This is a genomic window from Pseudoxanthomonas sp. LjRoot125, from assembly GCF_964252705.1.
Classification (GTDB): Bacteria; Pseudomonadota; Gammaproteobacteria; order Xanthomonadales; family Xanthomonadaceae; genus Pseudoxanthomonas_A.
Genome location: NZ_CAXUOY020000001.1, coordinates 3,157,608 through 3,214,242 on the forward strand (window position 1 = coordinate 3,157,608; position 56,635 = coordinate 3,214,242).

General features: G+C 68.0%; 52 protein-coding genes and 2 pseudogenes (2 of these 54 only partly in view). 31 read left to right on the top strand and 23 right to left on the bottom strand.

Annotation, left to right across the window (positions count from 1 at the left end; genetic code table 11):
* From ACSION_RS14805 to ACSION_RS14820, 4 genes are all read right to left on the bottom strand, one after another.
* Positions 1-614, bottom strand: partial view of a putative bifunctional diguanylate cyclase/phosphodiesterase gene (locus ACSION_RS14805; RefSeq protein WP_435306521.1) — the beginning only. The gene continues 1,801 nt to the left of window position 1, outside the view; only the first 614 of its 2,415 coding nucleotides appear in the window; it begins with the start codon at positions 612-614; its stop codon lies beyond the left edge, outside the window.
* Positions 615-751: 137 nt separating this feature from the next.
* On the bottom strand, positions 752-2,377 hold the full coding sequence (locus ACSION_RS14810) for a diguanylate cyclase (protein ID WP_435306522.1): 1,626 nt from the start codon (positions 2,375-2,377) through the stop codon (positions 752-754).
* Positions 2,378-2,511: 134 nt separating this feature from the next.
* The gene (locus ACSION_RS14815) at positions 2,512-4,428 is read right to left on the bottom strand and encodes a DEAD/DEAH box helicase (RefSeq protein WP_435306523.1); all 1,917 of its coding nucleotides are present in this window, start codon (positions 4,426-4,428) and stop codon (positions 2,512-2,514) included.
* A gap of 96 nt (positions 4,429-4,524) precedes the next feature.
* Positions 4,525-6,087 carry a methyltransferase regulatory domain-containing protein gene (locus ACSION_RS14820; RefSeq protein WP_435306524.1) on the bottom strand — a complete coding sequence of 521 codons (1,563 nt, stop codon included), beginning with the start codon at positions 6,085-6,087 and terminating at the stop codon, positions 4,525-4,527.
* Positions 6,088-6,275: 188 nt separating this feature from the next.
* Between ACSION_RS14820 and ACSION_RS14825 the strand changes: the two genes are divergently transcribed.
* The 4 genes from ACSION_RS14825 to ACSION_RS14840 are packed head-to-tail and all read left to right on the top strand — an operon-like array spanning position 6,276 to position 7,966.
* Positions 6,276-6,773: an RNA polymerase sigma factor gene (locus ACSION_RS14825; RefSeq protein WP_435306525.1), complete on the top strand. Its 498-nt coding sequence runs from the start codon at positions 6,276-6,278 to the stop codon at positions 6,771-6,773.
* A gap of 4 nt (positions 6,774-6,777) precedes the next feature.
* Entirely contained in the window at positions 6,778-7,476 is a 699-nt protein-coding gene (locus tag ACSION_RS14830) for a serine/threonine protein kinase (RefSeq protein WP_435306526.1), read from the top strand.
* Positions 7,477-7,505: 29 nt separating this feature from the next.
* Entirely contained in the window at positions 7,506-7,721 is a 216-nt protein-coding gene (locus ACSION_RS14835) for an RNA-binding S4 domain-containing protein (RefSeq protein WP_435306527.1), read from the top strand.
* Positions 7,722-7,744: 23 nt separating this feature from the next.
* Positions 7,745-7,966, top strand: a complete 222-nt coding sequence (locus ACSION_RS14840; protein WP_435306528.1) for a hypothetical protein — start codon at positions 7,745-7,747, stop codon at positions 7,964-7,966.
* Positions 7,967-8,345: 379 nt separating this feature from the next.
* Here the strand turns inward: ACSION_RS14840 and ACSION_RS14845 are convergent, their stop codons facing one another.
* Positions 8,346-9,497, bottom strand: a complete 1,152-nt coding sequence (locus tag ACSION_RS14845) for a hypothetical protein (RefSeq protein WP_435306529.1) — start codon at positions 9,495-9,497, stop codon at positions 8,346-8,348.
* A gap of 116 nt (positions 9,498-9,613) precedes the next feature.
* A complete protein-coding gene (locus tag ACSION_RS14850; RefSeq protein ID WP_435306530.1) occupies positions 9,614-10,003 on the bottom strand; it encodes an MAPEG family protein in 390 nt (129 codons plus the stop codon).
* Between the two features lie 341 nt (positions 10,004-10,344).
* On the opposite strand from ACSION_RS14850, the gene ACSION_RS14855 reads away from it, so the two are divergent.
* The gene (locus ACSION_RS14855; protein WP_435306724.1) at positions 10,345-11,175 is read left to right on the top strand and encodes an alpha/beta fold hydrolase; all 831 of its coding nucleotides are present in this window, start codon (positions 10,345-10,347) and stop codon (positions 11,173-11,175) included.
* 166 nt (positions 11,176-11,341) lie between these two features.
* Entirely contained in the window at positions 11,342-14,515 is a 3,174-nt protein-coding gene (locus ACSION_RS14860) for a putative bifunctional diguanylate cyclase/phosphodiesterase (protein WP_435306531.1), read from the top strand.
* A gap of 14 nt (positions 14,516-14,529) precedes the next feature.
* Here ACSION_RS14860 and ACSION_RS14865 read toward each other — a convergent pair whose 3' ends face one another.
* From ACSION_RS14865 to ACSION_RS14875, 3 genes are all read right to left on the bottom strand, one after another.
* Positions 14,530-15,663, bottom strand: a complete 1,134-nt coding sequence (locus ACSION_RS14865; protein WP_435306532.1) for a DUF1501 domain-containing protein — start codon at positions 15,661-15,663, stop codon at positions 14,530-14,532.
* A gap of 2 nt (positions 15,664-15,665) precedes the next feature.
* A complete protein-coding gene (locus tag ACSION_RS14870) occupies positions 15,666-17,060 on the bottom strand; it encodes a DUF1800 domain-containing protein (protein ID WP_435306533.1) in 1,395 nt (464 codons plus the stop codon).
* 98 nt (positions 17,061-17,158) lie between these two features.
* A complete protein-coding gene (locus tag ACSION_RS14875) occupies positions 17,159-18,070 on the bottom strand; it encodes a LysR family transcriptional regulator (protein WP_435306534.1) in 912 nt (303 codons plus the stop codon).
* Between the two features lie 115 nt (positions 18,071-18,185).
* On the opposite strand from ACSION_RS14875, the gene ACSION_RS14880 reads away from it, so the two are divergent.
* From ACSION_RS14880 to ACSION_RS14910, 7 genes are all read left to right on the top strand, one after another.
* Positions 18,186-18,599: a DoxX family protein gene (locus ACSION_RS14880; protein ID WP_435306535.1), complete on the top strand. Its 414-nt coding sequence runs from the start codon at positions 18,186-18,188 to the stop codon at positions 18,597-18,599.
* Positions 18,600-18,737: 138 nt separating this feature from the next.
* Positions 18,738-19,823, top strand: coding sequence for an SMP-30/gluconolactonase/LRE family protein (locus ACSION_RS14885; RefSeq protein WP_435306536.1), 1,086 nt, complete (start codon positions 18,738-18,740; stop codon positions 19,821-19,823).
* Positions 19,824-19,833: 10 nt separating this feature from the next.
* The gene (locus ACSION_RS14890) at positions 19,834-20,340 is read left to right on the top strand and encodes a hypothetical protein (protein WP_435306537.1); all 507 of its coding nucleotides are present in this window, start codon (positions 19,834-19,836) and stop codon (positions 20,338-20,340) included.
* Positions 20,341-20,359: 19 nt separating this feature from the next.
* On the top strand, positions 20,360-20,893 hold the full coding sequence (locus tag ACSION_RS14895) for an HD domain-containing protein (protein WP_435306538.1): 534 nt from the start codon (positions 20,360-20,362) through the stop codon (positions 20,891-20,893).
* Positions 20,894-20,966: 73 nt separating this feature from the next.
* The gene (locus ACSION_RS14900) at positions 20,967-21,611 is read left to right on the top strand and encodes a MarR family winged helix-turn-helix transcriptional regulator (protein ID WP_435306539.1); all 645 of its coding nucleotides are present in this window, start codon (positions 20,967-20,969) and stop codon (positions 21,609-21,611) included.
* Positions 21,612-21,702: 91 nt separating this feature from the next.
* The gene (locus tag ACSION_RS14905) at positions 21,703-22,461 is read left to right on the top strand and encodes a hypothetical protein (protein WP_435306540.1); all 759 of its coding nucleotides are present in this window, start codon (positions 21,703-21,705) and stop codon (positions 22,459-22,461) included.
* Between the two features lie 58 nt (positions 22,462-22,519).
* A complete protein-coding gene (locus ACSION_RS14910) occupies positions 22,520-23,080 on the top strand; it encodes a redoxin domain-containing protein (protein WP_435306541.1) in 561 nt (186 codons plus the stop codon).
* A gap of 6 nt (positions 23,081-23,086) precedes the next feature.
* Here the strand turns inward: ACSION_RS14910 and ACSION_RS14915 are convergent, their stop codons facing one another.
* The 3 genes from ACSION_RS14915 to ACSION_RS14925 all read right to left on the bottom strand — a co-directional run bounded on the left by ACSION_RS14915 (position 23,087) and on the right by ACSION_RS14925 (position 27,217).
* Positions 23,087-25,717, bottom strand: a complete 2,631-nt coding sequence (locus ACSION_RS14915; RefSeq protein WP_435306542.1) for an FG-GAP-like repeat-containing protein — start codon at positions 25,715-25,717, stop codon at positions 23,087-23,089.
* Positions 25,718-26,049: 332 nt separating this feature from the next.
* Positions 26,050-26,439 (bottom strand): STAS/SEC14 domain-containing protein, encoded by a 390-nt coding sequence (locus ACSION_RS14920; RefSeq protein ID WP_435306543.1) that lies wholly within the window; start codon positions 26,437-26,439, stop codon positions 26,050-26,052.
* A 103-nt stretch (positions 26,440-26,542) separates the two neighbouring features.
* Positions 26,543-27,217 (bottom strand): GNAT family N-acetyltransferase, encoded by a 675-nt coding sequence (locus ACSION_RS14925; protein ID WP_435306544.1) that lies wholly within the window; start codon positions 27,215-27,217, stop codon positions 26,543-26,545.
* A gap of 147 nt (positions 27,218-27,364) precedes the next feature.
* On the opposite strand from ACSION_RS14925, the gene ACSION_RS14930 reads away from it, so the two are divergent.
* Positions 27,365-28,423, top strand: coding sequence for a DUF1615 domain-containing protein (locus ACSION_RS14930; protein ID WP_435306545.1), 1,059 nt, complete (start codon positions 27,365-27,367; stop codon positions 28,421-28,423).
* Positions 28,424-28,430: 7 nt separating this feature from the next.
* Here ACSION_RS14930 and ACSION_RS14935 read toward each other — a convergent pair whose 3' ends face one another.
* Positions 28,431-29,162, bottom strand: a complete 732-nt coding sequence (locus ACSION_RS14935) for a hypothetical protein (protein WP_435306546.1) — start codon at positions 29,160-29,162, stop codon at positions 28,431-28,433.
* Between the two features lie 139 nt (positions 29,163-29,301).
* Here ACSION_RS14935 and ACSION_RS14940 point away from each other — a divergent pair.
* The 3 genes and pseudogenes from ACSION_RS14940 to ACSION_RS14950 all read left to right on the top strand — a co-directional run.
* Positions 29,302-29,655: pseudogene (locus ACSION_RS14940) on the top strand (DUF1428 domain-containing protein); the annotation flags it as partial.
* Positions 29,650-30,039 carry a DUF1428 domain-containing protein gene (locus tag ACSION_RS14945; protein ID WP_435306725.1) on the top strand — a complete coding sequence of 130 codons (390 nt, stop codon included), beginning with the start codon at positions 29,650-29,652 and terminating at the stop codon, positions 30,037-30,039. The pseudogene ACSION_RS14940 and the gene ACSION_RS14945, both read left to right, overlap by 6 nt.
* 65 nt (positions 30,040-30,104) lie before the next feature.
* Positions 30,105-30,506: a GFA family protein gene (locus ACSION_RS14950; RefSeq protein ID WP_435306547.1), complete on the top strand. Its 402-nt coding sequence runs from the start codon at positions 30,105-30,107 to the stop codon at positions 30,504-30,506.
* Between the two features lie 13 nt (positions 30,507-30,519).
* On the opposite strand, the pseudogene ACSION_RS14955 reads toward ACSION_RS14950, so the two are convergent.
* Both ACSION_RS14955 and ACSION_RS14960 read right to left on the bottom strand, forming a co-directional pair.
* Positions 30,520-31,332 (bottom strand): annotated as a pseudogene (locus tag ACSION_RS14955) (TIGR03915 family putative DNA repair protein); the annotation flags it as partial.
* A gap of 8 nt (positions 31,333-31,340) precedes the next feature.
* Complete coding sequence (locus ACSION_RS14960; protein ID WP_435306548.1) at positions 31,341-32,591, bottom strand: putative DNA modification/repair radical SAM protein; 1,251 nt, start codon at positions 32,589-32,591, stop codon at positions 31,341-31,343.
* 453 nt (positions 32,592-33,044) lie between these two features.
* Between ACSION_RS14960 and ACSION_RS14965 the strand changes: the two genes are divergently transcribed.
* A complete protein-coding gene (locus tag ACSION_RS14965) occupies positions 33,045-35,615 on the top strand; it encodes a TonB-dependent receptor plug domain-containing protein (protein WP_435306549.1) in 2,571 nt (856 codons plus the stop codon).
* A 34-nt stretch (positions 35,616-35,649) separates the two neighbouring features.
* Here the strand turns inward: ACSION_RS14965 and ACSION_RS14970 are convergent, their stop codons facing one another.
* Both ACSION_RS14970 and ACSION_RS14975 read right to left on the bottom strand, forming a co-directional pair.
* Positions 35,650-36,321, bottom strand: coding sequence for a ChrR family anti-sigma-E factor (locus ACSION_RS14970; protein WP_435306550.1), 672 nt, complete (start codon positions 36,319-36,321; stop codon positions 35,650-35,652).
* Positions 36,318-36,944, bottom strand: coding sequence for a sigma-70 family RNA polymerase sigma factor (locus ACSION_RS14975; RefSeq protein WP_093487211.1), 627 nt, complete (start codon positions 36,942-36,944; stop codon positions 36,318-36,320). The genes ACSION_RS14970 and ACSION_RS14975 overlap by 4 nt, the downstream gene beginning before the upstream one ends.
* A gap of 133 nt (positions 36,945-37,077) precedes the next feature.
* Here ACSION_RS14975 and ACSION_RS14980 point away from each other — a divergent pair, with 133 nt between their 5' ends.
* The 9 genes from ACSION_RS14980 to ACSION_RS15020 all read left to right on the top strand — a co-directional run bounded on the left by ACSION_RS14980 (position 37,078) and on the right by ACSION_RS15020 (position 45,788).
* A complete protein-coding gene (locus ACSION_RS14980) occupies positions 37,078-37,857 on the top strand; it encodes a hypothetical protein (protein ID WP_435306551.1) in 780 nt (259 codons plus the stop codon).
* Between the two features lie 64 nt (positions 37,858-37,921).
* Entirely contained in the window at positions 37,922-38,872 is a 951-nt protein-coding gene (locus ACSION_RS14985; RefSeq protein ID WP_435306552.1) for an acyl-CoA desaturase, read from the top strand.
* A 2-nt stretch (positions 38,873-38,874) separates the two neighbouring features.
* Entirely contained in the window at positions 38,875-40,161 is a 1,287-nt protein-coding gene (locus tag ACSION_RS14990; RefSeq protein WP_435306553.1) for an NAD(P)/FAD-dependent oxidoreductase, read from the top strand.
* On the top strand, positions 40,158-40,934 hold the full coding sequence (locus ACSION_RS14995) for a DUF1365 domain-containing protein (protein ID WP_435306554.1): 777 nt from the start codon (positions 40,158-40,160) through the stop codon (positions 40,932-40,934). Before ACSION_RS14990 ends, ACSION_RS14995 begins: the two co-directional genes overlap by 4 nt.
* A complete protein-coding gene (locus ACSION_RS15000) occupies positions 40,931-42,181 on the top strand; it encodes a class I SAM-dependent methyltransferase (RefSeq protein WP_435306555.1) in 1,251 nt (416 codons plus the stop codon). The genes ACSION_RS14995 and ACSION_RS15000 overlap by 4 nt, the downstream gene beginning before the upstream one ends.
* Before the next feature lie 5 nt (positions 42,182-42,186).
* On the top strand, positions 42,187-42,975 hold the full coding sequence (locus tag ACSION_RS15005) for a DUF1295 domain-containing protein (protein WP_435306726.1): 789 nt from the start codon (positions 42,187-42,189) through the stop codon (positions 42,973-42,975).
* A complete protein-coding gene (locus tag ACSION_RS15010) occupies positions 42,972-44,054 on the top strand; it encodes a class I SAM-dependent methyltransferase (protein ID WP_435306556.1) in 1,083 nt (360 codons plus the stop codon). The genes ACSION_RS15005 and ACSION_RS15010 overlap by 4 nt, the downstream gene beginning before the upstream one ends.
* Position 44,055: 1 nt before the next feature.
* Positions 44,056-44,625, top strand: coding sequence for a lipocalin family protein (locus tag ACSION_RS15015; RefSeq protein WP_435306557.1), 570 nt, complete (start codon positions 44,056-44,058; stop codon positions 44,623-44,625).
* Between the two features lie 494 nt (positions 44,626-45,119).
* Positions 45,120-45,788 carry a hypothetical protein gene (locus ACSION_RS15020; RefSeq protein ID WP_435306558.1) on the top strand — a complete coding sequence of 223 codons (669 nt, stop codon included), beginning with the start codon at positions 45,120-45,122 and terminating at the stop codon, positions 45,786-45,788.
* Between the two features lie 127 nt (positions 45,789-45,915).
* On the opposite strand, the gene ACSION_RS15025 is transcribed toward ACSION_RS15020, so the two are convergent.
* Together ACSION_RS15025 and hutU are read right to left on the bottom strand one after the other, a co-directional pair.
* On the bottom strand, positions 45,916-47,607 hold the full coding sequence (locus tag ACSION_RS15025; RefSeq protein WP_435306559.1) for a reverse transcriptase domain-containing protein: 1,692 nt from the start codon (positions 47,605-47,607) through the stop codon (positions 45,916-45,918).
* Positions 47,608-47,795: 188 nt separating this feature from the next.
* On the bottom strand, positions 47,796-49,463 hold the full coding sequence (gene hutU / locus ACSION_RS15030; RefSeq protein ID WP_435306560.1) for a urocanate hydratase: 1,668 nt from the start codon (positions 49,461-49,463) through the stop codon (positions 47,796-47,798).
* Positions 49,464-49,570: 107 nt separating this feature from the next.
* On the opposite strand from hutU, the gene ACSION_RS15035 reads away from it, so the two are divergent.
* Entirely contained in the window at positions 49,571-50,305 is a 735-nt protein-coding gene (locus ACSION_RS15035) for a ThuA domain-containing protein (RefSeq protein WP_435306561.1), read from the top strand.
* Positions 50,306-50,350: 45 nt separating this feature from the next.
* On the opposite strand, the gene ACSION_RS15040 is transcribed toward ACSION_RS15035, so the two are convergent.
* Together ACSION_RS15040 and ACSION_RS15045 are read right to left on the bottom strand one after the other, a co-directional pair.
* Positions 50,351-50,689: a hypothetical protein gene (locus tag ACSION_RS15040; protein WP_435306562.1), complete on the bottom strand. Its 339-nt coding sequence runs from the start codon at positions 50,687-50,689 to the stop codon at positions 50,351-50,353.
* Between the two features lie 87 nt (positions 50,690-50,776).
* Entirely contained in the window at positions 50,777-51,298 is a 522-nt protein-coding gene (locus ACSION_RS15045) for a DUF4440 domain-containing protein (protein ID WP_435306563.1), read from the bottom strand.
* A 42-nt stretch (positions 51,299-51,340) separates the two neighbouring features.
* Between ACSION_RS15045 and ACSION_RS15050 the strand changes: the two genes are divergently transcribed.
* From ACSION_RS15050 to ACSION_RS15060, 3 genes are all read left to right on the top strand, one after another.
* Positions 51,341-52,615 carry an alkaline phosphatase family protein gene (locus ACSION_RS15050; RefSeq protein ID WP_435306727.1) on the top strand — a complete coding sequence of 425 codons (1,275 nt, stop codon included), beginning with the start codon at positions 51,341-51,343 and terminating at the stop codon, positions 52,613-52,615.
* 49 nt (positions 52,616-52,664) lie between these two features.
* The gene (locus ACSION_RS15055) at positions 52,665-54,164 is read left to right on the top strand and encodes an AlkA N-terminal domain-containing protein (RefSeq protein ID WP_435306564.1); all 1,500 of its coding nucleotides are present in this window, start codon (positions 52,665-52,667) and stop codon (positions 54,162-54,164) included.
* Positions 54,165-54,265: 101 nt separating this feature from the next.
* Positions 54,266-54,763 carry a methylated-DNA--[protein]-cysteine S-methyltransferase gene (locus ACSION_RS15060; RefSeq protein WP_435306565.1) on the top strand — a complete coding sequence of 166 codons (498 nt, stop codon included), beginning with the start codon at positions 54,266-54,268 and terminating at the stop codon, positions 54,761-54,763.
* Positions 54,764-54,769: 6 nt separating this feature from the next.
* Here the strand turns inward: ACSION_RS15060 and ACSION_RS15065 are convergent, their stop codons facing one another.
* Positions 54,770-55,531, bottom strand: a complete 762-nt coding sequence (locus tag ACSION_RS15065) for a LytR/AlgR family response regulator transcription factor (protein WP_435306566.1) — start codon at positions 55,529-55,531, stop codon at positions 54,770-54,772.
* On the bottom strand, positions 55,528-56,635 hold the 3' portion of the coding sequence (locus ACSION_RS15070; protein WP_435306567.1) for a sensor histidine kinase. 110 nt of this gene lie beyond the right edge of the window; the window shows 1,108 of its 1,218 coding nt (coding positions 111-1,218); its start codon lies off the right edge, out of view; its stop codon occupies positions 55,528-55,530. Before ACSION_RS15070 ends, ACSION_RS15065 begins: the two co-directional genes overlap by 4 nt.

The following is a 56,635-nucleotide window of genomic DNA, read 5'->3' on the forward strand; positions in this document are numbered from 1 at the left end:
GAGAAGGCGATCTCGCGTGGACGCAGGCGGGCGTCGATCGCGGTCAGTTCGCGCTGGTACGCCAGCACCTCGCCCGCATCGAGACTGCGCGCGGCCTGCTGCGCTTCCAGTTCGTCGGCCAGGCGCACCAGCTGCAGGATCTCCACCTCGGCTTCGCGCCACAGACGGACGGAATCACGAAAGTACGGCGCGCCGCTGAGCCCGCGGTACATGCGGATCAGGCGATCGAGATTGCCGGGCGCATTGCCTCCCTGCAGGAAGCCCGCGCGTGCGGCGGCCACGTCCACCGGCGTCTGCTCCAGCGCCAAGCGTGCCGCACGATCGCCCAGCGGCACCTGGAGGGCGGCGCGTGCTTCCGCCAGATCGGCGGGATCGCCATGGCTGGCGTAGCGGTAGAGGCTGTGCACGGCACGCTGCTGGGCCTTGGACCAGTGGCTCTCGCCGATGATGTAGGCGGTCGCGCCGGCCTGGGTCTCCAGGATCGCGGCCGTCAGCAAGGCGCCCAGCGCGGACAGCAGGATCAACACCAGCACCCGTGCGGGCAGGCGCTTCAGGCCCCTGTCGATGTCGGTGCCGGCGGGGTCGCCGACCGGTGCTGCGTCCTTGTTGTCCACGTACCGCTCCCGTCGGTGCTGCCCGTCTGCAGGCGCCGCGCACGCAGGCCCCCGCGCTCGTTCATCGGCCCCGCCGACGCCGGCTTGAGGGTGCCGAGGGCTTTCGGCCCGATCGGCCGACCAGTGGTCGTGCCGCGTCAGGTGTTGCCGTCCAGGGCGGCTTCGGCTTCGACCACCTGGTCGCGCCCGGCGCGCTTGGCGCGGTACATCGCCGCGTCGGCGCGGCGCAACAGCGATGCGGCATCCGCGTCGTCGCTCGTGAAGGCGGCCAGGCCGATGCTCGCGGTCACCGCCAGGCCGGCGATGGCCAAGCCCTCGCCCGCCGCACTGACCTGCACGCGCATCTGCTCCAGGCGCGCACGCGCGGCATCGCCGCCGACGCCGGGCAGCAGCACCAGGAACTCCTCGCCGCCCATCCGGATCACGTCCGCCGGCGTGCGGACCGCGGCGGTCAGCGTGCCGGCCACGGCCACCAGCACGCGGTCGCCGACCGCATGCCCGTGGACGTCGTTGATGCGCTTGAACAGGTCGATGTCCAGGAAGCCCACCGACAGGGCACCCGCCCCGTTGCGGGCGTCGGCCATGTGCTGTTCCAGGCGCTTCAGGCCGGCGCGCCGGTTCGGCAGGCCGGTGAGTTCGTCGGTGTCGGCCAGCGCGCGCATCTCGTCGCGCTGGCGGCGCAGGTGGCCCAGCCGCAGGTTCAGCACGTAAGCGCTGACGGTCAGGAACCAGGTGATCGAGAACTGGATCGCTTCCACCCGGTATTCGATCAGGAGCCGGTTGTCGGCCATGTCCATGACCGTCATCGCCAGGAACGGCAGCACCGCCGCGATCGCGGCGAGCGCATCGGCGCGGCGACGGCGCAGGCTGGCCAGGCCCAGCACCAGGATCACCGTGCAGCCCAGCGCAAACGCCGCGTCCATGCCCACCGCCAGGCGCGACAGCGTGCCCAACGGCAGCCACAGCGCGGCCAGTGCGGTCGCGCAGATGGCGGAGGTCAGCCACGGCAGCCAACGCTCGGTCGTGGGCCAGGTGCGCGCGGCACCGACCAGCAGCCACATCACGTACAGCAGGACCGGCAGGCCCAGGCACGAGAACGCCACCAGCCAGCGCGACTCCTGGTCGCCGATCGGCAACCACGGTTCGGGATAGCCGCTGAGGCCGCTCAGCACGGCCTGCCCCAGCACCATGAGCGTGCACAACAGCGTGTAGCCGAGGAACACGCGGTCGCGCGTGCTCAGGAAGCCCATCAGCGCCATGAAGGCCAGCGCGATGGCGATGGCCAGGCACGAGGTGCGCACCAACAGGCGCGCCGTGTCGAACTGCTGCACCGGGCTCGGCGCGCCGATCCGTACGGTGGGGATCCAGCCGGGCTTCAGGGGCGCGGCCCAGGCGACCTGGATGGGTTCGTGGTTGCCTGCGGGGGGTACCACCACCATGCCGACGCCGGCACGGAAACGGGAATCGCGCGTGCGCGCATCGTGCATGCGCCCGCAGATCTCGCGGTCGCCATGGTGCACCCGGACTTCACCGGCGAAGATGTTGAAGACGTTGATCGCCTGCGGCGCACCGGACCAGCCTTCGGGCGGCGCGGGGATCTCGACACGCTCGGTCAGTTCGACCTGCATCGCGGGCGTACAGTGACGCTGCGGGGCCTGTTCCGACGTGGGCGCGCCGGTCACCAGGTAGTCCCGGCCGACCTGCGGCGTGGCCAGGGCCAGGCACGGCAATGCACAGAGCAGCATCAGCCACCCTGCGATCACGCCTCGTTGCCTCCCCGATCCCCTCACGAACACTCCGGTACGTCGCCGCTTCCCGACACCCGGTGCGCTGGCTTGCGTCTACGAAATGCAACTTCCATGCCACCTGCCGGCGCCCCCGCGCCAGCCGGCGATCCTCACTCCTGCCGCGGCGGTCCCTTGCGGTGCGGCTTGGCGGCCGGCTTGCCCGCGCCGAACGACTTGTCGCCGCGCGGCTTGCCCTTGCCGGCGCCCGGGCCACCGAACTTGCGCGGCGGCGCGGCACCCGCACCGCCACCCTCGCCGGGCTTGTGGATGCGGAGCTGCTGGCCCGACACCCAGACCTTCTTCAGGTGCATCAGCACCTCGCGCGGCATGCCTTCGGGCAGGTCGAGCGTGGTGTGGTCGTGCTGGATGTCGATCCGGCCGATGTAGCGGCTTTCCAGCCCGGCCTCGTTGGCGATGGCGCCGACGATGTTGGCCGGCTTCACGCCATGCGCGTGGCCCACTTCGATGCGGTAAGTCTCCATGCCCACGTCCGGTGCGGTACGCGGTGCCTTGTCGGCGCGCGGACGGTCGACGTCCGGACGCTCGATCTTCGAACGCTCGGGCTTGTCGAAGCTGCGCGCCGGGCGCTCGCCCGGTGCGTCGTCATGGCGGCGCGGACGGTCCTCGCGCTCGCGGCGCGGGGCGTTGCCGTAGGTCTCGTTGCGCACCGGGCGCTGTTCGCGCGGGGTGCGTTCCTGCGACAGCAACAGCGGCGTGTCGCCCTGCACCAGCTGCGCCAGCGCGGCGGCGATGTCCACGGCCGGCACGTTCTGTTCGCGCTCGTAACGCTCGATCAGCGCGCGGAATTCGCCCGCCTTGCCCGATGCCAGCGTGTCGGTGATGCGCGAGAGGAACTTCTCCACGCGGCGGTCGTTCACCGCCTCCACGCTGGGCAGCTGCATCTCTTCGATCGGCTGGCGCGTGGCGCGCTCGATCGAACGCAGCATGCCCTTCTCGCGCGGGGTGACGAACAGGATCGCATCGCCGCTGCGACCGGCACGGCCGGTGCGGCCGATGCGGTGCACGTAGCTTTCGGTGTCGTACGGGATGTCGTAGTTCAGCACGTGGCTGATCCGCTCCACGTCCAGGCCGCGCGCGGCCACGTCGGTGGCGACGAGGATGTCGAGCTTGCCGTCCTTGAGCTGCTGGATGGTCTTCTCGCGCGCCGCCTGCTGCATGTCGCCGTTGATCGCTGCCGCGGCCAGGCCACGTGCCTGCAGCTTGTCGGCCAGTTCCTCGGTCGCCGCCTTGGTGCGCGCGAAGACGATCATGCCGTCGAACGGTTCCACTTCCAGGATGCGGGTCAGCGCATCCAGCTTGTGCATGCCGCTGACCCACCAGTAACGCTGGCGGATGTTCGCCGACGTGGTGGTCTTGGCCGCGATGTTCACCTCGACCGGTTCCTTGAGGTAGGTCTGGGCGATGCGGCGGATGGCGGGCGGCATGGTCGCCGAGAACAGCGCCACCTGGCGCGTTTCCGGCGTCTTCTTCAGCACGGTCTCGACGTCGTCGATGAAACCCATGCGCAGCATTTCATCGGCTTCGTCCAGCACCAGCGTGGTCAGGCCGGAGAGGTCCAGCGAACCGCGCTCGAGGTGGTCGATCACGCGGCCGGGCGTACCGACGACGACATGCACGCCGCGCTTCAGCGCCTGCAGCTGCGGGTAATAGCTCTGGCCGCCGTAGATCGGCAGCACGTGGAAGCCCGGGATCTTCGCCGCGTACTTCTGGAATGCCTCGGCGACCTGGATGGCCAGCTCGCGCGTCGGCGCCAGCACCAGCGCCTGCGGGCGATCGGCGTTCAGGTTGATGTTCGCCAGCACCGGCAGCGCGAACGCCGCGGTCTTGCCGGTACCGGTCTGCGCCGTGCCCAGCACGTCGCGCCCACCCAGCATGGCGGGAATGGTCGCGGCCTGGATCGGCGACGGGCTCTCGTAGCCCACCTCGGTGACGGCCGCCATGACGGGCGCGGACAGGCCGAGATCGGCGAACAACAGGGGGGCGGGCGAAGGGGATTCGGTAAACATGCGGGGACTCCGGGGCGTCGCGGAGCCGCACGCCGAGCCGCATATTGTGCGCCCTGGGGGGGCTTCGTGTCGCGTTGCAGCGTAAACGGCGTGAAATCAGCCGTCGGGGGCGGCGGCGACCGCCATGCCCGCCAGCCAGCGCAGCAGGACGTCGACGTCCTGTCCGGCGCTGCCCGTGGCCTGCCCGCCGGCACGGCCGGGATCGGCCGCCCATGCGGCGACCAGCGCGGCGCGGTCCCGCGATCCGTCCATCAGCGGCAGCAGCGCGCGCGCCGCCGGCGACAGGTCCAGGCCCTCATGCCACAGGTCTGCGGCATGCGGACTGCCCGGCGCCTGCGCAGCAACCATCGCCCGCACGCCCGCATCCACATGGGGACGCTCCAGCGATGCGTGCCCGGGAATGGCCTCGCGGCGGATCCTCGCCACGCCCTTGACCACCAGCACCTGCAGCAGCTCGTCGGTCGCGGCCTCGACCCGCTCACGCGGCAGCCGGTCGGGGCCGCGCTGGGCCTCGAACGCGTGGGCGACGAGTTCGTCGCGCGATACGGTCGCCGGCCAACGGGCAGTGAGCAGATCAAAGGCGCACTTGGCCGCGCTCAGCCCCGTGCCGACGCTGGTGCTGTCCTGCACGCCGAAGTGCTGGACCGATCCGTCCTGCCGCGTCGCGCCGTCCCGGCAGGGCATGCGGGCAGCGAAGTGCAGCGCCTTCAAGCGCGCGCGGTCCACGGCGAAGTCGCGCGTGCCGTGCGCCGCGCGGACCAGCAATGTCTGCCGAAACGCACGGTTGATGGCGAAATCCAGGTACTGCTCCATCCGCACCTGGTCGTGGCCGAAGGCGCGCTGCAACGGTTCGGCGATCTGCGGGCCGTAGTTGGCCGGCACCATCATCGACGGCTGCGCTTCGGCCAGGTAGCCCAACCCGTGATCGCGCGCGCGCTCGAGGAACTGCTGGAAATAGCACGGCAGGTTGTCGGGCTCGAGGTACTCGTGCGCGATGTAGTGATCGTTCGGGTCGCGCAGATAAGGCAGGTTCTCGTGCAGCACGTGCGCCATCAGTCCGTCGCGCGGCGCCACCTGCTGCAGGAAACCCACCATCGCGCGCGCATACGCCACCTGCTCCTGCGTGCTGTCGCGGCCCTCGCTGTGCAACAGCATCGCGTCGCGCAGCATCTCCTTGGCCTTCCAGCCCGGATAGGTGTTGTAGCTGACGAACACCACGCCATCGTCGGACAGGCACGCACTGCACAGCCGCAAGAGAGCGTCCTGGATCGCGGCCGGCACCCAGCTGTAGAGGCCATGGCAGACGATGTAGTCGAAGCGCCCCAGCGCGGCGGTATCCAGCGCCGCCAGGTCGCCGGCCAGCATCTGCATGTTGTGCAGGCCCATCCGGACGACCTGCGTGCGGCCGGCGTCCACCTGGACCTCGGACAGGTCCACGCAGACTGCCTCGCCCCCGGGGTTGCGGACCGCGAACGGAATGACGTTGCCGCCCGACGCGCCGCCCAGCTCCAGCACCCGGGCCGTGCGCGGGTCCGGCGCGGCATGGCCGAACAGCGTGGCCACGGCGGCGAGGTGTTCCGGGGCGCACTGCGGGTACGCGTACGACGCATAGGGAACGCTGTCGTAGCGCAAACGCACGTGGTCGAGATGGGTCGTCATGCAGGAAGGCCGTCGCGGTCCGTCTGGAGCCCGTGACGGACCCGATGCCGCATTTTCACACATCGGCCATGCCGGGACGGACCGCAGGCAAAGCCCAGGCGACGACCTGTGATGTTTCCCGCGCAGCGGCGAATCACCCTCCAGACCCGCACAATCGAGCCGACGCCCGGATGGAATCGACCCCTGCCATGACCACGGACACCGACGCCCGCGCCGGCTTCCAGGCTGTCCTGCAGGCCCATCGCGGCATCGTCGCCAAGGTCGCCGGCACCTATGCCTGGCATCCGGACGACCGCGACGACCTGATGCAGGAGATCGCCACCCAGTTGTGGCGTGCGTGGCCCGGCTACGACCCGCAACGCCCGGCGGCGACCTGGATGTACCGGATCGCGCTGAACGTGGCGATCTCGTATGTGCGCGGCCGGACACGCGGCGTGCAACCGGAGGCCTGGAACGAGGACCACCACGACCTCGCCGACCCGCGCGCGCACGACCACGAGGGGCGCCAGCAGGTCGACCTGCTCTATCGCTTCATCCAGGCACAGCCGCCGCTCGATCGTGCCCTGCTGCTGCTCTATCTGGAGGACCGCAGCCATCGCGAGATGGCCGACGTGCTCGGCCTGAGCGAAACCAACGTCGCCACCAAGATCAGCCGGCTGAAGCAGCGGCTGCGCCAGGAACTCTGATCCCATGACCTCTTCCCACGGAATCGCCACGATGGAACCCGATGATCTGAAACTGGCGTGGCAGACGCTGTCGCGCCGCCTGGAGCGCCACGACGCGCTGCAGACCCACGTACTGCTGGAACAGCGCAAGCAGAAGGCGCTCACCAGCTTGCGCCCGCTGTTCTGGGGCCAGATGGTGCAGACCCTGTTCGGCGCGCCCTTCATCCTGCTGGCCGCGCTGCTCTGGATCCGCGGCGGGCAGTCGGCCGACGGGCTGCCGTGGACGACGGTGGTGGCCGGCATCGTCGTGCAGCTGTACGGCATCGCCACGGTCGCGATGGCGGGCCAGACGATGCACCGCATCCGCGAGATCGATTACGCCCAGCCCATCGTCGACATCCAGAAGCGGCTGGCCACGCTGCGGCGTACCTACCTCATCAACGGCATGCTGGCCGGGCTGCCGTGGTGGTTCATGTGGGTGCCGCTGCTGATGGTCGTGGCGGGACTGGGCGGCACCGACCTGTACGCACGCGCGCCCGGCATGGTCTGGATCGGGATGGGCGTGGGCGTGGCGGGCCTGCTGGGCACGCTGTGGCTGCATCGCTGGTCGCGCAATCCGGCGCGCCCGCGCCTGGCCAAGTTCATGGACGACAGCGTTACCGGCACCAGCCTGCGCCGGGCCCAGGCGCAGATCGACGACGTGGCGCGGTTCGAAGTCGAGTGAGCGCGCAGGCCGTCGCTTACACTGCACGCATGCAGACCCTCGATTTCGATCTCGACCGCGACCATGTGGAACTCAACCAGTTGCTGAAACTGGTCGGCCTCGCCGACAGCGGCGGCCAGGGCAAGGCCATCGTCGCCAGCGGCGAGGTGACGGTGGATGGCGTGGTGGAACTGCGCAAGACCGCGAAGATCCGCGCCGGCCAGGTCGTCCGCGTCGGTGATGCCGAGATCCGGGTGGTGGGCTGACGGCGTCCGGAATCGACCCCGCCATGGCCCGTACCTCCACCCCGCGCCCCCTTGCCAAGCAGGTCCTCTGGCTGGTGGCCATGATCGGCCTGCTGATCCTCAGCCTTTACAAGTTCCTGACCACGCTGGATGCCGAACCCAGCCCGGGGCCCTTCTTCCTGATCACCACCTGCGTCCTGCTCCTGACGTGCGTCAGGGCCACCGTACGGGTTGCCCTGATCCTCCGCGAACGCGCCAGGACCTGACGACGCCGCGCTGAGTCCTCCACCTTGCCCGCAAGGGGAACAGTCTCGTACTTCACTCGCGAAGACTCGGCCTTGAGTCTCTGGGGACTCACGCGCGAGTGAAAAATTCTCGCGCCTCACACGCAAAGACTCGGCCTTCAATCTCCCGGGGCTCACGCACCAGAAAAAAAGCATCGACCTTCACACGCAAAGACTTGGCGTTGAGGTTCCCTGTACTCACGCGCGAGAAAGAAAGCATCGACGTTCACTCGCAAAGACTCGGCGTTGAGTCTCCCGGAACTCAAGCGTGACTAAAAAAGCCTCGCGCTGCACTCCCGAAGACTGAACGCTGGGTCTTTTTGCCTGGCGTGCGGGCAACAGAGCCTCGTGCACGCCACCGTCAGTGCGCAGTGCCGGCTTCCGGCGGCGGTGCGGACGTCGCGTCGTCCGGCGATCCGGGCGCGACCTCCACGTCGGCCAGGCGATCGAATTCGGACAGCGGACTGTCGGCCGGGCACTTCGCATCCGGGAACTGGAAACGTCCGCGCAGTTCGAGGCCGCAGGCTTGCATCTCGTCCAGGCCGGCACCGGCGGTCTTGCACTCGGTATCGAAGCTGCGCATGAAGGCATCACGCCGGTTGACGAAATCGGCGCCGCAGCGGCGCATCAGCTGCAGGCGATCCAGGTCGTCCTGGGCCGCGTTGGTCCCATCCAGCCCGTATTCCTGCAGCTCGTCCTTGCTGAGCAGGCGCAACCGGCGGTTGGGCACGGTCATCATCAGGTCGGCCACGGCCACCGCAACGCCGTTGCGCGACAGGTAATCCTTCACGCGGTCGTAGACGCCGCGGAGTTCCTCGTTGAGCTCGCTGCGGGTGGTGGCAGTGGAACTCATGCGGATGATCCGGTGCACGCCGACCTTGCCGGAGATCATCCGGTTGTCGCCCGCGCCCAGCACGAACACGCAGGCGCTGTGGCAGACCGAGCCCTCGCGCACCCAGATCGTCCAGCCGCTGGCGCCGATGGCGTCGCCTGCGCGGATGGCGTCCTCCACCTGCCCGCCGGCGGAATCGAGGTCGAGGATGCGCTTGTGGATGCCCATGCGGTCGGCGATGTCGGCCACGCGCTGGACCAGGTCAGTGAAGTCGGCCGCGATCTTGCCCTGGTAGCGCAGGCGCAATACGCCGCCCTTCTGGCACGGCGACAAGGCATCGACCACGCTGAAGAACGCCAGCGATTCGAGCGGCACGCCGTCGCCGTCTTCGGTGGTGTAGTCGGCCTGGCAGCTGACATGCGCCGTGCCGGAGGCCACCTTGGCGGTCGGCCACTCGGTCGGCAACGCCCCCTCGGACTTGGGTGCCCCGACCACCACGGGGTCGGTGGACACCGCGCCGTCGCCGCGCTCGGCCTGTTGCGCGGGCGTGTCCTTCGGCGGCTCGACCGGCGCCTGCGCCAGCGCGTCGGGGGCGACGTCAGGCGTATCCATGCGGCAGCCCGCCAGCGCGAGCATCGCCAGCAGCAGAAGGGACGTCAGGGAGAAAAGGCGGGACAGCATCCGGTCGTTCGCACAACGCCCGCGTGCATGCACGCGGGCCTGAAGGGGTTCGCCCCTAGTCTAGTGTGAATCGGATGCGCCAGCCCTGCCCTGCGATGAACCCGCGCCGCGCACGGTCACAGCAACGCCCACAGGACCTGCAGCAGGCCCCACAGCGAGATAGCCCACACCACGGTGCGCAGGTACGGCATGCCGAGGGCATACAGCGGCACGTACACCAGGCGCGCCCAGAAGTAGCACTGCGCGCCCAGTGCGGTGGTGGCATCACCGCGTTCAAGCACCGCGACCGCGAGCACCGCGGCGGCGAAGAACGGAAAAGTTTCCAGGAAGTTGCGCAGCGCGCGGTCCACGCGCGCCGCCGCACCGGTCAGCGGCGGCAGCACCGCATCGCGCGCGCCGACATTCCACTTCAAGCCGCGTTGGTGCGTGGTCAGCGTCGCGCCCACCAGCACGTGCACCAGGCCCAGGGCGACGGACCAGGCCAGCATCTTCAGTTCGATCGGCATTGCGGACGCTCCGGTGAAAGGTCCGCGGACTATAGGGCCTGCCGGCGCGCGATGCCGCTGTCGCGCACCGTCGCGATGACCGAGCGGCATCTGCGCACGCCGGTGCAATCGGCGCATGAAGGGGGATGGGAAGGTGGGGATATCGCCACCCTCACCCCGGATTACCTCCCATGCCGGACACTCCGCACGACATCGATCTGCAACGACGGCAGCTGATGCTCGCCGGCACCGTCCTTGCGGGCGCCGCCCTGCTGCCACTGGCGGCCTGCAGCCGCACCGACGCGCCGGCATCGACCGCCTCGCCGCTTCCTCCCCCTTCCCCCACCCTCGAGAGAACCGCCATGGGCCTGTTCACCACCAAAGACGACGTGCAGATCTACTTCAAGGACTGGGGCCCGAAAGACGGCCCGGTCGTGACGCTCAGCCACGGTTGGCCGTTGAATGCGGACAGCTGGGAATCGCAGGCCTACCACCTGGCGGCGAACGGCTTCCGCGTGATCGCGCACGACCGCCGCGGCCACGGTCGTTCCAGCCAGCCATGGGACGGCAACGACATGGACCACTACGCCGATGACCTGGCGCAGCTGATCGAACACCTGGACCTGAAAGACATCACGATGTTCGGCTTCTCCACCGGCGGTGGCGAGGTGGCGCGCTACATCGGCCGTCATGGCACCCAACGGGTGAAGAAGGCCGGCCTGGTGTCCGCGGTGCCACCGCTGATGCTGAAGACCGAGGCCAACCCGGGTGGCCTGCCGATCGACGTGTTCGACGGCATCCGCGCCGGCCTGCTGGCCAACCGTGCGCAGCTGTTCAAGGACATCCCCTCGGGTCCGTTCTTCGGCTACAACCGCCCGGGCGCGAAACCCTCGCAGGGCGTGATCGATGCGTGGTGGCTGCAGGGCATGATGGGCGGCCACAAGAACACGTACGACAGCATCAAGGCGTTCTCGGAAACCGATTTCACCGAGGACCTGAAGAAGTTCGACGTGCCGACCATCATCATCCACGGCGACGACGACCAGATCGTGCCGATCGATGCCGCCGCGCGCGCCTCGGCCAAGCTGGTGAAGAACAGCCAGCTGGTGGTCTATCCCGGCGCGCCGCACGGCATCACCGACACGCACAAGGACAAGCTCAACGCCGACATGCTGGCGTTCGCCAAGAGCTGATCCCCGCACCCGCCGGCGCGCATGATCGCGCGCCGGTTCTGCCTGCCCCGTTCACCCATTGCACGGGCCGCGCTTGCGGCCCGGCGGCGATTTCGGTATCACGGTGCCCGGGGCGTCGGCCCCGCAGGGGAAGGCATTGGCAATACACCAGGACCTATGGCGGCCCATGCAGTGGGCACAGCGCTTTGCGGCTGCCTTGGCGTGGGTGATGGCGGCCGGGTTCACGTTGGTGAACATGGGCAGCGGGCATTTCATCGATGACAGCGTGCCGGTCGTCGGCGTGCTGGTCGCCATCGCCACCTGGCGCAGTGAAGAACGCAAGGTCCGTGGCGCGGTGGTGGGCCTGCTGACCGTGCTCTTCCTCGTCCACGTGTGGCAGTTCCATGCGCTGGGCACCTGCCTGGTGCTGGCCGCGACCACGATCATCGTATGGGCGCGGTTGTGGCGCACCTACTGGGCCGAATTCGTCATGCGCGTCTTCGCAGCGGCGTTGTTGCTGCTCGCCGTGCAACCCGTATTGGGCGCGATGCAGCCGGCCGGCGAGCCCGCCGAGATCGGTTGGTCGCTGGCATTGTCGGCGCTGGCGATGTTCCTGCTGGTCTACACACCGTCGCTGCGGGCAGGCCGCACGCTCGATACCAGCACCGAATTGGTCGCCTTCGTCCTCGCCTTCAGCGTGGTGGCGCTGGTGGGCTGGCATGCGCCGGGCAGCCTCGTCGGCCGCATGGGTGTCAGCTACCTGCCGATGCGTCCGATCTCCACCCTGGCACTGGCGTTGCTGGCCATGGCGCTGCTGCTGCGCCAGCGCGACCAGGAGCGCGCGGCGTGGACGCTGATGGGCCTGGTCGCCTTGCCCTTGCTGCTCACCCTGTTGCAGACGCTGGGCGGCGTCACCACACCGTTGAACGCGATGCTGCACGGCATCGGCTGGTTGCCGCGCGCGACCACGCCACTGATCGGCGGCTATACCGATTACGGCGTGCTGACCACGTGGATCGCGGTGGCATTGCTGCCGCAGGCGCTGCAGCGCTGGGAAAACCCGCGTTGGGGCATCGTGCGCGGGCTCGGCATCGCGATGGCGTCGGTGGCCGGCATGGCGGCGCTCGGGCTGTTGATCCAGCTGCCTTACCACCGCGAAGGCATGTCGATGTACCAGATCTCCCTCACCGCGACGGCACAGCTGGGCGCGATGGGGCTGGCGCTAGCGGTGGCCGGCGAGAACTCGTTGCGCGAACGCCTGTTCGGCGTGCTGCCGATGGCCGCCGCACTGGCGCTGGGCGGCATGTTCTGGCTGGCCGCCACCGCCGACCGCGACGCGATGGCGCGCCGGGTGATGGAAACGCAGACCGCGAGTGCGTCGGCGACGTTCCAGCGCGGCGTCGAGTTGCGCCGCAGCGCATTGCGGCAGTTGTCGTCCTCGCTGGTGGCCGCGCGCCCGGAGACGGCGGAGGATCTGTTCAACCGCCATGTCGCCGACATGGTGAAGGCCTATGCCGCCTTTCGCGTGGTGCGCAGCGTCGGCGACGCGGGCGAATTCCGTTGGGTGGAACCGGGCTTCGATGCACCCGCCGCGCCCTCGCCTCCGCTGCCGGTCGCCGATGAAGGCCACCTGTTGCCGGTGCCTGGCGGCTGGTGGCTGACCGTCGACAGCGGCGACCGCCGCACGCAGGCGTTCATCGCGCTGGACGACTTCATGCGCACGCTCAACAAGGCGGTGTTTTCGGATCGGCCCGTGCGCGCCACTGCCGACGGCATGCAGACCGTCGAACAGGGCGACCCGATCGGCGAACCGCTGTCGGTGCAGCAGGTATCGCTGCCCGGCCATGCGGTGGAGCTCGCGCTATGGGCGCCGCCCGCCCTGACCTCGTTCGCGCTCCCGCGCGCGCTCGTCGTGGGCGGCCTGAGCAGCGGGCTATTGATCGCGTTCGTGCTGTTCCTGCTGGACCTGTCGCGGCGCCGCTCCACCGAGGCCGCGGAAACCGCACGCTCGCTGCTGTCCGAAACCGAACGCCGGCTCGACGTGCAGCGGCGGCTCAACGATGCCGCCGCGATGGATAGCGCCACCGGCTTGCCGCGCTTCTCCGCACAGGCCACGCTGATCACCGAGCAGATCGCCGCGCAGACGCCTTCGGGACACGGGCTGGCGATCGTGGACCTGGACGGCTTCGGCATGGTCAACGACTCCTTCGGCCACGACGGCGGCGATGAAGTGCTGCGCCGCATGGGCCAGCGCATCTCCGGCGCCGTCGCCGAACAAGGCCGGGTCTACCGTTACGGCGGCGAAGGCTTCCTCGTGCATTTCCCGGACACGGACATCGACCAGCTCAACCACTGGGCGGAGGAGATCCGTCGCGCGGTGGGCCAGCCGATCGCACTGTATTCCACGCATCCCTCGTTCACTGTCACCGCGAGCATCGGCTTGGCGCATGCGCCGGAACACGGCATCGACCTGCAAGGCCTGCTGCGCAGTGCGGACGACGCGCGCCACCTGGCCAAGCGCGCCGGCCGCAACCAGGTGCGGCTGCCGTCGGCCGGCGCCCTGCAGGAAGCCAACGACCGCCTCAGCCGGGTCACCGCGCTGCGCGAAGCGGTCGCGCGCGGCCAGCTACGACTGGCTTACCAACCTGTCGTGGATGGCGACACGCTGCAGTTGAACGGCTTCGAGGCCCTCGCACGCTGGCGGCATCCCGCCTGGGGCGAAGTACCGCCATCGGTCTTCATCCCACTGGCAGAAAGTGCGGGCCTGATGGAGGACATCGGCCACTTCGTCCTGGAGCAGGCCTGTCAGCAGCTCGCGCGTTGGCGCGCGATGGGACTGCGCACCTTGAACATGGCCGTGAACCTGTCGCCCAGCCAGCTCGGCCAACCCACGCTCGCCCCATGGATCGCCGAGTGCCTGCAGCGGCACGCGCTGCCGGCGGACGCCTTGACGCTGGAGCTCACCGAAAGCGTGCTGGTGGAAGACATGGGTGCTGCACAAGCGATGCTGCAGGCGCTGCATGCACTGGGCGTGCGCTTGGCGCTGGACGACTTCGGCACCGGTTACTCGAGCATGGCCTACCTGCAGCGACTGCCGCTGGACATCATCAAGATCGACCGCAGCTTCGTCGACGGCATCGCCGCCGAAAGCACTGACCGCGCCATCGCCCGCACGATTCTGGTGCTCGCGCACGAAATGGGCCTGCGCACGATCGCCGAAGGCGTGGAAACCGCGGAACAGATGAGCGCGTTGCAGCAGATGCGCTGCGACGAGATGCAGGGTTACTTCTTCGGCCGGCCGATGGAGGTCGAAGAAGCCACCGCCCTCGCCCGCGGCCAGCTGCGCCAGGCGATGGCCTGAGGATCCACCCCGGGTCAGCCGCGCAGCAGTCCCTTCATCGCGGCGGCCTCGCCGCTGTCGGGAAACACCCGCGCCGCCAGCACCGAGGCCGCGATGCCCAGGTGATCACCGACCACGCCTTTGAAGACGCTGCGCAGGTCGGTGGTTGCGCGCAGGTCGCGGCCTTCGTTGAGCTGCGCATCCGCCAGGCCGGGCCAATCGCCGGCGACGCGTCCACCCGCCACCGCGCCCCCGCCGAGCATCGCCAACGTGCCGGTGCCATGGTCGGTGCCGCCCGTCCCGTTGACGGCGGCCGTGCGGCCGAACTCGGTCACCACCATCACCACCGTGCGCGCCCACAGCGTGCCCATGCCATCGTGGAACTGGCGCAGACCCTGGTCGAGTTCGGCGAGCTTGCGCGCGAGCACCGGGCCCTGCTGCGCATGCGTATCCCAGCCGGTGTTCTCGACGAAACCGATGCGCGGCCCCTCGGACGCGGCCATGAAGCGCGCCGCGGCGGCCATCGCCTGCGGCAGTCGCGCCACGTTGCCACCGGCCTGCATGCCCTGGGCCGCGACCGCCTGTTCGAACGGATGCGCGAGGTGCGCATCGGCGGCGTACAACGACTGCAGCCGCTGCAACAGGATCGGGTTGACGTCTTCGGGCAACGGTGGCGACCACGTGGTCGCATCCGCCGGCCCGCGCAGGATCAGCGGCATCACCGTACTGACCGACAGCGCACGGGACGACGGCAGTGCGGCGACGCACCGGTTGAGCCATCCATTGGACACTCCGCCCCCCGCGACCGTGCCGCTTTCCAGGTTGTCCTGCGCTTCGAAGTGCGAGCGAAGCCGATAGGGTGGCGCCACCGCCAACACCGGCAACCATTCGCGCTTGGCATACAGAGCATGGCTGAAGGCAAGGGCGGGGTGCAGGGCGAAATCGGTATCGAGCGCACGCGCGCCCTCCACCTTCAATCCACTGCGCAAGCGTGCGAAGGCCGGATCGCCGACGGGTGTGACCACATGCAGGCCATCGAGGCCGCCGCGCAGCAGCACGATCAGCAGGCGCGTGTCCTGGGCATCCATCGCGTGCGCCAGGCGCGGCCACAGGCTGAGCGTGGTCGCGGCACCGCCGGCAGCGAGGAAATGGCGTCGGGTCAGTTTCATGGTCAGCTTCTCCACTGGAAGGCGGGACTGGCGAACAGCAGCGCCAGTCCTTCGCGCGGCGACTCGGCGCGACGCAGGGCAAGCGCGGTATCCGCGTCCAGGTGGGGCCCGAACACCTGCTCGGCCGTGCGCACCGGATCCGGTCCGGCCCCCGTCGCGGTTTCGGCGAGCGTCTGCGCCGCCTGGATGCGCTTCCACACCGCATCGGCGCCGCTCCATTCCGCTGCGTCGTCGGCAAAGCCCGCGGGCGAGCGCGGCGTGAAGGGGGGTTGCCCGAGCCGGCCGAGCAACGCGACCAGCGAGCGCGGCTGCTCTCCCGGCAAGGTGCCGGTGCTGCGCATCGCGGACACAAGGTAGTCGTCGGGCGTCTTCAACTTGCGCGCGTCGTCCGCCCACGCTTCCGGGCTGTCGATCATCGCGGCATAGACGGAGCGCAAGTTGCCGCCACTGCGCCCCCACGCGTCGGCCATGCGGTCCACCAGCGCGCGCGGCGGGGCATCGCTGACGAAGTGCCGCGCGAGCTTTCCGCAGACATGCTGCGCCGTGGCCGGATGCACGGCGAGATCGCGCAGGATTGCGCGACCTTGCGCCTCGCCTTCCGCCGCGTAGCGTCGCCCCAGCACCTGGCGCGCCCCGGCTTCGTGTGCGTTGGCGCGGAAGCGGAACGTTGCCGATGCACCGGTGTCGAGGTCTCGCGGCAACGGCACGCTCCAGCCGGTGATCGCGCGCGCCAGTTCGCGCACGTCGTCCTGCGCATAGCCCCCGTCGACGCCGAGCGTGTGCAGTTCCAGGATCTCGCGCGCGAGGTTCTCGTTGAGTCCGGCGCGCGCCGCTCCACCCTCGTCCCTACGCCGACGTTGCCGCTGCGCCAGGCGCGACTGCTCGCCCACCGAGCGCACGTTGTCGAGGTAGCGCAGCATCGCGGGATGCTGTTCCACCGCGAGCAGCAGGTCGGCGAAGTCGCCGGCCACATGCGGGCGGATTGCCTCGCGTTCCATGGGTGCGGCGTACAGCGCCGCGGTGCGCTTGTCCGCGGAGACAGCGAAGTGGTTGGACCAGAACCGCACGAGTCGCTCGATGAAATCCTGCTCGGTGCCCACGGCCTGGCGATAACGCCAGCCGAGCTCCTGCAGCTGCGACCGACCGAAACGCGCGCGGAACCCCATCACCGCGTCGTCGTTGCCGTCGCCGTTCCGCGCCGCACGCCGCTCGCGCAGATAGTCGTACTCCTGCCGCAGGTAGTCCGCACTCGTCGGCAGTGCCGCACGCGGCGCGGCCATCGGCGATGCGAGTTGCGCATGCAGCCATCCGCGCGGATCGTCGAGCCGCGTCAACGTGTCGGGACGAGCCCCCAGGCCGAAGCGGTTGGCGGCGCTGATGGTTTCGCGTCGGATCATCGCAGGTTCCCGTTTCCCGTGGAGCGATACGACGTCCAACGCGTGGCGCGCGCCGGCGTTGACACGCGCCTGGCGTCGTCAGCGATGTGGACGCGGCTTCACCGGGATGAACGCGGGGACGGGCCCTGTTTCAGCTGCGCCATGAACGCGCGCCCGGCGGGACCGGGTGGCGTGTCCTTGCGCCAGACCGCGCGCATCGGCATCTGCGCGTAGCGCGGATCGGCATCGGCGATGCGCAGGCGTTTCAGGCGGCCCGCGGCGAGATCCTCTTCGACGATGTGCAACGGCATGTGGCCCCAGCCCAGCCCGGCGCGCAGGAAGGCGTGCTTCGCACCGAGATCGGCCAACCGCCAGGTGAGCGGCGACTGCACCGCGAAATCGCGGCCCGCCGTCAGCGGCGTGCGATCGGTCAGCACGAGCTGCACATGCTGGGCCAGCGTCTTCGACGGCACGGTGCCGCGCACGCTGGCCATCGCATGCGCAGGCGAGACCACGGTGACGAAGGGCACCGCCAGCAGCGGTTCGGTCGCCACTTCGTCGGGCAGCTCCGGCAGCGAGCCCACCACGCCGAGACCACAGGTGCCGTCCAGCACGGGCTGGATCACGCCGCCCAGCACTTCCACGTACAACCGCAGTGGCGTGTGCGGGAACGCGCTGCCGCTGTGCGCGGCGGCGCGCGTCAGTGCATCCATCGGGAACATCACGTCCACCGCAACGGACAACTCGGGCTCAAGGCCTTCGGCCACGCTGCGGGCGCGCGCCTTGAAGGTATCCATGTGCCCGGCCACCGCGCGCGCTTCCACCAGCAGTACGCGGCCGGCCTCGGTCAGTTGCGGATAGCGACTGCTGCGGTCGAACAGGGTGACGCCGAGTTGCAGTTCCAGGTTGGCCAGCGTCTGGCTGACCACCGATTGCGCCCGCCGCAGCTTGCGGCCCGCGGCGGAAAAGCTGCCCTGTTCGGCGGCGGCGATGAAGGTACGGAGCTGGTCGAGCGTGACGGCATCGAGCATGTATCGCTCCAGACGATGGTTTTCATCGAAATATATAGGCTTCCGGGATGTATCGCCACGGCCTAACCTGCGCTCCGTACCCGCTGCACCCACCCCTCATTCCCCGGAGTCCACCATGTCCACCGTTACCGCCATCCCCAGCACCACCCGCGTTCCCGCCCTGCGTGGCGCCGCCGACCTCGTCGGCCGCAGCCTGCTCGCCTCCCTTTTCGTCATCTCCGGCCTGGGCAAGCTGGCCGCCTACGCCGGCACTGCCGGCTACATGGAATCCGTCGGTGTCCCCGGCGCCCTGCTGCCGCTGGTGATCGCGCTGGAAGTCCTGGGCGGCCTGGCCATCGTCGCCGGCTACAAGACCCGCATCGTCGCCAGCCTGCTGGCCGTGTTCTCGATCGCCAGCGCGGTGCTGTTCCACAGCAACCTCGGCGACCAGATCCAGCAGATCATGTTCCTGAAGAATTTCGCCCTGGCCGGTGGCTTCATCACCCTCGCCGCCCGCGGCGCCGGCGGCTGGAGCATCGACAACCGCTGAAGCCGCATCGCGTCATGCACCACCTGGAACGCCGGCCCCTGCCGGCGTTCTTCGTTTCCGTCGCGTGCCCGCACGCGGGTACAAGCCTGTGCCGAAGCCCCATGCGAGCGTGCGATCTGCCCTTTGATGGAGCCGCGCATGCGCCGTCGCTTCTCGATCGCCTTCGGTCTCGCCACCCTGTCGGCGGCCAGTGCATGCGTCGCGGCGGATGCGGCCCGCCTGCCGGTGACGCCCTTCGCTACGCTGCCGTCGGATGCCCGTCATCCGGAAAGCCTGGATGTCGATCCGGCGACCGGCGAGGTCTACGTCGGCACCTTCGATGCGCGCATGCCGGAGTCCGCCCGCATCAACCAGGTACTGCGTTTCGCCGTCGATGGCCGGCTGCTGGCCCAGCGCCACTTCGGACCGACGCCGCTCACCGGCGTCGCCTTCCATGACGGCCACGTCTACGTGCTGAACTTCGGCGCCTCGAAACTGCAGCGGCTGCCGGCGCGCTTCGACGTGGACAGCGCGATCGAGGATGTCGCCACGTTCGCTGCGCTGTCGCCACCCGCTCCGCCGGCACGGCGCATCGACAATCCCGATGGCAGCCACGACACGATCACTTTCGGGTCGCAAGGTTTCCCGGCCATCAACGGGATGGTGTTCGATCGCGCCGGCGCGCTGTACGTTTCCGACTCGTTCCAGGGCGCGGTCTATCGCATCGCGAAGGCAGCCACCTGCCGGCCCTGCACCGTCGAGCTGTTCGCGCGCGATCCCCTGCTGGCGACCACGGGTGCGCTGCCGTTCGGCGCGAACGGCATGGCGTTCAACGCCGACGAATCCTTCCTCTACATCAATAACGCCGGCGACGGCCGCGTGTTGCGCAAGCGGATGCCCGACGGCCCGATGGATGTGCTGGCCGACGGCGTCTACGGCGCCGACGGGCTGCTGTTCCACGCCGGACTGCTGTGGGTTTCCGCCAACCAGATCGATACGCTGGTGGCATTGGACGAACGCGGCCGCGTCCGCCATCGTGCCGGCGACTTCCTCGGGGTGGACGATCAGGGCGCGCCGCGCGGGCTGCTGTTCCCCGCGGCGAGCGCGGTGCAGGGACGCCTCATGATCGTGGCCAACCTCGCCCTGCCGCTCAGCGCCGCGACCGGCGACGAGTGGGAAGAGGACGTCACCCGCTGGAACCTCATGCAGTTCGATCTTCCCGATCCGCCGCCGCCTGCCCACTGAGGAACGCCCCATGCTCAACATCACCCCGTTCGGTTGGTTCCACACCGCCATCAGTCTCGTCTCGCTGTTCGGCGGCCTGTACGCGCTACTGCGCTACCACGACATCCGCTACGCGACGTCGCTGGGCAAGACCTACACCTGGTTCACCGTTGCCACCTGCCTCACCAGCTTCTTCCTGATGCGTACGGGCAAGCTCAGCGAAGCGCATGGCCTGACCGTGCTGACGCTGATCGTGCTCGCGGTCGCCGTGCTGCTGGGCCGCAACGCGGTACTGGGTTCGTGGCGGCATGTCGCGTCGGCATTGGCGTTCACGTTGACGGTGTATTTCCATTTCATTCCCGGCTTCACCGAAACGCTGACCCGCGTGCCGATCGGTGCCCCGCTGGTGTCCGGCCCGCAGGATCCGCTGCTGCAGAAGCTCGTGGGCGGCACCTTCCTGATCTTCCTGGTCGGCATGATCCTGCAGGTGCGCGCGCTCCGACGCGGCCGCACCACCCTCGCCCAACCCGCGACCTGAGCCGGCGGACGCGGCGGCCATGCTGACCGCGCTGCCCACGCTGGACGCCGTGCTCGACGCGCATGCGTCGGCGCTGGGCGGCGACGCCCTCGGTTACCGCCACCACGCCTACCGGGTGGCGAATTTCTCGTGGCTGCTGGCACCCGGCGATGCGGACGCGCGCGAGAAGCTCAGCATCGCCGTGGCGTTCCATGACCTCGGCATCTGGACGGCGGGCACGTTCGACTACCTGCCGCCCTCGCGCGTGCTCGCGAGGGAGTACCTGCACCAGGCAGGGAAAGCGGGCTGGATGGTCGACGTGGACGCGATGATCGAATGCCATCACAAGTTCATGCGCACGCCTGCCGGCACGTCGCCCGCTGTGGAAGCCTTCCGCCGCGCCGACTGGATCGATGTCAGCCTGGGCGTGCGACGGTTCGGCCTTGCGCGCCGTGCAGTACGCGACGTGATGGCGGCCTTCCCGGACGCAGGCTTCCACCGGCGGCTGGCCGAGCTGACGCTCGCGCGCCTGCGCCACCACCCGCTCGACCCGCTGCCGATGATGCGGTGGTGACGCGATGGGACTGCCGCAACGCGCCGACGAACGGTCATTGACTTATATAGTTAGGACTCCTAACTTATTCGCCATGATCGATACCCCCTTCCAGCGCAGACAGGCCACGCGTGGCCTGGAACAGCTCACCCACCTGGTGCGCGCCCAATCGTGGCGCCAGGACGGTACGCCCTCGCTGCCGCCGACGCAGGCAGCCGTGCTGCGCATGCTGCAGGGCGTGCAGGACGGCCTGCGTGCGCGGCAGATCGCCGAACGCCTGGGCGTGTCGGCGGCCAGCCTCAGCGACTCGCTGAAGGCGCTGGAAGGCAAGCAGTGGATCCGCCGCACACCCGACCCCGATGATGCGCGCGCCGCCCGCGTGAAGCTGACCTCGGCCGGTTCGCGCATGGCCACGCAGTTGCAGCGCCCCGACCAGGGCATGGGTTCGCTGGTCGAATCGCTGGGCGAAACCGACCTCGGCGCGCTGTTGCGCGTCACCCAGTTGCTGGTCAACGAAGCGCAGGAACAGGGGCTGGCCACCGGCCTGCGGACCTGCCTGGGCTGCGAGTTCTTCCGGCCGTTCGCCTCGGGCGAACGCACGGCGCCGCATGTCTGCGCCTTCCTGGACAAAGCCTTCGGCGATAGCGAACTGCGCGTGGACTGTGCCGAACAGCAGCCTGCCGACGACGAACAACGGCTGGGAAGCGTGGCCCGCTTCCGCCAACCGACTCCGCCCTAGGCGGAAAAAAGAAGGACGGCGCCCGACTGCCATCGGACGCCGCCCGGTACCTCCCACCCACCCTACGAGAGCAAGCAAGAGGAATTCGATTATGCGCCAGAACACCACCCGACGTTTCGCGTTGGCCGCCGCACTCGCGCTGGCCATCGGCGGCGTGCACGCCCACGACGGCAAGGCCCACACCGGCGGCATTCCGTCCACCGCCAATAAAGCGGTGACCGCCGATTTCGACATCGTCCACACCAAGATCAGCACCGACAAGAACATCGCCACGTTCCACATGGCCGTGTCCGGCAAGGCTGGCAAGAGCACGCCCGCCGCGACCGGCAAGCTCGCCGGCAGCGATGTATTTTCCTACGTGTGGCCGACCACCATCGATCCGTACGAAGTCGGCTTCGAGAAAGGCGCCGGCATCCTGGCGATGGCGGTCACCGCGCATCCCGATTTCGACGACACGCCGCTGTACGACGAGAACGGCGACGGCAAGCTCGATAACGACGGCAACCTCTGGCACAGCCACTGGGTCGTGCTGAAGCCGAACGAAGCGTGCGGTCCCGGCGCGCTGGGCGTGGTCGACATCCCCGAAGGCAGCAAGCCGCGCTTGCCGAAGACCTGGCCGGGCTTCCCGATCCTGCTCGACAGCCCCGGCTGGAGCCCCACGCTGAATGCCGAGACGATCGAAGTGAAGGTGCCGTTCGACGACATCGGCGTAGTCACCGCCGGCAGCTTCGACGGCGTCACCGCCGGCCTGCGCGTCAACGCCAGCGTGCATGCGCCGCTGCTGTGCGTGGTGGACGTGTTCAAGGTCGCCTCCGGCAACCTGAGCCTGCCCGGCAAGCCGAACCAGTAATCGCTCCCCGCTCGCACCGGCCCGCACGGGCCGGCTGCGACCCCACGAGAACATTCCCATGAACGCCATTGATCGCCCGGCGCCACCCTGGCAGGTGGACCGCTGGTTCAACACATCCCGTCCCCTGTCGCTGGAGACGCTCCGCGGCAAGGTCATCGTGCTCGAGGCCTTCCAGATGCTGTGCCCGGGCTGCGTGTCGCACGGCCTGCCGCAGGCGTCGCGCGTGCATGCGACGTTCCCCGCGGACCAGGTCGCCGTCGTCGGCCTGCATACCGTATTCGAACACCACGCGGCGATGACGCCGGTGGCACTGGAAGCCTTCCTGCACGAATACCGCATCGCCTTCCCGGTCGGTGTGGACCGCCCCGGCACGCCCGGCCCGATCCCGCAGACGATGGAGGCCTACGCCATGCGCGGCACGCCGACGCTGGTGCTGATCGACGCGGCCGGCCGGATCCGCCACCAGCATTTCGGCCAGGTCAGCGACCTGGTGCTGGGTGCACAGATCGCGTCGCTGGTGCACGAGGCAGGAGAAGAACCTGTCCAGCAACAGCGTATGCCTCCACAGCCGACGGGTTGCGACACCGAAGGTTGTCGCGTGGAGCCGCTCCGCGCCTGAGACTTGTCAGCGCAGGCGGTCGCAGATGGCCGCCCTGCCATCGCGCAGAGGCCGCGCAATCGTCGCGGATTGAGCCATCGCCCCCGCCCGAGATGGTGACGTGGAGGCTTGGGGTGCAGGCAACATCAATGCATCTGCAGGTCGTCCTTCACCAAGCAGGCGCCGCGCAAGCCCGGTCGCCCTCGCATTCCACGCCTGGACGAATCGGAGCAGGCGTTGAACTTGCACCTGCGGCTGCCATGCACGTAGCCAACGCGCTCCTTGTGCCATCACGCCCGACGCATGCGCAACGGTCTCCGTGGGCGCATCCGTCCGAAGGAGCGATCGCAATCCCGTCGACACCCCTCCACTTTGAGGCCATGCCACCGTTGCGCTGTTCCCGGATCCCAGCGGCACCAGCGGCTGGCCTCCGTTGACGCGGAGCCCAACCCTGCGTCCGGTGCCCGTTCGCACGTAAACACCGGTGTTGCCCTCGCGAAGCACCACGTCCAGATGGCCGTCGCCATTGACATCGCCGAGTGCGATGGGATTGAAAGAATAGTTGTAAGCACCGCCCCCGAAGTAGCGCGCCTCAATGGTCAGGCCGCGCGTCGGGCTCTGCTGGAAGTATCCCAACGAGGAATTGTTGACGTGAAGGACGATAAGGTCGCTGAAACCGTCACGATCCATGTCGGTGATGACGACGTTGTCCGGTTCTGGCGCTGTTGCCAGCGGGATCGGTTGGAACTGCCCGCCGAACCGCTGGTACAGGATGTGTACGTTGGCGTTCGTCCTGACGCGGTTGCGCGTGATGGCGATGTCCAGGCGGCCGTCGCGATCCAGATCGCCCACAGCTAGATTCGTGCTTCCACTGCCAGGCGCTGCATAAAACGCAGGAGGCAGGAATCCGCGCGCACCATCATGGACGAGTAACGCGGCACCTCCGTCGTCCGTGCCAGCAAAGGTGTAGCCCAGAGCCAAGTCGGCGACCCCATCCCCGTTGAGGTCGCCGGACGCCATGCTACCGAACGGGAACGCCAACGCGATGAAGTCGCGTCGCAAAGCCTGTGCGCCGCTGCCGAAGTAGATGCTCACGCCCGCCTGCCCACTGCCGGCTGCTTCCAGGCTGCGCGCCACCACATCCTTACGCCCGTCCCGATCTACATCCATTACCAGCAGTCGGTCTGTGGGCACCCCAAGACTTCCGCTGAACGACGCGCGCCAGAATTGTCCGGAACGTGATCCTGCAATCAACCCGACGCCGTCTCCCTGCGCGATCAGGATGTCGACGATGCGATCACCGTCCATATCGACCACGGCCATGCCTCCACCATGGAAGTCCGCCACGGAGGGCGGCCGGACGACAGCCGGGAAGTCGACGTAGACAGGTGCCGCCAGTTTACCCGCCGCGGTTTGCAGCATGATGCCCACGCGACTCGGTACGTTGCTGCTCTGCTCGTTCGACGCGTCCTTGGCGGTGGAGAAGGCGACATCATCACGGCCATCGCCGTTGAAGTCACCAGACACCATGTCCTTGTAGAAGTTGCTGTACCGATTGATCTGGCCCTGAAAAGCACCGATACCGGGTGGCGGCTCGGGGTGCGGGACCGGACTCAATCGACGGAGGCGGGCGTTGTAGCGGTCGGCAATCAACAGATTGCCTGCTGCGTCCAGCGCGATGCCAGACGGGCCCGAGAGCAACGCTTGAGTGGCAACCCCTCCGTCACCACCAAAGCCGTAGGTCGTATTCCGTTGACCATCGCGCGTGTCCTGCGTGCCTGCCACGTGATGCATGCCGCCTTCCGGCGTCACCATCTGGATGGTGTGGCTGGTCGAGATGTAGACATCTCCACGACCGTCGACCGCGACGTCGCGCACGTCACTCATCGTGCTGGTGGCGGCCGGATCCCCACTGAACATGCCATTTCCCGCCACCATCGTGATGACCCCATCGCGATCGATCCGGCTGACCACGAAACCGTTCACCACATAGATCTCGCCTGGGGGCGAAACAGCAAGGCCCATCGGATAGCCGACATCGGCCTGAGTCGCAGGTCCGCCCATGCCGCCATAGCTGTCCGACCCCGTACCGGCGACGGTGGTGATCGTGCCGCTGGGTGTCAACCTGCGTATGCGATGGTTGCCGAAGTCGGCGATGTAGACGTTGCCTGCCGCATCGACTTCAACGTCGGCAGGGTCGTACAACATCGCCACCGTGCCAGGACCGCCGTCGCCACTGAACCCGCGCGTGCCGGTGCCCGCCACGGTGGAAATGATGCCGTTCGGCGCCACCTTGCGGATGCGCGAACCCGCGTGGTCGGCGATATAGAGGCTTCCGCCCGCATCGACGGCGATCGCCGCGGGCTTCATGCCCGCCGCCGTTGCCGCACCTCCATCGCCGCTGTACGTCGTCGAGCCATTGCCCGCGACCGTGGTGATGGTTCCATCGACGGAGATCTTGCGTACGCGCGCTTGCGTCACGTCCGCGATGTAGACGTTACCGCTGCTGTCGAGAGCGACGTCCACCGGCGTGCCCAAAAGGGCCTGCGTTGCCGGCCCACCGTCGCCCAATTGGCTTCCGCCGCCCGCCACGCTGACCAACGTAGGCGGTGTCGACGACGAAGCTTGGAACAGCACTGGCGCCAACAGGAACAGCACCAAGCACTTGAGGCGACGGCGCCCCCTTCCCACCTGCGCCGCGCCCAGACCCTGTGCACGGGTTCCACCGCGTCCTTGCATATCCATGGCCCCTCCCCTATGCACGCACTATAGGTACGCCGTCAGGCGCCGTCTATCGGCTCGGGTGGCCGGTGCCGCCCGTCGGCGGCGTTCAATCGGACACAGGGGCTTCACGGCGCGTTCGCGCCACTCAGGTTTGGATAGCACCATGCATCGCGCACCCGCCCCCTTTTCACTGCTGCACCGCCTGGCCTTCATGGGCCTGGGGATGACGCTGGCGGTGCTCAGCGGGGCTTTGTTCCCCTAGACCTTCAGGTTACGGGGCGGTGCGGATCGAGTTCCGCCGCCCACGCGAGCGCGAGCACGCGCTCGTCCTGCGCAAACGTGCGCACATCGGTGTTCGGCAACAGGTGCCCCGCGAATTCCGTCGCAGCCACCAGCCACCGCTTGTCGGTGACGATCGCCGCGCGTGCGAAGCGACCGAACTCGCCCAGCTTCGATGCGGCATAGCGCAGGTCCTTGCCGACGGCGTCCAGCGACACACCCTGCATGTCGCTGAGGTCGCTGAGCACGGCGATCCGCGGGAACCGCGCAAGGCGTGTTTCCAGGTCGGCAATGCACGCGTCGTAGTCCTCGCCCGTCAGCTGGCCGGTGAAACGATACGCAGCGACATGCGGCGGGCTGGCCAGGGTTTCGATCATGCGGTCACTCCCTCATGCAGGAGCGGCGACCATAGCCGCCGTCGCGCACGGGGGTGTCAACAGGACTTCACGAAGCTGGATCACCGATCAGGCAGGCCCGGCCTCAGGCCCGGCGCAGCGACCAGAACCCGATATCGCGCCGCACGCGATACCCGAGGCGCTCGTACAACCCCAGGGCACGCGGGTTCTCGTAACTGACGTGCAGGAACGGCTGGCGCCCGTGCGCCAGCGTGTCGTTGGTCAGCCAGGTGGTGAGGTGGCCGGCGTAGCCGTGTCCGTTGAAATCCGGATGCGTGCAGATCGCACTCATTTCCCGATGGCCGTCGTCGCCCAGGCGCTCGCCGATCATCGCGGCGAGCCGGCCCTCGCGATAGAGGCCGAAGTAGCGCCCCATGTCCATCGTCCGCGGGCGGAAGTAATGCGGATACACCAGCGCGGTCAGCGCCAGCACGTCCTCGCGGTGCGCATCGCCCAGCGGCACGATCTCCGGTCCGTCGATGGGCGCGAGCGGTGCGTCGCACACCATCTGCGCGAGCGGCCGGAATGCGCGCAGCACCCAGCCTGCCGGCACGGCGGGCGCCACGCCGAGCAGATACACCGCTTCCTCCGGCGCCACCAGGCGCGCGAGCGCATCGCCAACCTTCACTTCGGCCGACGCGACGCCGAGGAACGGCGCATGGTCGGACGGATAGCGCGCCACCTCGCCCACCCGCAGCGCGATGCCGTGGTGGATCGAATCCAGGGCGGCCCAGAAGGGATTGTCGAGGGCGTCGGTCATGGTCGGGCGACGATGGGGGAACGGCGATTATCCACATCGCGGCACCCCGGTCATGTCGCGGCGAACCATGCAACCGGTGACGCCGCTCCGTATGCTGCACGCATGACGACATCGCCCGCTTTGCGCTCCCTGACACGCGTCGCCCCCATGGCGCTTGCCCTGCTGCTCGCCGGCTGCGTCACCGCCCCGCCGGCGCCCACGCGACCGCCCGCCGACACGCGCAGCGAGATCGTGCGGCGTATGCCCGCCAAGGTGGCCGACCGCGACCGCTGGGCCGCCGACATCGAGACCGCGTTCGCCGCGCAGCGCATCGAGCCCACCAGCGAGAACATCTGCGCGGTGCTGGCCATCACCGAGCAGGAATCCGGTTATGTCGCCAATCCCGCGGTGGCGAACCTGCCGAAGATCGCGCGCGGGGAGATCGACCGCCGCGCGGCCGCCGTGCACGTGCCGACATTCATGGTCGATGCCGCGCTCGCATTGCGCTCGCCCGACGGCCGCAGCTACGCCGACCGCCTGCGCAGCGTGCGCACCGAGCGCGACCTCAGCGATATCTACGAGGACATGATCGGCAGCGTGCCGCTGGGCAAGCGGTTGTTCACCGATTACAACCCGGTGCAGACCGGTGGGCCGATGCAGGTGGGCATTCCGTTCGCCGAAGCCAATGCCTCGCGCTACCCCTATCCGGTCGAAGGCAGCATCCGCGACGAAGTGTTCACGCGACGCGGCGGGATGTACTTCGGCATCGCCCATCTGCTGGGCTACCAGACGCCGTACACACGCAAGGTGCACCGCTTCGCCGACTACAACGCCGGCTGGTACGCCAGCCGCAATGCGGCGTTCCAGAGTGCGGTGGGCATCGCCGCCGGTACGCAACTGGCGCTCGATGGCGATCTGCTGAACCCGGGCGCCCCGATGGACAAGCCGGGCCAGACCGAACGCGCCGTGCGCCGCCTGGCCGGCGAGCTGCGCATGGATGAGCGCGAAATCCGCGAAGCGCTGCAACGTGGCAGCCGCCTCGATTTTGACGACACCCCGCTGTATGCGCGGGTCTACGCGCTGGCGGAATCGCGCGCCGGCAAACCGCTGCCGCGCGCGGTGATCCCGGGCATCACGCTGGAAAGCCCGAAGATCACCCGCGAACTGACCACGGCGTGGTTCGCCACCCGGGTGGACGAACGCTACCGCCGTTGCATGCAGCGATAGGCAGGACTCAACCGCCCAGTGCGGCCCACCAGTGCGCGAACGACTGCCACGCCTGCGTACCCGGCACCACGTGCATCAGCACGAAGTTCACCGCGAACACCGCGGCGACGAAGCGGAACACGCCGCGCCCACGCGGCGCCGCGCGATCGAACACGATCAGCACCGCCAGGATCGCGAACGTCAGTGCATAGCCGCCCCATGACGGATTGAAGCGCATACCTTCCGGCAGCAACGCCAGCATCAGGCGCGCGGCCGCGGGATCGATCATCACCAGCGCGGTGGCGACCATGTAGCGCGCGTGCAGCGCCGGTTCGCGCCGGTGGACGATGGCCAGGCCCCAGAACAGCGCCAGCATCAGCGACGCCGCAGTGCCCAGGTACAGCAGCATCGATTGCAGGCCGAACATCTCCGGCGGGGCCGCCGCGATGCGCAGGTGCGACAGCCACAATGCGGTCAGCAGCACGCCGGGCATCACGCCGTAGGAGAACTGGCCGATCTGCCGATGCAGCGCCGTGCGTCGCGTGCGGATCAGCCAGGGCTGCACCAGCAGCATCGCCACCCAGGCCAGCATCAGGCCGGCGTGCAGGTGGGTGACTGCATCGGCCAGGCCCAGGCGGCTGAAATAGGTCTTCCAGAAGCCCATGCCCACCAGGGCCAGCAGGCCCCACATCCATACGCCGCTGCCGATGCCCCACAGGCCCGGACGGCGCGGTACCGCGCCCGTTGCAGAAACCGCCATCACGTCACCTTCGTCCTGATCGTGGCAGGTTGAACGCCCCCGTCGGCGGGCACCGGCCAGCCGCCTGTCGAATTCCGTCCCACCCGTTCGTCGTGTTCAGGAAGGCGTCATTCCGGCGCCGTGATTCCGGAGGTTTCCCATGCCGTACATCGATGGTTTCGTGGCCGCCGTGCCCACCGCCAACAAGCAGAAGTTCATCGACCACGCCAACCTCGGCGACCCCGTGTTCATCGAACAGGGCGCGACGCGCGTGGTTGAGTGCTGGGAGGACGACGTACCGGACGGGAAGGTCACCGACTTCCGCAGGACCGTGCAGGCCAAGCCCGACGAAAGCGTGGTGTTCTCCTGGATCGAGTGGCCGGACAAGGCCACGCGCGATGCCGGCATGAAGAAGATGATGGACGACCCACGCATGTCGCCGGAGAACAACCCGATGCCGTTCGACGGCAAGCGGCTGATCTACGGCGGCTTCGTGCCGACGGTAACGCTGGGTCCCGAGGGCGCGCGGTCGTCGTACGTGGATGGCTTCATCCTGGCCGCGCCGTCGAACGGCAAGGAAGCCTTCACTGATTTCGCCAACACCTTCGACGCGATCTTCATGGAATACGGCGCCGCCCGCATCATCGAGGCATGGGGCGACGACGTGCCGCACGGCAAGCAGACCGACTTCTTCCGCGCCGTACAGGCCAAGGACGACGAGAACGTGGCGTTCTCGTGGGTCGAGTGGCCGGACAAGGCAGCGCGCGATGCCGGAACGAAGAAGGTGATGGAAGACCCGCGCATGGATCCGTCGAACACGGACAATCCGCCGATGCCGTTCGATGGGCAACGCATGGTCTATGGCGGCTTCACCCCTGTCGTCGAACTGCGCGGCTGAGCACGACAGGTCCGGTGCGCTACTGTGGTGGCGCGCCGGATCGCGGCGACCCAGTGGAGACCGGCATGACCCGGACAGGCGGTTGCCGATGTGGCGCGGTGCGCTACACCCTCGACGCGGCGCCGTTCGCCGTGCGGCTGTGCTGGTGCCGCGACTGCCAGTACTGGACCACGGGCAATGCGGCGGTGAACATCCTCGTGCCGCGCGACGCCGTGCGGGTGGACGGTGAACTGGCCGGCTGGGACAGCGTGGCGGACAGCGGTAACCACATGCGCCGCTCGTTCTGCCCGCGTTGCGGCACGCCGATCTTCAGCGAGGCGCGCGAGAACACCGAGCGCATGGTGATCCGGGTCGGCACGCTCGACGATGCCAGCGGCATCGTGCCGACCACTGTCATCTGGACCGATTCGGCGCCGGCATGGGCGGTGATCGATCCCGCGCTGCAGGCGTTCCCGCGGCAACCGTGAGTCAGTCGTCCTGCGGACGCGGGCGGCCGGGGATGCGTCGCCGCGGCGCCTGCGCTTCGCGCTCGTCCATCTCGCGCACGCGGCGCCCGGCTTCGCGCACGAGATCGGGCAGCAGGTGGGTTTCCGGCAGGTGCTTCCAGTATTTCTGCGGCATCTCCTGCCGCATCATCCGGGTGTTGAGCCGCGCCGGGTTGAAGATGTTGGCGTAGTACGTGCGCCACAACGCGTCTTCGGCATCGTCGGCCGGGGCATCCGAACGCTGGGCGCCCTCGCCCGCCCATAGCTGTTCGCCATCCCACTGCACGCTCCGATACGGCGTGAGGATGGCCCAGCGCATCCCAGCGAAGCGGCGCATGAAGAACGGCGCCACGCGATCGACGATGTACTGGTCCGGCTCGAACCAGGCGATGTAGGCGTTGTCTTCGCCCTCGACCTGGCGGAAGCGCACGAACGCCTTCATCTTGTGGCTGTCCCGGCGCACGGCCTGGGACCAGCGCGTCGCCCGGTGCACGTCGGCATCGGTGGCGCGATCCAACAGCGCGCGTTCGCCGTTGCCGATGCGCCACAGCAGGCGATACAACAGCGCATGCCGGCCAGGATCGCGATGGCAGAGCACCGATGCCGCGAACGCCATGAACTCCGCCGGTACCGACAAACCCTGGCGGCGCACCGGTTGTTCGGTAACCGCAGCGCTGGCGAGCAGTTCGCCTTGCGCATCCGCCTGCCATTCCACGACCTCCGGCGGAAGCTCGGCCTCCCAGGCGTGACGCGCCTGCGTCCGCCAGGCATCCAGGTCCCAGGCGGGCATGACGGTGGCGCGGAACATCGTGCGCGTCAGCCGAACAGATCGGCCTGGCGCGGCGCCGGGGCCAGCTCGCGGCGCAGGCGCGCCGGATCGTCCAGCCGCTGGCGCGGATGGTGATCCAGCAGCACGACGAAGGGCAGCAGCTTCTGCAGCGGCGCGCGCAGGCGTGCAAGGTCGGCCACGCGCAGCTTGCCCTGGCGACGCGAATCGACGATGCGCTGCACGTTGCGGGCACCCAGGCCCGGCACGCGCAACAGCATCTCGCGCGGCGCGGCGTTGAGGTCGACCGGGAATCGCTCGGGGTGGCGCAGCGCCCACGCGAGCTTGGGATCGATGTCCAGGTCGAGCATGCCGTCCTGCCCGGCCGTTTCGTCGACGATCTCCTTCACGTCGAACCCGTAGAACCGCAGCAGCCAGTCGGCCTGGTAGAGGCGGTGCTCGCGCAGCAACGGCGGCGCGCGCAGCGGCAGCTGGGTGGAGGCGTCCGGGATGGGACTGAACGCCGAGTAGTACACGCGACGCATGCGGAACTGGCGGTACAGCGCATCGCTGCTGACCAGGATGGCGCGGTCGTCCGCGGCATCCGCACCGACGATCATCTGCGTGCTCTGGCCGGCCGGGGCGAATTTCGGCGGCCGACGGCGCTTCGGTTGGGCCTCCTGCTTGCTGGGCTTCGCCGCCAGGATGCGCGTGTGCAGTTCGCCCATGGCGTCGCGGATGCCCTGCGCCTGCTTTTGCGGCGCGAGCTGCTTCAGGCCGGCTTCCGTCGGCAGCTCCACGTTGATGCTCAGGCGGTCGGCGTAGCGACCGGCCGCGGCCAGCAGTTCCGGGGATGCCTCAGGGATGGTCTTGAGGTGGATGTAGCCGGCGAAGCGATGGTCCTCGCGCAGGCTGCGGGCAACCTCCACCAGCTGCTCCATCGTGTAATCGCCGTTGCGGATGATGCCGCTGGAGAGGAACAGCCCCTCGATGTAATTGCGCTTGTAGAACTCCAGCGTCAGCCGAACGACCTCGGCCGTGGCGAAGCGCGCCCGGGGCACGTTGCTGGACACACGGTTGACGCAGTACGCGCAGTCGTAGATGCAGAAGTTGGTCAGCAGGATCTTCAGCAGCGAGACGCAGCGCCCGTCGGGCGTATACGAATGGCAGATCCCCATGCCCTCGGTGCTGCCGATGCCGCCCTTGCCCAGCGAGTGCCGCTGGCCGGCGCCGCTGGACGCGCAGGACGCGTCGTACTTGGCCGCATCGGCCAGGATCGCCAGCTTGTCTTTCAATTGCATGCGGACATTCTAGCCGCCGCCATCTCCGCGCATGAGACGGCGCGAGGCCGTCTACGCATTCATTTACGTGATGGAAATTCACGCTGGCGTGAAGACGGCAGCACTTCGCTGGACGCCTGCGACCTCACTCCGCGACGTCGCGGCCAGCCTCTCCGTTCGCACTCGGAAGGTTCGAGACGCGCGTGCGACGACGAAATTCGCACCACGCACGTGCGATGCGCGCGAAGCGTATGGAAGAACGCAAATTACCTTCGTGTCACCGCGTGTCGTCGTGTGACATGAGCCACACTTCGGCCGGTTTGCCCGCGCCTAAGGTTCAAGGCGGCATCGCGTGCACGCATCCGCATGCCGAACGAGGGCCACCTTTTCCACCACACTTTGTTAGGGGCGCTACACATGGGCAAGAGAGCGGAACCGTACGCACGAATTACCAGGGCGCCGCTGGCGTCCGCCGTGAAATGGGCCTTGGCTGCCGCGGCGTTGGTGGGCAGCAGTACCGCCGCCGCGCAGACCGCGGAGACACCGCCCGAACCGACGCCTGCGTCCGCCACCGCCGAAGCCACCACGCTGGACACCGTGTCCGTCCTCGGCAGTCGCGGCCAACCGCGCACCGTGTCCTCGTCCGCCGTGCCGATCGACATCATCAGCGCCGAGGAATTCCGCAACCAGGGCGCGACCGACGCGCTCGACCAGCTGCGCGTACTGGTCCCGTCGTTCAACGTCAGTACGATTCCGATCGATGACGCGGCCAGCCTGATCCGCCCGGCCAACCTGCGCGGCCTGCCGCCCGACAACACGCTGGTGCTGGTGAACGGCAAGCGCTTCCATCGCTCCGCTGTCATCACCTTCCTTGGCCACGGCCTGTCCGATGGCTCGCAAGGCCCCGATCTTTCCGTTTTCCCGTCGCTCGCGCTGGAACAGGTGGAAGTGCTGCGCGATGGCGCGGCCGCGCAGTACGGCTCCGACGCGATCGCCGGCGTCGTCAATTTCGGCTTGAAGAAGATCAGCGAGGGTGGCGCATTCGAAGCCTTCGCCGGCCAGTACTACGAAGGCGACGGCTTCACCACGCAGTACTCCGCACAGATCGGCCTGCCGCTCACCGCGCGCGGCTACGCGACGCTGACCGCCGAGTGGCGCCAGGCCGACGACACCTCGCGCAGCGTGCAGCGCAACGACGCCGCGGCCGCGATCGCCGCGGGTTATCCCGGCGTACCGGTGCCGGCGCAGATCTGGGGTTCGCCGAAGGTGGACGACGACCTGAAGTTCGTCGCCAACCTCGGCATCACCGGCGACAGCGTGGACGTGTATCTGTTCGGCAACTATGCGCAACGCGAAGTCGATGGCGGCTTCTACTTCCGCGACCCGACCGCGCGTTCCGGCGTGTACTCCAACGACGGCGGCGACACGCTGCTGATCGGCGACACCACCGGCGCCGGCGGCTGCCCGACCATCGCCCTGCGCGATGGCGCCGGCAACCTGATTCCGTACAGCACCGTCAGTGCCGCGGTCGCGGCGCTGCCGTCCAACTGCTTCACTTTCCTGTCGACACTGCCCGGTGGCTTCACGCCCCGCTTCGGCGGCAGCCTGGAAGACATGTCCGTGGTCGGCGGCGTCAAGGGCACCTGGGGCAATGCCTGGCACTGGGATGCCAGCGTGACCTACGGCCGCAACGACATCGACTTCGTCATCTACAACACGGTCAACGCTTCGCTCGGCGCCGCGCAGCCCGCGGGCCTGCGCTTCAGCCCCGGCGGCAACACCCAGACCGAGAAGGGCGTGAACTTCGATGTCGGTCGCGACATCGAGACCAGCTTCACCGCCGACCCGCTGCGCCTGTCGGCCGGTGCGGAGTGGCGCGAGGAAAGCTTCGAAGTGAAGGCCGGCGATGCGGCCTCGACCGGCATCGGCCCGTTGACCGAGCAGGGCTTCGCGCTCGGGTCCAACGGTTTCAACGGCTTCAATCCGCGTACCGCGGGCGAATGGGATCGCAAGAACTGGGCGGTCTATCTGGACCTGGAGGCCCAGTTCACCGAGCAACTGTTGCTGGCCGCCGCGATCCGCCACGAGGACTTCGACGATTTCGGCAGCACCACCAACGGCAAGCTGACGGCGCGCTTCGACGTGTCCGACACCTTCGCCCTGCGCGGCGCGTACAACACCGGCTTCCGCGCACCGACGCCCGGCCAGGCGAACATCAGCCAGATCAGCACCGCGTTCAACGGCAGCGTGCTGGAAGACATCGCCACGCTGCCGCCGACCAATCCCATCGCGATCCTGAAGGGCTCCCGCCCGCTGACCCCGGAAGAGTCGAAGAACCTCTCGCTCGGCATGGTGTGGAGCAGCGGCGACTGGCTGGTCACGCTCGACGGCTACCGCATCGAGGTGGAAGACCGCATCGCGCTCAGCACCAGCTTCGCGCTCACGCCCGAAGAGCGCGACGCGCTGGTCGACTCCGGCAATCCGGAAGCGGCATCGCTCAGTTCGGTCACCTACTTCGGCAATGCGTTCGATACCACCACCACGGGCGTGGACCTGGTGGCCAGCGTGGAGACGGACCACTTCGGCGGCACCACGACCTATTCGCTCGCCGCGAACTGGAACAAGACCGAAGTCGACCGCTACGACCCCAACTTCATCAACGAAGCCCGCGTCTACAAGATCGAGGAATCGCTGCCGAAGACCAAGGGCTACTTCAGCGTCAACCACAAGCGCGAGGTCTTCCACGCCAACCTCCGCGTGGGCTACTACGGCTCGTGGTACGAGGATCACCTGGACAGCGGCGCGATCCTCGCCGAGGACGGCGGCCTGCCGATCTACGAAGGCAGCAAGGTGATCGTGGACGCCGAGGTGGGCTGGACGTTCGCTTCCGGCCTGTACGTCAACGTCGGCGCGCAGAACCTGTTCGACGAAACCCCGGACGACAATCCGTGGGGTGCGGCGGTCGCCGGTGCGGCCTATCCCGTGCATTCGCCGTACGGCTTCAACGGCGGGTTCTACTACGCCCGCGTGGGCTGGAAGTTCTGATCGTCATCGCCGGTGCCCTTCGCGGGCACCGGCGCTACAGCTTGAACAACGGCTGCAAGCGGCGCGCCAGCCAACCGGGGAAGCGCAACGGCGCATCGAGGGCGGACACGCAGATGCACGCCGTGCCCGGCACGGTGACCGGCTGGTGTTCGACATCGCTGTCGAGGTCGGCCACGTCGCCGGGCGCGAAGTGGCCCAGCGCATCGTGGTAAGCCCCGCGCAGGATCTGGGTCAGCTCGGTGCCGCCGTGGCTGTGCACCGGCATGCTGCGGCCAGGGCCGATCTTCAGCATCAGCAGCGTACCGGTCTTCGTATCGGAAGCGCGAATGCAGTGCACGCCGGGCGCCATCCAGCGCCACTTCAGCGCGCGATACGACGTGCCGAAGTACGGCTGCAACGGCGCGGGCAGGCGATCGTCATCTTCGTACGGCGCCGCCTTCGGTGCGGGCGTGGCGGGCTCGGGCAACGGTGCATCGAGCTGTTCCAGCATGGCGGCGCGCAGGCCGGCCAGGCGCGACGTGGACGCCGCGACCGGCTGCTGGTGCTCGACCAGCTGGCCACCGATGCGTTCGGCCTCCTGCACGCGCGCGCGACAGTGCGCGCAGGTTTCCAGGTGGGTGGCGGCGACCACCGCCACTTCCACCGCCAGCGCGCCGGCGGCATAGCTGACCACGGTGGAGGGATCGAGATGGTGGTGCGGATTCACGGCTGCCCCCTTACCTGGCCCTGCAGGCGCAGGAACGCGCGCCGCAGGTGCGACTTCACCGTGCCCAACGGCATGTCGAGTTCATCGGAAATTTCCTGGTGGCTCTTGGCTTCGAAATACGACATGCGCATCAGGCGCGCCTGGATGGCCGGCAGTTCGTCGATGCGACGCCGCAGGTCCACGTGCTCGGCATAGTCCTCGGCGGTGGAGAACGGCCGCGCGAGGTCCTCGTCGCTCACCGCGTCCCCTTCTTCCAGCACCTGCACCCAGCCGGGCTCGCGCCGCACGCGGTCGATGTGCAGGTTGCGGCCGATGCGGAACAGCCACGTAGACACCGCGCCCTGGTGCGGGTCGTACATCGCGGCGCGCTGCCACAACCGGAGCAGGGCTTCCTGCGCGAGGTCCTCGGCGACCGTCTCCGCGTTGCCCAGGCCGCGCAGGTACAGGCACAGCCGCGGCATGAAGTGGTCGTACAGCCGCAGGAAGCTCGCCCGGTCGCGCAGCCGCGCGACGGCGACCATGTCGCCGGCCCAGTCGTGGGCATCCCGCGATGAAGGCGTGGGCGTGGACACCGGCCGGGTCGTCCCGGGGGACGACGGTCTCCTTGTGAAGTCGGACGGCATGGTAAGCCAGGGGTCCCGTTGTGGCATGTGATGGCGGCGTCTACGCGGGATGGGGCGACTTGGATGCACCCCGCCATGCATCCGTCCCGACGCCCCGCACGTATAGCCCGCCGTGCCCCTGGAAGGACGACCGATGCCTGCATGCCGCACCCTGCTGGGCCTTACCCTCGCCTGCCTGGCGATCCCAGCCGGCGCGAACGCGGACATCCTGCGCCAGGAGGCCCGGGCCTACGCACGCAAGGGCGACACCCTGCTGTACCGCGAGTCGCACTGGCGCTACCGGCAGGACGGGCTCGCCCACCGGCTGGTGCTCTATCGCTGCCCCGACGGCCGCGCCTTCGCGCGCAAGACCGTCGTGGAACGCACCTCGGCACAGGCCCCGGACTTCGATTTCGAAGATGCCCGCGATGGCTACCGCGAAGGCGTGCGCACCGGCCCGCGGGGTCGCACGGTCTATGTGCGCCCCTCGGCCGACGCGACCGCGCGCGAACGCGCGATCACGCTGCCGGCCGGCGGCGTGATCGACGCCGGCTTCGACGCGAGCGTCCGCCTCCACTGGGACGCGCTGCGCGCCGGCCGTGACGTGGACCAACCCTTCCTGCTGCCCAGCCGCATGGCCTTCGTCCCGATCAGCCTGCGTCCGGGCACGGCGCTGCGCTGGCAGGGCATTCCTGCGCAACGCCTGACGATGCGGCTGGACCGCTGGTACGGCTTCATCGCACCAACGATGCAACTGACCTATGCCGATGCGGACCAGCGCCTGCTCGAATTCGCCGGCATCGCGACCATCCGCGACGCCGCGGGCAACCACCAGGACGTGCGCATCGTCTTTCCCGACCCGGCCGCACCCGCCGACGCCGATGCGCTCCGCCGCGCACGCGCGACACCGCTGGTGCGCACCTGCGGTCAATGAACGAAGTATCTGCATCCGATCGTCGCCGTCCTGCGTAAGCCCCATCAACGCAGCGGAGAACGTCATGCCGGCCAGTGCTTCCCCCACCCGCACGACGGCAACGCGCCTGTCCACGCTGTCGCGCTGGTTCGACACCGAGGCGCGCGCGGACGATGACGCCGCGCAGGCGGGGCGCATCGACTGGCTGCGCGCTATCCCCTTCCTCGGCATGCACCTGGCCTGCGTGGCGGTGGTGTGGGTCGGTGTGTCGCCCATCGCCGTGATCGTGGCCGTGGCGCTGTACGCCGTGCGCATGTTCGCGATCACCGGGTTCTATCACCGCTACTTCTCGCACCGCACCTTCCGCACCTCGCGCGTGCTGCAGTTCGTGTTCGCGCTGATCGGCGCGTCCAGCGTGCAGCGTGGGCCGCTCTGGTGGGCGGCGCACCATCGCAATCACCACCGGCACGCCGATACCGCGGCCGATCCGCATTCGCCGAACCAGCACGGCTTCTGGTGGAGCCATGCGGGCTGGTTCCTGACCCGTGGCGGCTTCCGCACCGACTGGTCGCGCATCCCCGACCTGGCCGGCTATCCGGAACTGCGCTGGCTGGACCGCTACGACACCGTCGTGCCCGTGCTGCTGGCGGCCGCGCTGTTCGGCATCGGCATGTTGCTGGAGCGCCTGGCGCCGGGCCTCGGCACGAATGGCCCGCAGCTGCTGGTGTGGGGGTTCTTCCTCTCCACGGTGGCGCTCTTCCACGCCACCGTCACCATCAACTCGCTGGCGCACCGCTTCGGCCGTCGCCGCTTCGACACGCGCGACGACAGCCGCAACAATCTCTGGCTGGCGCTGCTGACCTTCGGCGAAGGCTGGCACAACAACCACCACTTCTTCCCCGGCACCGCGCGCCAGGGCTTCCGCTGGTGGGAAATCGACCTGACCTGGTACGGCCTGCGCACGCTCGCGCTGCTGGGGCTGGTGCGCGACCTGAAGCCCGTGCCCGCGTGGGTGCTGGCCAAGGCGAGGCGCTGAGCATGCGCATCGCCGTCATCGGCTCCGGCATCGCCGGCCTGGCCTCGGCCTGGTGGCTGTCGCAGCAGCGGCACGAGGTCGTGCTGTTCGAAGCCAACGACTACCTGGGCGGCCACACCCACACGCACACCGTCGAACAGGCAGGGCGCGAGTACCGCATCGACAGCGGCTTCATCGTGTTCAACCCCGAGCACTATCCGTTGCTGTGCGGCCTGTTCGACGAACTCGGCGTGGCCTCGCAACCGACCACGATGAGCTTCTCGGTGCACAGCGAACGCAGTGGCGTGGAGTACAACGCCACCTCGCTGGCCACGCTGTTCTGCCAGCGCCGCAACCTGGTGTCGCCGCGCTTCTGGGGCATGCTGCGCGACCTCGCGCGCTTCTATCGCGAAGCGCCTGCCTTGCTGGAAGGCGACGACGCGGGGCCGACCCTGGGCGAGTACCTGCAGCACGGCGGCTACGGTGCCGCGTTCCGCGACGAGCACCTGGTGCCGATGGCATCCGCGCTGTGGTCGTCGCCGCCGCAGGGCATCCTCGCGTTCCCGGCGCGCTACCTGGTCCAGTTCATGGCCAACCACCACATGCTGACGCTGGGCGAGCGTTCGCCCTGGCGCGTGGTGACCGGCGGATCGGCCACGTATGTGGACGCGCTGCGAGCCCGCTGGCGCGTGCAGGAGCGCGTGTCCTGCCCCGTGCTCGCGGTCCGGCGCGATGCGGAGGGCGTGGATGTCGATACGCGTCAGGGCCGCGAACGTTTCGACCATGTCGTGATGGCCGGCCACAGCGACGACATGCTCGCGCTGCTGCACGATGCCGATGCGCGCGAACGCGACGTGCTGGGCGCCATCCGCTACCAGTCCAACGACACGGTGCTGCACACGGACGCGCGCCTGCTGCCGCGCAACCGCAAGGCGTGGGCCGCCTGGAACGCGCATGTGCCGCGCGACCCGTCGGCGCCCTGCACCGTCAGCTACTGCATGAACCTGCTGCAGGACGTGCCCTCGCCCGCACCGTTCGTGGTCACGCTCAACCGCAGCGAGGCCATCGATCCGGCCCACATCCTGCGCCGCATGCACTACCGTCACCCGGTCTACGACCAGGCGATGGTCGCGGCGCAGGCCCGCAAGGCGGAGATCCAGGGGCATCGCCGCACCTGGTTCGCGGGCGCGTACTGGGGATGGGGCTTCCACGAAGACGGCATCCGCAGCGCGCGCGCGTTAGTGGATGCGTTCGAGGCGCAGCCGCCGACGACAACGGCGCTGCGGCACGCCGAGGCCGTGCCGGCATGAACGCGCCGCTCGCCAGTGCCGTCTACGAAGGCTGGGTGCGGCATCGCCGGCATGCGCCGCGGCCGCACGCCTTTCGCTATCGGATGGCGCAGCTCTACCTGGACCTGGACGAACTCGATCGCGTGTTCGACGGGCGCTGGCTGTGGTCGGTGGAACGCCGCAACCTGGCCGCGTTCCATCGCAGCGACTACCTGGCGCCGCACGACCAGCCACTCGCCGAGGCCGTGCGCGATCGCGTGGCACGGCAGCTCGGATACCGTCCGACGGGTCCGGTGCGGTTGCTCACCCACCTGCGCTATGCGGGCTACGTCTTCAACCCGGTGAGCTTCTACTACTGCTTCCAGCCCGATGGCACCACGCTGGATGCCGTGCTCGCGGAAATCACCAACACGCCCTGGCGCGAGCGGCACAGCTACGTCTTGCCGGTGCGCGACGGCGCGCCTTATGGCGATGGCTGGGAATGGGGGTTCGACAAGGCCTTCCATGTCTCGCCGTTCCTGCCGATGGAGTGCGACTACCGCTGGCGCTTCACCCTGCCGGACGACGCCTTGCGCGTGCACATGCAGGTGGACCGCGAGGGTCAGCGCGCTTTCGACGCCACCCTCACCCTGCTGCGCCGACCCTTGAACGGTGCCTCGCTGGCGCGCGTGCTTTGGCGCTACCCGCTGATGACCACCCAGGTGATGACCGGCATCCACTGGCAGGCCCTGCGCCTGTGGCTCAAGCGCACGCCGGTGCACGACCACCCTTCCCTCGCCCGCGAGACCCCATGAACGAGATCGCCGCTTCCTCCGCCACGCCGACCTACGGCGCACTCGACCGCCTGCTGCGTTCGCAGCTGCTGGCCCGCCTCGATGCGCTGGACCATGGCGTGCTGGTCGTGCGCGACGCGCTGGGCGAGCATCGCTTCGGCAACGCCGGGCCCGGTGCGCTGTCCACCGTGCACCTGTGGATCGATGATCCGGCGTTCTACCGCGCCGTCGCCGCACAGGGCAGCGTGGGCGCTGGCGAGGCCTACATCGCCGGCCAATGGCGCTGCGACGATCTCGTCGGCCTGGTGCGGCTGCTGGTGCGCAACCGCGCCCTGCTCGACGGCATGGAAACGGGCATGGCGCGGCTGGGCGGCTGGGCGTTGCGCAGCTGGCATGCGCTCCGGCGCAACACGCGCGAAGGCAGCCGCCGCAACATCGCGGCGCATTACGACCTGGGCAACGATTTCTTCGCCCTGTTCCTGTCGCCGGACCTGATGTACTCGTCGGCGATGTTCGCCTCGCCCGACGATGATCTGGACACCGCGTCGTACCGCAAGCTCGACGCCGTGTGCCGCAAGCTGGCGCTGACGCCGCAGGACCGGGTGATCGAGATCGGCACCGGCTGGGGCGGCTTCGCCCTGCATGCGGCCCGCCACTATGGCGCCCACGTCACCACCACCACGATCTCGCGCGAGCAGCACGCGCTCGCCAGCCAACGCGTGGCCGACGCCGGCCTGCAGGACCGGGTGACGCTGCTGCTGCAGGACTACCGCGACCTGCAGGGCGAATACGACAAGCTGGTCTCCATCGAAATGATCGAAGCGATCGGTGCGCCGTACCTGGAGACGTTCTTCGGCAAGCTGGGCGCGCTGCTGCGGCCGGGCGGCCAGGCGCTGTTGCAGGCCATCACCATCGAGGACCATCGTTACGTGCAGGCGCGCGATTCGGTGGATTACATCAAGCGCTTCGTCTTCCCCGGCAGCTTCATCCCGTCGCTCAGCGCGATGTATGCCGCGAAGACGCGCGCCAGCGACCTGCAGGTGGTGCACCAGGAAGACTTTGGCCTGTCGTACGCCTACACGCTGCGCGCGTGGCGGCGCCGCTTCATGACGCGGCTGCACGAGGTGCGCGCGCAGGGCTTCGACGAGCGCTTCATCCGCTTGTGGGAGTTCTACCTGGCCTACTGCGAAGGCGGCTTCCTGGAACGCTCCATCGGCGTGTCGCACCTGCTGATGGCGCGCCCCGGCCACGGGTCGGGGGCCGCATGAACCCGCTGTACGCCCTCGCGCTGGTCGCGCTGCTCGCCGCCGTCGTCATGACGCTGGGCTGGGGCTGGCAGCGGCGCCGCGAGAATGCCGGCATCGTCGACGTGCTGTGGTCGGCCTGCGTCGGTGGCAGTGCCGTCGTGCTCGCGGCCATCGGTGATGGCGCCTGGCAGGCCCGCGTCACCCTGGCCGTGCTGGGTGGGCTGTGGGGCGCGCGGCTAGCGCTGCACCTGTGGCATCGCGTGCGCCACGAACCCGAAGACGGGCGGTACCGCCACCTGCGCGCGCACTGGCAGGGGCACCAGGGCAAGTTCTTCCTGTTCTTCATGGCGCAGGCCCTGCTGGTGGTGCTGTTCGCCCTGCCCTTCGCCGCGGCCGCGCGCAGCCCGCAGCACACCGCATGGCCGTGGATCGCGCTGGCGGTGGCGATCTGGATCGCCAGCGTCGCCGGCGAGGCCATTGCCGATCGCCAACTCGCCCGCTTCCGTGCCGATCCCGCGAACCGTGGCCGCACCTGCCGCGACGGCCTGTGGCGGTATTCGCGCCATCCCAACTATTTCTTCGAATGGCTGCACTGGTTCGCCTACATCGCACTGGCCGTCGGCTCGCCGTGGGCGTGGCTGTCGTGGTGCGGACCGGTGGTGATGTACGTGTTCCTGCGCTTCATCAGCGGCATTCCCTACACCGAGGCGCAGGCCTTGCGCACGCGCGGCGAGGACTACCGCGACTACCAGCGCACCACGCCGATGCTGTTTCCGTGGTTCCCCAAACCCGCCGCCAAGGAGGCGACACGATGAATGCAATGGTGGACGAACTTGCCGCCGACCGCGCCGCCCCCGGCCTGTTGGGCCTGGCCGAACGTGGCCTGTTGCCGGATGCGCTGGTCCGCGCCGGCATCCGTCAGTTGTGCGCGCAACGGCTGCGCGATGAAGCCGGCGGCGGGCAGGAAGCGCAGTCGGCGTTGCTCGCGCATCGGCTGCGCGCGTTGCGCCAGGGCGCGCTGGCGGTGCACACCGATGCCGCCAATCGCCAGCATTACGAACTGCCGGCGGACTTCTTCCGCCATTGCCTGGGCGATCGGCTGAAGTACAGCAGCTGCTACTACCCCACCGGTACCGAAACCCTGGAGCAGGCCGAGGACGCGATGCTCGCGCTGTACGGCGAACGCGCGGCGCTGGCCGACGGCCAGGACATCCTGGAACTCGGCTGCGGCTGGGGTTCGCTGACCCTGTGGATGGCGGCGCGCTATCCGAACGCGCGCATCACCGCCGTGTCCAATTCGCACTCGCAGCGCCGTTTCATCGAAGCGCGCTGCGTGGAGCGCGGGCTGGACAACGTGCGCGTCATCACCTGCGACGTGAACCAGCTGCAGCTCGACGCGAGGACCTTCGACCGCTGCGTCTCGGTGGAGATGTTCGAACACGTCAGCAACCATGCCGCGCTGATGCAGCGCATCCACGACGCCTTGCGACCCGGCGGGCTGCTGTTCGTGCACATCTTCGTGCACCGCCACCTGATGTATCCGTTCGAGACGCAGGGCGAGGACAACTGGATGGGCCGGCACTTCTTCACCGGCGGCATGATGCCGTCGGCGGACCTGCTGCTGTTCTTCCAGCAGCATCTGAAGCTGCAGGAACGCTGGCTGCTGGACGGTACCCACTACCAGCGCACCGCCAACCACTGGCTGGCCCGGCACGACGCGCACCGCGACGAGGTGATGGCGGTGCTGCGCGAGGCCTATGGCGATGCCGCCGCGCTCTGGAACCAGCGCTGGCGCATGTTCTGGATGGCGTGCGCCGAACTGTTCGGCTATCGCGACGGCCAGGAATGGCTGGTCGCGCATTACCGCTTCCAACGGCCCTCGACGGAGCGCTGACATGCGCACCCTGCCCTTCGCCCTGCTCGCCCTGATGATCGCGACCTCGACCACCGCCTGCCGGTCCGGCACCGTCAAACCCACGATCAGCACCGCCGCGCCGGTCGATGTCGACCGCTTCATGGGCGACTGGTACGTGATCGCGCACATCCCTTCGTTTACGGAGCGCGACGCCTACGCCGCGGTGGAGTCGTATGCGCGCCTGCCGGATGGCCGCATCCAGACCACCTTCCGCTTCCGCAAGGGCGCGCTCAACGGTCCCGAGAAGACGATGCACCCCATCGGCAAGGTCGAGCCGGACAGCGGCGGCGCGGTGTGGGGCATGCAGTTCGTCTGGCCGATCCAGGCCGAGTACGTGATCTCGTTCGTCGATGCCGACTACCAGCAGACGATCGTCGCGCGCAGCAAGCGCGACTACGTCTGGCTGATGGCGCGCACGCCCACGATCTCCGACGCCGATTACCAGACCCGCCTGCGCCAGATCGAGGCGCTGGGCTACGACATGTCGAAGATCCGGCGCGTGCCGCAGCAGATGTCAGCCTCTGAAACGCCCAACGGCGGACCTAAGTGAGAGAAGAGACACCCGAGAAGGTCGAACGTTGGACCTTAGTGAGAGAAGAAACACCCAAATACATCCAACGCTGGGCGCTAGTGAGAGAAGAAACACCGGAGAACATCCAACGTTCGACCTTGGTGTGAGAAGAAACACCGAAATACACCCAACGCTGGACCTTGGTGTGAGAAGAAACACCGAAATACATCCAATGCTGGACCTTGGTGTGAGAAGAAACACCGGAAAACATCCGACGATGGACCTTGGTGTGAGAAGAGGTGGCCACACCGCCAGGGTTGGCGCCCATCGCGCCGGCACCCATTGCCCCCTGTCACGAGGATCCCATGTCATGTCACTCTAATGACAGGGACGGCGCCACCACGGCGACCGAGGAACAGGCCTCCATGCATCTCCTATCGCGGGGCGCCCGTGTCGGGCGCGTACTGGGCGTACTTCTGTGTGTTGCGTGCCTTGCCGGCTGTGGCGGCGGTGGCCCGGACGGCAATGCGTACGTGGAGTACGACGGGACGACGCTGATCGTCGAAGGCACGCCCTACCCGCGGGAGGCGACGATGGATCCGCCGGGTACGTTCCTCGCCGGCCGCATCGTGGTACAGCCGGAGCAGGGCAAGCACGATGCCGCTGCCGCGCTCATCGAACGCTACGGGCTGACCCTGGAGGGTCGCAGCGCCGAAGGCTGGTTGCTGGTGACGGGGCCCGACGGTTTCGAGATGCAATGGGCGTCGGCGATCCAGCGGCAACTGGGGGGACGGAGCTTCGCGACCCTGGATGCCGCCGGCGCGCCCACCGCGATCGCCGCGGCGGCGGCGCAGGCTGCATCGCCGGGCTCGCCGGTGCCCGATCGCGAGCCCTCCGCCGAGGAGGTGCGTCGCGCGTTCTTCGACCTGTACGAAAAGCTCGACGTCGCCGGCGGCCTGCCCGTCACCCTGACCGCCTCGGGCCAATCGACGGTGCTTCGCGCCAAGCTGTTCGACGCACGCAAGCAATCCTGCCGCACGTTGCCCCATGCCAAGCCGGGCGAATGGGAGTGCGAAGCCGAGCTGATGATGAGCCTGTGCTCCGGCGACTGCGATCCGGCCGACGAAGAGCCTTCATCGAAGGGCGAGCGTATCCACCTGCGGTGGGATGCCGAATCGGAGCGCTACACGCACGACGGTTGATGCGCGAACCCCTCGTAGCCCGGGTAATGCCAAAGGCGAAACCCGGGAATCGCGGTCTCGAATCCACCGACGCACCAGGCATCGTCGAGTTCCCGGGTTTCGCTTCGCTGTCCGCGGGCTACGGGCCTTACCGTAATGAAGATGCTACAACTAGGTTTCTCAATGAGGACCAAGTTGGGCCGAATCCATCGAAAGACATGCCATCGAATGGAGCTACAGCCGCGTGGACATTACTAGCAAATGCCATCTTTGAGAGCAGTACAGATGCGTTATCAGACACCCTTTCAACCTTTCCAGAAACCACCACGGACGTATTCTTCGGATAGTCCCGCTTGAACAAACCATCCAGTGATACGCCAGTCGTTTCGTCAAACTCATCTCTAAAGAACAATCTCCTAGACGATGAATCGCACCGAGTCGCATCGGCTCGCGAGTACAGTGATTCAATACAAAACGGCTCAGCAGTCGCTGCGCCGGGCGGAGCCAAGCAGAACGCATAGACCATGCGGCCGAGTTGGACACGACCACCCGGAACCAGACCACTCTTCTTCATGAAAGCGGGCGTATCGCAATCAAAGACGCCTATAGTCAGCTCGTGAACGTCGACTTTCGCGATTCTTAGAAGAGTCTCCCACAGCTCGGCGTCACCCTTATCTCCAGAAAAATTCTGATACCTCGGCTCAAGATCAATAAACCTTCCGGAACTCTGAAAGCTATTCAGAGCCGCTTCCAAATGAAGGAGGTCCGTATCTCCTTCAGCGAGAATTCGGAACTTGTAGGTCGCGCTCAATCTTGGAAAATAAGAAGATATCTGGGGGAAGTTGCGGTGCAACGCCTCAACCGAACCCCTTCCAGCCAACCGATCGATCCAATGAGCGTATCGAACTTTCCCTCTTATGATTTGACCAATGTTGAAAGCCGAACTTCGCTGAAAAGCAGGCTTCCAAGAGAGGACTATTGCGTCACCAGGAGCTTCCCCATACTTCCTTATAACGTGAAGAGCCGATCTAAGCTGACGACGCCACGATCGCGGGATAGATACGCCTGAGTTGACAGAAAGCCCTGTAACAAGCTTTTTCTCTCGACCGCTTCTAACCAGAAATTTGTCGGAGTTGACTGAGAATCCGTTTCGCTCGAAGACGCTCTTCAACTCCAAGCCCGGCACCCAGCCAGCCTCTCCAACAAAGTCTGCGACTCGCGCCGAGATTTCTCGAGTGTTGGTAGAGAAACAGACATCGTCCGCGTATCTACTGACAGAACACCGACTCCTCTTGGAGAGCTCCAACAGCTCTCTATCGAAGCGCCGACAGACAATGTTTGAAATTACTGGCGAAGTCGGAGCTCCTTGCGGAAGCCGGCCGTCTTTTGTGCACAACTGAGCCAAACAAACCGCCACCTCATGTTCGAAAGAGAAAGGGGCCGCACGGAAGACTCCGAGAACTCTGCCAAAGTTGATGGAAGGAAAAAAATCTTTTATGTCTGCGAGCACAATCCATCGCTTAGTTCGATGAACTTTCGCATGATCGAAGATTGATCTTTCCTTTACATAACCCTTCGCCAGCCACCTTGGCGGGGCAATCTCGGAAAGGGTTCCCGCGAGCTTGGATTGGAGAAACTTTAGCGCAGGGCTCGGAGCATCAATTACACGAGCATTTCCGTTGCGCTTCTTTATCTCGAAAGTTGAGTACTTTCTGTCATCTGGAAGCTTGTAAAGAATGTAACGGAGAGCCTTTTCAGAAAGGCCAAGCCAGCCGGCCAGATCAGACCGACTCTTAACGCTCAAAAAGTCGGAGCTATTCTGACTGAAAGTCGGGGGCATAGATCATCAACTTATCGCATTACCGTATGTAACATACTGCGCGCATAGTGACACTTAGCAACGTTATGCGGCGATCAGAAGCGATGCTTTTGACCCCACAGGTCCGATGATGGTCGACGAATACGTCGACGAACGACATGACCTATGCCCCCTCGCATTATTTACCACATGCGGCGGCTCCGTTCCAACTACGCCATCGGCAATTTCAGGCCTTGTTCCTTCGCGCACTGCCGGGCGATCTCGTAGCCCGCATCCGCATGCCGCATCACGCCGGTGCCGGGATCGTTCCACAGCACGCGCGCGATGCGCTTGTCGGCCTCTTCCGTGCCGTCACAGACGATGACCACGCCCGAGTGCTGCGAGTAGCCCATGCCCACGCCGCCACCATGGTGCAGCGACACCCAGGTGGCGCCACCGGCGACGTTGAGCATCGCGTTGAGCAGCGGCCAGTCGCTGACGGCATCGGAGCCGTCCTTCATCGCTTCGGTCTCGCGGTTGGGCGAGGCCACGCTGCCGGAGTCGAGGTGGTCGCGACCGATCACGACCGGTGCTTTCAGTTCGCCGTTGCGCACCATCTCGTTGAACGCCAGGCCCAGCGTGTGGCGCAGGCCCAGGCCGACCCAGCAGATGCGCGCCGGCAAGCCCTGGAAGCTGATCCGCTCGCGCGCCATGTCCAGCCAGCGATGCAGGTGCGCATCGTCGGGGATCAGCTCCTTCACCTTGGCGTCGGTCTTGTAGATGTCTTCGGGATCGCCGCTGAGCGCGACCCAGCGGAACGGGCCCACGCCGCGGCAGAACAGCGGACGCACATAGGCCGGCACGAAGCCCGGGAAGTCGAACGCGTTCTTCAACCCCTGGTCGAACGCCATCTGCCGAATGTTGTTGCCGTAGTCGAACGTGGGCACGCCCATCTGCTGGAACGCGAGCATCGCCTCGACGTGCACGCGCATGGCCTGCTTGGCGGCATCGCGCACGCGTTCGGGTTCGGCCTTCTGTTCGGCCAGCCACTGCTCCACGGTCCAGCCGATCGGCAGGTAGCCGTGCACGGGGTCGTGCGCACTGGTCTGGTCGGTGACGGCATCCGGACGCACGCCACGCTTCACCAGCTCCGGCAGGATCTCCGCCGCATTGCCGAGCAGCGCGATGGACTTCGCCACACCAGCCGCCGTGTATTTCGCGATGCGCGCGAGCGCGTCATCGAGGTCGGTGGCCTGTTCGTCCACGTAGCGCGTGCGCAGGCGCATGTCGATGCTGGACTGGCGGCATTCGATGTTGAGCGAGCTCGCGCCCGCCAGCGCCGCGGCCAGCGGCTGCGCGCCACCCATGCCGCCGAGGCCCGCGGTGAGGATCCACTTGCCGGTCAGGTCGCCACCGTAGTGCTGGCGACCCATCTCGACGAAGGTTTCGTACGTGCCCTGCACGATGCCCTGGCTGCCGATGTAGATCCACGAGCCGGCCGTCATCTGGCCGTACATCGCCAGGCCCTTGCGGTCGAGTTCGTTGAAGTGTTCCCACGTGGCCCAGTGCGGCACCAGGTTGGAGTTGGCGATCAGCACGCGCGGCGCATCGGGATGCGTGGGGAAGATCCCGACCGGCTTGCCCGACTGCACCAGCAGCGTCTCGTTGTCGTCGAGTTCGCGCAGCGACTTCAGGATGGCGTCGTAGCAGGCCCAGTCGCGCGCGGCGCGGCCGATGCCGCCGTAGACGACCAGCGAGGTGGGATCTTCCGCGACGTCCGCGTCCAGGTTGTTCTGCAGCATCCGGTACGGCGCTTCGCTGAGCCAGGACTTGCAGGTGAGCGTGGCACCGCGCGGCGCGCGGATGACGCGGGACGGGTCGTGGCGGGGATCGGACATGGCAGGTTCCAGATGCAGGTATGCGCCCATTATCGGCGGGACGCCCCATCCTGCGCGAGCCATGCAGATGCTGCAGTGCGCGATGGCGTGCGTGGCAGAATCGGGCCATGAACGCCTTCCGTGCTGCGCTATCCGCCTTCCTGCTGGCCGGCCTGCTGGCTGCCGCGCCCTTGGCCGCTACGCCGCCCGAGCGCGTGCTGGTCTTCACGAAGACCGCGAAATTCCGTCACGAGGCGATTCCGGTGGCGGCCACCACGCTGCAGCGCCTCGTGATGGAGGAAGGCATGGCGGCGGACCACACCGAGGATGCCGGCGCCTTCACGCCGGAGAACCTGGCGCGGTATCGCGTGGTGGTGTTCGCCAGCACGACCGGCGATGTACTGGATGACGCGCAACAAGCGGCGCTCGAAGCGTTCGTGCGGAAGGGCGGCGGTTTCATTGGCGTGCACGCGGCGGCGGACACGGAATACGACTGGCCCTGGTACGGGCAACTGGTGGGCGCGTACTTCCAGAACCACCCGCCGGGCCTGCAATCCACGCAGGTGCAACCGGAGCAGGATGGCAAGCCACGCGGACCGCGCTGGCCGATCACCGACGAGTTGTACAACTACCGCGCCAATCCGCGCGGGCAGGTGCAGGTCATCGCCACCGTGGACGAGCGGGTGTACGACGGCGGCACGATGGGCGCGGACCATCCCATTGCCTGGTGCCACGCCTTCGACGGTGGCCGCAGCTGGTATACCGGCCTTGGCCACGAGGCGGCGGTCTACGCCGATGCGAATTTCATCGCCCAGCTCAAGCGCGGACTGCGCTACGCGTCACGCCACACCGACGACTGCTGACCCTTCCGCTTCGCGCACAGCACGAAAGGAAGGGTCCTGCACGCGTCAGTTCACCGCCGGATCGAGGGTCCGCAGCGCGTCGCGCAGATTGCCGTGGCCCGTGCGGTCCAGTTCGTCCTTCGAGTAGGAGCGTCCGGGTTGCCCGTTGCACGGGGTCTTGGCATCGCGCTGGCGGATGCGGCTGCCGGTCTGGCGGATGCAGTTGGCATCGGACAGGCGGGGCGCGTCTTCGGTCTTGGCGGGCGCGGTGGCGGGCGTAGCCGTTTCGGCAGGACGTTCGCCGGTCGGCGCGGACGCCGGTTCCGCTGGCGTTGCCGGGGACTGGGCGTGGGCGGTGACCGCCATCAGGCAGGCGGCCAGGGCCAGGAGGGGGAGGTGCTTCATGTAGGGGCTCCGCAGGGGCTTGGTCTACACGGTACGTTCCAGCGCGCCAGCGCGTCGCACCCTCAGCCGGTCGGGTTCAGCCGCACCTCAGGCGGCCGGGCACTGCGCCTTGCGGCCGTCGTGGAAGCGCTGGACCGCCGCTGCATCGGCCTTCTGCGGCGCCACGCCATCGTCGAACAGTACATGCCATGCACCATCGTCGCCGCGGTACCAGACCGAGCCGAAGCGGCCGAGCCGGGTGTCGCCGGTCTTCGGATCTTCATACAGCGCAGGACCGCTGGAGTACGCCGTGCGGCCGTCGCCGCCCAGGGTCACCACCGACGGATACCAGCTCAGCTTCAGCGCCGTGCCCTCGATCAACGGCATCCATTCACGGGTGATGGCGTCGCGCCCGCGGGTAGGCTTCTGGCTCACGCCGAAGGCCGCCTCGGGGTGCAGGTGTTCGGCGAAGGCCGCCGCGTCATGGTCGGCGACGGATTTCGCGAAGCTCAGTTCGCGCTGCCAGACCGCGCACTCGGCCTGGCGGGCGGCCTCCGGTGTCGAGGCCAGGACGCCGCCGCTGGCGGCGGCCAACAACGCGATGGACGAAAGTCGGAAGAGCGCTGTCATGCGGAATGTCCCGGAGTCTGCCAAGCTGTGGCCGATTCCAGCCTGTTCCCGTACCGCATGCGCCTGCCATTGGTCAGGGTGACGATGCTGGCCGCCCTGCTCTGGACGGCCGGCTGCGCCACCACCTCCACCGCCCCGCCTCCGTCCGAGCCGCACAGCGTCGTGCTCATCTCCATCGACGGCCTGCCCGCCAGCGCGCTGGGACAGGGCAACACGCCCCATCTGGATGCCCTCGCCGCCGCTGGCACGCACGCGGCATGGATGAACCCGTCCTACCCCGTGCTGACGTTCCCCAACCATTTCACCCTGGTCACCGGACTGCGGCCGGACCGGCACGGCATCATCCACAACAGCATGCGCGACGACGCCGTCGGCGGCTTCAAGGTGGCGGACAAGGCCGCGGGCGCCGATGCGCGCTGGTGGCAGGGCGAGCCGATCTGGAATACCGCCGAGAAGGCCGGCCTGCGCACCGCGATCTGGGCCTGGCCCGGCAGTGCCGCACCCATCGACGGTCGCCGGCCCACCCGCTGGGTACCCTACTCGCCCGAGATCAGTGCGGCCGATCGCGCCGACCAGGTCGCGGGCTGGATGACCGAACCGGTGGCCACGCGCCCGCGCCTGGCTGCGTTGTATTTCGAACGCGTCGACAACGTGGGGCACGAGAAAGGGCCGGGTGCGCCCGAAACGCTGGCGGCGATCCGCGAAGTCGACGCCGCGGTGGGCCGCGTCGTGCAGGCGCTGGACGCCCACGGCCTGCGCGCAACGACCGACGTGGTAGTGGTGTCCGACCACGGCATGGCACCGGTACGGCCGGACCAGTACATCGCGCTGGAGGACATGGCGACGATCGAGCAAGCCGAAGCGGTCAGCACAGGCCAGGTGATCGGCTTCAACCCGCGCGCCGGCCACAAGGCCGATGCGGAGCAACGGCTGCTCGGACGCCACGACCACTACGAATGCTGGCGCAAGCAGGACCTGCCGGCGCGCTGGCACTACGGTACGCATCCGCGCGTGCCGGCGATCGTCTGCCAGTTCGACGAGGGTTGGAACGGATTGCCGGCGGCGCAGCTGCGTCGCGCACCGGAGGAGAAGTTGAACCGCGGTTCGCACGGCTACGACAACGCACTGCCGTCGATGCGTGCGGTGTTCATCGCCGCCGGTCCCAGCTTCCGCCGCGGCACGACGCTGCCGGCTTTCGACAACGTCGATGTGTATCCGCTGCTGGCGGAATTGCTGGGTCTCGCACCCGCGCGGAACGATGGACACGCCGCCACCTTCACGCCGGTGCTGACGCCGCGGACAGCGCCTGCGCATTGATGTCCGGAAACGGTGAGTCGGTGCCGGGATGCGGTGCTAGCCTGCGTCCATGGTCCCGCCCATTGCCACCGCCCTGCCCGACCGCCACGTCTGCGAACAGGCGCGACTGAGCCGCGACGCGCGCTTCGACGGCCTGTTCTTCACGGCCGTCACCAGCACGCGGATCTACTGCCGGCCGGTGTGCCCGGCGCCGGCACCGAAACCGCAGAACATCGTCTACTACCGGAACGCGGCCGCCGCCGAAGCCGCGGGCTTCCGCCCCTGCCTGCGCTGCCGGCCGGAACTGGCGCCCGGCGATGGCACGTGGCGGCGTGGCGATGAAGTGGTGGCGCGCGCGTTGAAGCTGATCGACCAGGGCGCCCTGGTCGACGCGCCCGTGGCCGACCTCGCCGAACGCGTGGGCCTGGGCGAACGGCAACTGCGGCGGCTATTCACCGATCGCCTCGGCGCCACGCCGGTGGATGTGCACGGCACGCGCCGCCTGTTGTTCGCCAAACAGCTGCTGACCGAAACCACGCTGCCGATCACGCAGGTGGCGCTGGCCGCCGGCTTCGGCAGCCTGACCCGGTTCAACACGGCGTTCCGCGAGGAATACCGGATGGCGCCGCGCGACCTGCGCAAGCGCGAGCTGCCGCCGACGCACGAGGTGATGACGTTGCGGCTCGGTTACCGCCCGCCGTACGACTTCACCGCGATGCTCGATTTCCTGCGCGGCCGTGCGTTGCCCGGCGTGGAAGTCGTCGATGAGCGCAGCTACCTGCGCGTGATCGGTACGCCGGACGCGCCGGGCTGGCTCCGCGTCAGCGCATGGGACGCCAACTCGCACGCACTGAGGTTGGAACTGCACGGCAGCGCGCCGAGCGACCTGTTGCAGATCGTCAGCCGCCTTCGCCGCATGTTCGACCTGGATGCGGACCCCGCCGCGATCGCCGACGCACTCGGCGACGATCCGCGATTGCGGCCGCTGCTCGCCGCGCGTCCCGGCCTGCGCCTGCCCAGCGGATGGGATGGCTTCGAGATCGCGGTGCGCGCGGTGATCGGCCAGCAGGTGAGCGTGGCCGCCGCACGCACGTTGACCGCACGCCTCGCACAGCGGCACGGCACGCCGCTGGCGATCCCGTTCGACGGACTGACGCATCTGTTCCCCACCCCCGACCTGCTGGCCGATGTCGATCTGACGGAGATCGGCCTGACCCGCGCACGCGCCGACACGATCCGCGGGTTGTCGCGTGCGTTGCTGGACGGGCGGGTGGATTTCCGGCCCGAGCGCACGCTGGAGGATTTCACGTCGCGCTGGGTCGCCCTGCCCGGCATCGGTCCGTGGACGGCGCATTACATGGCGCTGCGCGCGCTCGGCCACCCGGATGCGTTTCCCGCCGACGACCTGGTACTGCAGAAGGCCGTACCGACGGACGGCACGCGGATGACCGCCAAAGCGCTGACGGCACGCGCCGATGCGTGGCGGCCTTGGCGCGGCTATGCGGTGATCCATGTGTGGAAGGGCAGCATGCCGGCGCCCAAAGCGTCTGCTGTTGTAGGAGCGACGTAAGTCGCGATGAGGCTTCACCGGCGATCCTTCGCGACTTACGTCGCTCCCACAGGAAACACCTCGCGCGTCTTCACCATCAGTTCCCCTATCCTGCCCACGCCATGATCCTCTTCCGCCATCTCGATAGCCCCGTGGGCACGCTCACCCTCGCCGCGAACGAGGACGGGCTGCATGCGATCGAATTTCCACGCAACCGGCATCCGGCAGACCGCGAGGGTTGGACACCGGGCGATCATCGCGTGCTCGATCTGGCGGCACGCCAGTTGGATGCCTATTTCGCGGCGAAGCGACGCGATTTCGATCTTCCGCTGGCGCCGCGCGGCACCGACTTCCAGCGCACCGTGTGGATGACGCTTGCGGGGATCGGCTATGGCGAGACGATCAGCTACGCGCAATTGGCGCAGCGAGTGGGAAAGCCCACCGCGATGCGCGCGGTGGGCGCGGCGAACGGACGCAATCCACTGCCCATCGTGTTGCCCTGCCACCGTGTGATCGGTGCGGACGGTGCGCTCACCGGTTTCGGCGGCGGCCTACCGACCAAGCAATTCCTGCTGGAACTGGAAGGCGCGCTTCCCAGGTCGCGCGACCTGTTCGGCTGAGCCGGGTCACATCCCGCGGAAGCGCTGCTGGAAGGCACCGCTGACCGGTAGCACGTCGTCGCGTCCCTTGACGCTCAACAGGTGCCGGCCGAGTTCGTCCTTGCGTACGCGGTCGATGGCCTGCACGCGCACCAGCACGCCGCGGTGCACCTGCCAGAACACGTCCGGGTCGAGTCCGCCGAGCAGATCCTTCAACGGCATGCGGATGATGGCTTCGTCATCGGCAGTCACCACGCGCACGTACTTGTCCTGCGCCTGGAAGAACAGCACCTCGTCGATCGCGATCATGCGCACACTGTCGCCGACGCTGGCGGTGATCCAGCGGATCAGGCGATCGCCCTGCGGCCGCAGGCGCGCTTCCAGATCGTCGATCAGCGTGCGCATGTCCGGTGCGTGCGTTTCGGCCAGGCGTGCCTGCATGCGCTCCACTGCCTGCGCCAAGCGCGCGTCCTGGACCGGCTTCAACAGGTAGTCCGCCGCACCGGCCTCGAACGCACGGATGGCGTAATCCTCGTACGCGGTGGTGAACACCACCAGCCCGCCTTGCGCCACTACCTGCCGCGCGACGTCCAGGCCGCTGACGCCCGGCATGCGGATGTCGAGGAAGGCGACCTGCGGGCGGTGTTGCGCGACGGCATCCAGTGCCGACAGGCCATCCTCGCAGACCGCCACGATCTCGAGCTCCGGCCACGCCGCGCGCAGCTGTTGCTCCAGCGCGCGACGCTGCGGCGCTTCGTCTTCGGCGATCAGGGCGGTGACGGCCTTCATGCCGACGACCCTAGCGGCACGCGGATCTCCGCGCAAACACCGCGACCTCCCACGGCTGGCGCCAGAGCAAATGCGGCGTGCGTGCCGTAACGCGCCGACAGTTGTTCGCGTACGTTCGCCAGGCCGACGCCGGTGCTCAGGCCGGGTTGCAGGCCGGCGCCATCGTCGCGCACCTGCACACGCAGCATGCCGTCCTCGCGGACCGCCTCGATGTCGATGCGGCCCGGGCCGGGTCTGGGTTCGATGCCGTGTTTGATCGCGTTCTCCACCAGCGTGATCAGCAGCGAGGGCGGAAACGGCGACGCGCGCAACGCATCGTCGGCGCGCACGGCGTACGCCAGCCGGCCGCCCATGCGTACCTGCATCAGTGCGAGGTAACTGCTGCAGATATCGAGCTGCTGCCCGAGCGTGGCATGCAGGCCGCGGTCGTCGCGCAGTTTAGGAATGGTGGCGCGCAGGAAATCGACCAGCGCATCCAGGGTGGCTTCGGCCTGTGCGGGATCCTGCCGCACCAGCGCGCGCACCGAGGCCAGGGTGTTGAACAGGAAATGGGGTTCCACCTGCGCCTGCAGCACGCCCAGCCGCAGGTCGGCTTCGTGCACGCGTCCTTCCAGCGCGCTGAGCTCGCGCTCATGGTGATGCTCGTCCCAGCGGCGGTGTTCGCTGAAGTACGCCCGCAGCGCCAGCCCGCCGCCGAACAGACCGTAGACGACCACCAGCCCCGCGACGTTGATCGCCAGCCCGACCGCCTTCACCAACGGCGTCAACGTGGGCGGATTCATCGACAGTCCTGCGGCCTCCAGGCCCGGCTTGATCAACTGCTCGATGTAGGACGATCCGACGCGATCGATGAAGAAGCTGAGCACCATGCCGACCAGCACGGCGATCACGACGGCCTTGCGCTCGTGCGCCACGGGCCATGCACGGTGCCGCACGGCGGTGGCCAGGGCGGGCCCCAGCGTGGCCATGAGGCTGAAGACGACGAACTGCGTGATCGCGACCTTGATCGCAACGCCGAGGTCCTGCACCGCCACACCGCTGCCGGCGCCGATGAAGGCGGCGACCACCGCGATCACGCTGCAGAACAGCAGGCTGCGGCCGAGC

Bases quoted from the DNA above. Each gene is read 5' to 3' on its own strand.
- ACSION_RS14910 (WP_435306541.1), top strand. From the start codon at position 22,520: ATGAACGCCATTGATCGCCCGGCGCCACCCTGGCAGGTGGACCGCTGG.
- ACSION_RS14960 (WP_435306548.1), bottom strand. From the start codon at position 32,591: ATGCAATTGAAAGACAAGCTGGCGATCCTGGCCGATGCGGCCAAGTAC.
- ACSION_RS15015 (WP_435306557.1), top strand. From the start codon at position 44,056: ATGCGCACCCTGCCCTTCGCCCTGCTCGCCCTGATGATCGCGACCTCG.
- ACSION_RS15040 (WP_435306562.1), bottom strand. From the start codon at position 50,689: ATGAAGCACCTCCCCCTCCTGGCCCTGGCCGCCTGCCTGATGGCGGTC.
- ACSION_RS15055 (WP_435306564.1), top strand. From the start codon at position 52,665: ATGGTCCCGCCCATTGCCACCGCCCTGCCCGACCGCCACGTCTGCGAA.
- ACSION_RS15045 (WP_435306563.1), bottom strand. From the start codon at position 51,298: ATGACAGCGCTCTTCCGACTTTCGTCCATCGCGTTGTTGGCCGCCGCC.
- ACSION_RS14875 (WP_435306534.1), bottom strand. From the start codon at position 18,070: ATGCTCGATGCCGTCACGCTCGACCAGCTCCGTACCTTCATCGCCGCC.
- ACSION_RS15035 (WP_435306561.1), top strand. From the start codon at position 49,571: ATGAACGCCTTCCGTGCTGCGCTATCCGCCTTCCTGCTGGCCGGCCTG.
- ACSION_RS15060 (WP_435306565.1), top strand. From the start codon at position 54,266: ATGATCCTCTTCCGCCATCTCGATAGCCCCGTGGGCACGCTCACCCTC.
- ACSION_RS14990 (WP_435306553.1), top strand. From the start codon at position 38,875: ATGCGCATCGCCGTCATCGGCTCCGGCATCGCCGGCCTGGCCTCGGCC.
- ACSION_RS14985 (WP_435306552.1), top strand. From the start codon at position 37,922: ATGCCGGCCAGTGCTTCCCCCACCCGCACGACGGCAACGCGCCTGTCC.
- ACSION_RS15065 (WP_435306566.1), bottom strand. From the start codon at position 55,531: ATGAAGGCCGTCACCGCCCTGATCGCCGAAGACGAAGCGCCGCAGCGT.
- ACSION_RS14845 (WP_435306529.1), bottom strand. From the start codon at position 9,497: ATGCTGTCCCGCCTTTTCTCCCTGACGTCCCTTCTGCTGCTGGCGATG.
- ACSION_RS14850 (WP_435306530.1), bottom strand. From the start codon at position 10,003: ATGCCGATCGAACTGAAGATGCTGGCCTGGTCCGTCGCCCTGGGCCTG.
- ACSION_RS14885 (WP_435306536.1), top strand. From the start codon at position 18,738: ATGCGCCGTCGCTTCTCGATCGCCTTCGGTCTCGCCACCCTGTCGGCG.
- ACSION_RS15000 (WP_435306555.1), top strand. From the start codon at position 40,931: ATGAACGAGATCGCCGCTTCCTCCGCCACGCCGACCTACGGCGCACTC.
- ACSION_RS14930 (WP_435306545.1), top strand. From the start codon at position 27,365: ATGGCGCTTGCCCTGCTGCTCGCCGGCTGCGTCACCGCCCCGCCGGCG.
- ACSION_RS14995 (WP_435306554.1), top strand. From the start codon at position 40,158: ATGAACGCGCCGCTCGCCAGTGCCGTCTACGAAGGCTGGGTGCGGCAT.
- ACSION_RS14830 (WP_435306526.1), top strand. From the start codon at position 6,778: ATGACCTCTTCCCACGGAATCGCCACGATGGAACCCGATGATCTGAAA.
- ACSION_RS14820 (WP_435306524.1), bottom strand. From the start codon at position 6,087: ATGACGACCCATCTCGACCACGTGCGTTTGCGCTACGACAGCGTTCCC.
- ACSION_RS14815 (WP_435306523.1), bottom strand. From the start codon at position 4,428: ATGTTTACCGAATCCCCTTCGCCCGCCCCCCTGTTGTTCGCCGATCTC.
- ACSION_RS14890 (WP_435306537.1), top strand. From the start codon at position 19,834: ATGCTCAACATCACCCCGTTCGGTTGGTTCCACACCGCCATCAGTCTC.
- ACSION_RS14880 (WP_435306535.1), top strand. From the start codon at position 18,186: ATGTCCACCGTTACCGCCATCCCCAGCACCACCCGCGTTCCCGCCCTG.
- ACSION_RS14825 (WP_435306525.1), top strand. From the start codon at position 6,276: ATGACCACGGACACCGACGCCCGCGCCGGCTTCCAGGCTGTCCTGCAG.
- ACSION_RS14975 (WP_093487211.1), bottom strand. From the start codon at position 36,944: ATGCCGTCCGACTTCACAAGGAGACCGTCGTCCCCCGGGACGACCCGG.
- ACSION_RS14935 (WP_435306546.1), bottom strand. From the start codon at position 29,162: ATGGCGGTTTCTGCAACGGGCGCGGTACCGCGCCGTCCGGGCCTGTGG.
- ACSION_RS14835 (WP_435306527.1), top strand. From the start codon at position 7,506: ATGCAGACCCTCGATTTCGATCTCGACCGCGACCATGTGGAACTCAAC.
- ACSION_RS14870 (WP_435306533.1), bottom strand. From the start codon at position 17,060: ATGATCCGACGCGAAACCATCAGCGCCGCCAACCGCTTCGGCCTGGGG.
- ACSION_RS14895 (WP_435306538.1), top strand. From the start codon at position 20,360: ATGCTGACCGCGCTGCCCACGCTGGACGCCGTGCTCGACGCGCATGCG.
- ACSION_RS15010 (WP_435306556.1), top strand. From the start codon at position 42,972: ATGAATGCAATGGTGGACGAACTTGCCGCCGACCGCGCCGCCCCCGGC.
- ACSION_RS14860 (WP_435306531.1), top strand. From the start codon at position 11,342: ATGCAGTGGGCACAGCGCTTTGCGGCTGCCTTGGCGTGGGTGATGGCG.
- ACSION_RS14980 (WP_435306551.1), top strand. From the start codon at position 37,078: ATGCCTGCATGCCGCACCCTGCTGGGCCTTACCCTCGCCTGCCTGGCG.
- ACSION_RS14905 (WP_435306540.1), top strand. From the start codon at position 21,703: ATGCGCCAGAACACCACCCGACGTTTCGCGTTGGCCGCCGCACTCGCG.
- ACSION_RS14840 (WP_435306528.1), top strand. From the start codon at position 7,745: ATGGCCCGTACCTCCACCCCGCGCCCCCTTGCCAAGCAGGTCCTCTGG.
- ACSION_RS14920 (WP_435306543.1), bottom strand. From the start codon at position 26,439: ATGATCGAAACCCTGGCCAGCCCGCCGCATGTCGCTGCGTATCGTTTC.
- ACSION_RS14900 (WP_435306539.1), top strand. From the start codon at position 20,967: ATGATCGATACCCCCTTCCAGCGCAGACAGGCCACGCGTGGCCTGGAA.
- ACSION_RS14925 (WP_435306544.1), bottom strand. From the start codon at position 27,217: ATGACCGACGCCCTCGACAATCCCTTCTGGGCCGCCCTGGATTCGATC.
- hutU (WP_435306560.1), bottom strand. From the start codon at position 49,463: ATGTCCGATCCCCGCCACGACCCGTCCCGCGTCATCCGCGCGCCGCGC.
- ACSION_RS14950 (WP_435306547.1), top strand. From the start codon at position 30,105: ATGACCCGGACAGGCGGTTGCCGATGTGGCGCGGTGCGCTACACCCTC.
- ACSION_RS15025 (WP_435306559.1), bottom strand. From the start codon at position 47,607: ATGCCCCCGACTTTCAGTCAGAATAGCTCCGACTTTTTGAGCGTTAAG.
- ACSION_RS14855 (WP_435306724.1), top strand. From the start codon at position 10,345: ATGGGCCTGTTCACCACCAAAGACGACGTGCAGATCTACTTCAAGGAC.
- ACSION_RS14865 (WP_435306532.1), bottom strand. From the start codon at position 15,663: ATGAAACTGACCCGACGCCATTTCCTCGCTGCCGGCGGTGCCGCGACC.